Here is a 57,671-nt window from a genome sequence, read left to right on the forward strand (position 1 = left end):
ACGCCGAGCGGACACACTTTTTGCTACTTAACCCCGTAATGGGAAAATCCCAGGTCACGGTGATGTGGCCTGGGATATTTTTGTGGAGCTATTTGTGGAGCTAAGGGGAATCGAACCCCTGACCTTCGCATTGCGAACGCGACGCTCTACCAACTGAGCTATAGCCCCATTGCTTTCGAGCAACCTAGCTGGAGCTGCTGTAAAAGCTCTGTTTTCAGACGTTACTCCGGTGGGGTTTGGGCTCCAAACTCGCTGGTAAGGTTCTGGCGGATGGTTAATCCGGAAAGCGAGGATGCGGTATCGACGAGGCATCGAAAAGGTGTTGAAAGTGACTAGGTTTATGACAAAAAACTGCGGGTGAATTCAATTCATGTGTCATAAACCTAGTCACTTTCAGACCTGCTACCCGTTGAGGTATCCGCTGGAGGCATAAAAAACTCCACCCCGTCCCTCGGTGCAATACCGAGTTGTGCTGGAGTGGAGTGAGATGTCTTAGCCGGTGATGGCTAAGACTGCTGCAACTAAGGGCAACTTAGCTGTTCGGACGCTTGCCGTGGTTAGCCTTGTTCTTACGGCGGTCCTTGCGCTTACGGCCACGCTTGCTCATAGCTGGGCTCTCTTTCTATCGGGTTAAACAGGTATCAACCGGTATAGATTACACGGTACGAGGGTAAGTCCTTTAATTAGACCGTGGTGCTGGTGCGAGTGCGACGGGTGCGGCCGCGGTTGCGACGGCGCTTCAGTGCGCGACGCTCATCCTCGCTCATGCCGCCCCAGACACCTGCATCCTGGCCGGTCTCAAGTGCCCAGGCCAGGCACTGAGCAGTAACGGGGCAACGGTTGCAAACGACCTTGGCCTTAGCAATCTGGGCGAGAGCCGGGCCGGAGTTACCGACCGGGAAGAACAGCTCCGGATCCTCTTCACGACAAACGGCCTTGTGACGCCAATCCATGACAAACTCCTAAAACATTACGAGCCCGGGTGAGGGCAGGGTTAAATTTCCTTGCGGGAAGGCAGCTCCGGAAATGGATTTCGTCAGACACGACAAATCGCCGTATCTCAACGAAGGTTGGGGTTCATTCCCGGTTGCCCAGGGGTATTAGGCATCTTGGGAGGGGCCACCTGTTCCATCGCCTATATGACGTGAAAGGTAGTGGGGACTCACCAAAGAGTTTGCGCCTAAAAAGGCGAGACTTGCATGGTTACACAACCAGTGAACTGCGTGCCTGTCTCGCTGACGATTTACATGTTTTCACGACTGGGGCGGTTCGTAAAGAGCAAAATGAATAAAAGTGCCAAACCTCACAGAAAAGTGAAGTTTTGGTTAAAACGCCAGGTCAAAACTAGCCCTTTGTGGGGGTAAAATTAGTTTTGGTAATTGCAGTAGTGAGGGTGTATGGCGCATTTTTGTTGGCTTGTCAGTAAACAGTTGCAGTTTAAGTCGGGTTTGCCTCGGCTTTTTGGCTAGCACTGAACAGTCGGCGTGTGCGATCCATGACCTTTTTGGTCACCACAACGAGCAAGCGCTCGTCCACGGGGCGGGTAGCGACTTTCTTGGTGAACTGGTCCTCGGTGTAATCGTCGGCACGCGCCACAAAATTGATAGCGCCTTGCTTAACACGGATGTTGAGGGACTCACACTGATTGATGTACTCGCCGTCCAACTGGAGACGAAGTGGGGCAGTAGCGGTGAGCTCGATGTGCTGGACGTTGTCGGCGCGTCGTTCGCGGGCTTCGACGTGGAAGGGGGAACGCAGTCGGGTGAAGAAACCGGCTAAATTGGCTGCGGCGACAAGTCCCGTCACTCCCCTCAGGGAAGTGAAGCCATAAAAGCCCAGGCCCCTGCGCAGTGACACAGTGGGGTTGGTGACGATGGGGAGGTCGCCGAGGAATGTCCAGGGATTGGAGTTGGACACCACGGCCATTGCGAGATCACGGCCAAACTCCGTGCCGTCGATAGTTGCGGTGATTTGTGGCGGGCTTTTGCGCAACTGATTCCATGCGGTGAAAATTGCCGGCAAATAGCGCACGGCTTTGGCGCGGGTACCGTTTTGTCGGAGCTGTTCCATGGTGGAAATGACTTCCGCATCGATGCCGATACCGGCATTGACCACGAAGCATCGCTCCGCTGCATGTCCAACGCTGATAGTGCTGCGGGTTCGGGAGCGCAGCAGACTTGCGATGTACCACGCGGCATCTACGGGGTCGCGGGGAATACCCAACGCACCTGCCAAAACGTTGGCGCTGCCGGTGGGAATTGTCGCGATGACAGGCAGGTCAGTGGCAGGCAGTGCGGAGAATGGGTTGGAGTTCATGAGCCCATTGACAATCTCGTTAATGGTTCCGTCGCCGCCGAGAGAAATAATGACGTCGTAATCGCGAACCGTTATTCCCGCCACCATTTCCGCAGCATGGCCAGGGTAGGCGGTAAACATGGATGTCAAGCGAATCCCCTCGACCGAGCGAAGCGCCCGCACAACGCCGGGCATACGTCGAGCAGTGTTACTGGTCGAATTTGGATTGGAGATTAGCAACGCACGCACAGGCACCAAGAATAGTGCATGAGCAGACTTGTGATGGGCGCATTAGCCGGTATGCCTCCAGGGTGTATTCATCGGTTCGCACCGGGCTAACATGTAGGGCGTGAGTAACCAGAAAAACAGCAGCAATGCGCCCAAATCGCGTACTACCGACCAGCTTGCGGCAGCCGACGGGCCGATCGCCGCACCTCAGGTTGTTATGGTCGGTGCGTGGATTGGTGTCGCCGAATGTGCCCTCGGTCTGGGCTACGGGATTTTCCTTCTCATTCGTGATTTGATGGGGTACCGCGACGAGGCCGCGGTCATTTCCGGTTGGGGTACCGCGCTGTGGTTCCTTCTCATTTTCGGCGCTGTTCTCGCTGGTGCGATTATGTTGCTGCGTGGCGCCCGATGGGGGCGCGGGCCGATTATTATGCTCAACCTCTGCTTGCTGGGCGTGGCCTATTACATGTTCCGCTCGAGCGCTTTTCTGCTTGCTCTACCGACGGCGGCAGCTTCAATTGCTGCGCTGGCCTGTATGTTTAGTCCGAAGGCGATTGATTGGGCTGCCCGCTCTTTCTAAGCTTCGATGGCGAACGCGTCGACTGACTCACCGCGCTGAACTAGTAGCGTGTCACCGACAACCGCAAGGCGCACGGGCACTTCCGGCTTGTCCGCATTATTTGCATGAGTGGACTTCGCAGCTGCAGGCAACGGGAGTGTGCCGATAATCTCGAGAGTCTTGGCATTCAATACCGCGACTCCGTCAGCGACTGGCATGAAAACATGCTCACCCCATGGAGCTGGGGTTCCTGTGGCCTCAGGAAACTCGAAATCCGGCGCCAGGGTGCTCGGGCGGAAGCCCAGTAAACCACGCGGCGACCACCACGTCATGTGATGGGGAAGATCCGTTGTAAAAGGCGCACGCGGGGCATCGCCGTTGGAGTTAGCTTCCGCCGGTGCTGGGCGCAGGGTAGTCTCATCCAGCGCCAATTCAGTCAGCATCGTGCCGTCCATACGAAAAACTCGGATGCGATTGTCTGACAGTACCGCCGCCGTATCCTGGCCAATCGATACCAGTGACATATCTGCAGTTACCGGACCAAGGTCAATATCGCTCTTGACCTCCGGTTTCCGAGACTCCTCCGGATTTGCCGCCTGCATGACCAGGCGCCCGTGACCATCGCAGTTGTTTACGACGGCCAGCAGCTCCACGCGCGTGAGCGCACTGATAATCGAACACTCCGGATGCGGCTGCATCTTCGGTTCCGGAGACGCTGGAATCTTGCCGTACTCGACTACTCGGACCAGGTCAGAGCGCCACAGCTCCAGGAATCCAGAGTCGTAGACACCCGCGTATGAGTTCGAGCGCACGGCGGCAGGGCTGTCAGCCGCAATCGATTTACGGGTCGCGACATACTGCCCCGAGTCGGGCTTGAGTGCAACGGTCTCACCGCAGCCAGCTGCCCCACGAAAAGTCGCGAAAACTTGGCCATCACTGCCCGAGAGCGCACAAAGCGGAATATCTCGTCGATAGTGCCAGCGCTCCGTGCCGTCGTTAAGCGAGATAGCACGCACGCCCTTGTTCTCAGCAACGATGAGGGAGTTGTCCATCACCAGTGGCGCCGGGGAGATGGTGTGCGTGCTTGTGCTTGCCGACGATTCAGTGGACCACACCGGCCGGAGAGTATGTGGCATTGCCTCCGGATCGTTCGCGGCCGGGGCTTGCGCTGTGCTGCTCGTCGGTGTCGTGGATTCAGTGCGATCGACCTTACGAGCCGGAGAAGCGACCCATGTCCAACCGACGACTAGCACTACGGCGATGATGAGAACTACTGATGCGATTCGATTGCGGCGCAGTCGGGTCTCTGCAGTGGTGGGCTCAGCGTTGGCTTGTGGTGACTGCAGCACGGTTGGAATGTCCTGTCGACGAGTGGTCGTGGCGAGAGGTGAGGCGGGGAGTTGGCACGCGCAGCGGCCTAGCTGCGACGATGAGAATTGGAGTGGCCGGCCCGCTTTGAGCTTCGTCCTTGGCCGCGATTGCGATGATGAGCCTGTGAGCGGTTGTTTCGCGGGCCTCTTCCGCCACGCCCGCGAGGTGGTCTGGAACCCAACACCGGGCGGGCTGGCCCGACCTTCTCATCGATCCCCTCGGGGATGTCTAGAGCTTCAGCGAGCTCGGGGGAGGTGGAAAACCACGTCGGAATCTCGGCCATGTCCAGGTCGAGAGCATCTGAAATAGCCTTCCACTTTGTGGTTTCATCCCAGCCGACGAGCGTAACGGCGACACCGCTGTGTCCCGCGCGGCCGGTGCGGCCGATGCGGTGGACATAGGTCATTTCGTCATCGGGCACCTGGTGGTTGATGACGTGGGTGACATCGTCGATATCGATACCGCGAGCCGCGACATCGGTTGCGACCAGGACGTCGACGTCGCCATTGCGGAACGCCGTCAGCGAGCGCTCACGTGCAGGCTGGCCCATATCGCCGTGGACGGCGGTGACCAGGAAGCCGCGCTCGCCGAGCTGCTCAGCAACCGAGGCGGCGCCGCGCTTCGTGCGAGCAAAAATGATGGTGCGACCACGACCGTTGGCTTGCAGGATGCGGGCAATGACCGAGACCTTATCCATCTGGTGCGATTGGAAAACAATCTGTTTAGTGGTCTCGTGGACTGTGGCCTCTTCCTCGCCTGATTCAGCGCGGATGTGCACCGGGCGATTCATAAAGGTACGTGCGAGAGTCAGAATTGGGCCCGGCATTGTTGCCGAGAAGAGCATGGTCTGACGTTCATCTGGCACCGCAGCCAGAATCTTCTCGATGTCCGGAAGGAAGCCCAAGTCGAGCATCTCGTCGGCCTCGTCGAGAACCAAAATCTTTACGCCTGACAGCTCTAGATTATTGCGCTGGTAAAGATCGATGAGACGGCCGGGAGTACCGACGATGATGTCCACGCCGCGGTCTAGCTGTTCAATCTGTTCCTCATAGGGGCGGCCACCGTAAATAGTGCACACACGCAGATTGGTTGAGTGCGCAGCGCGGGCCAAATCCTCGCCGACCTGCACACATAGCTCACGGGTGGGGACGATGATGATTGCGCGGGCAGTGCCATCCGGTTCTGGAATGCGGGCGTCATCAAAGACGCGGTCAATAAGGGGGACACCAAAACCAAGAGTTTTTCCCATTCCAGTACGGGCTTGGCCGATGATGTCCGTGCCGTCGAGCGCCAAGGGCAGCGTCAGTTCCTGGATGGCAAATGTGCGGGTGATTCCTTCGTCGGCGAGTGCGTCGCAGATTTCCGCGGCGACCCCCAATTCGACGAATGTCGGGGACTGGGACTCTGCCACGGCGACTCCTTTGCTGTTTGTAACCTCACGTGACACGACGGCTTAATCGGTCTCTCTAATCCTAGCCGCTTTGGGAATGGTTATGATGTCACCTATGGACATCACTATTGGATTTGCAGACAATACGCGTGAGCTGAACATTGAAAACGTCGCTGGTGGCGAGGAGGTCAAGGCTGCGATCTCCCAGAAGCTGGCTGCTGGCGAAGGTGTGATTGAGCTCAGCGACGGCGCTGGTCAGGAGTACCTGATTAATGCTGACAAGGTCGCCTACGTCCGTACCGGTAATAACGCAGACCGTAAGGTTGGCTTCTTCGCCTAATGACGCAAGAACCCTTTCTCGTACGCATTGCAAGGAGTTGGGGGTGGCGAGCCTATGCCATCCCTGTACTTGTGGTGCTCACAGTCATCATTCTCTTCGACATCTTCACTGCTGAAGATGATTCTTCAGGTTCCGGCACTGGCACTGTCGCCTCGCAGAGTGGCAATGGTCGCCCTGGTCCGGTGCCCGGTGAGGGATACGGTGATGGTTACGAGGGAGGGCAGTTGCCACCCGGTCCGGCCTTTGCCACGGAACCCTCGGGAAATTTTAAAGATGTTACCGTGGCGCATCCCCGTGTTGGGGAGGGGCGCGACAATGCGGTCAGGTATTCCGTGGAAATTGAAGACAACATTGATGTTCCTTCGATTGGTGGCGAGCGCGCCTTTGCAGAGACGGTGAACTCGATTCTGGCCGATCCACGTGGCTGGACAGCTAATCCAGATTTTTCTTTCGAGGCAGTGCCTCGCGACCAGGATCCGACGATTGTCGTGCAGCTTTCCGCGACTGGAACCGCACATCAGCTGTGCGGCAACACCTTGGGAATGGAGACCTCCTGTTACCTGTCTGGGCAGCGGGAAGGTGAGCCTGGGCGCGTGGTCGTCAGTATCGCCCGGTGGGTTCGAGGTGCCCTGCCTTTTGAGGGGGACCTGGGATTGTATCGCCAATACCTTATTAATCACGAGGTTGGTCACGGACTTGGGTACGCGGTTCACGAGCCCTGTCCGAGGGACGGCGGTATCGCGCCAATCATGATGCAGCAGACCCTGAGCGTGTCGAACGATGAACTGCACAAAATCGACAGCAGCGAGGTCTATCAGGTCGATGGTAAGACGTGTTCTGTCAACGGCTGGCCGTACCCATTTGGGGCGGACGACGATACGGCCGCACCGACTCAGAAAGCAAGGTAGTAGCAGATTATGATCGCCACTCCTCCCGACCGTGTTTTAGAGGCCTTTGGTGCCGAGGGCGAGCCGCATCGTGCCGGGCGAGCTTGGGACAATGGCTGGGTCTACGACGATTCCATTGTCCTTTCGCCGGTACATAATTCGGCGCAGGCGCTGTGGTCTGCAAAGGTTCGCAGTGCGCTAGATGTCGATGGCGTCCGAGTGGCGAAATCCGTGCGTACCAGTGACGGCCGCTTAGTCATTGCTGGGTGGCAGGCTCGTCATTTCATCCCGGGGGGATTCGCGCCACGTGCCGATGAAACCATTGTGGCCGCTGGTCGCGTGGAAGAGTCGCTTGCCAGTATTGAACGGCCACAGTTCCTCCTTGATAAAGAGCCCGATTACTTCGTCATGTGTAATCGCGCAGCTTGGGACTCTGACCCAATCGGCATCCTCGAGCAGCTTCTCGACGCGGATAGCGTCCCCCGCGCCGATTGTGCCGAGGCTCTCACGATCTCCGGTGATCTTCTCCAGCTGCGGGCAGAGATGGTTGTGCCAACGGAGCTTCTGCAGGTCTGTCACGCAGACCTCGTCGGCACGCTGCTTTACGACGGCACGGCCGCCCCGGTTCTCACCGATATCGTGCCAGCGTGGCATGTCCGTGGTTGGACAGCTGCCTTGGCGGCAGTGGATTGTCTGTCCATGATGGGGGCTGATGAGGAGCTACTGCGGCGCTTCGATCACCTGCCGGATTTCGGTCAGTTGCTCGTTCGTGCGATGTGTTATCGACTTTTTGTCCACGCTGTTAGTCCAGAATCGCAGCCGAGTGCGTATCGCGGTCTGTTCCGCGCGGCTTCGCTAGTTCGCGCGTTTGTGTCTAAGTAACGCCGGGCAGTATTTACGGGAGTTTTTGGGACGGGGGTACTTTTCTCCTTATTTCGAATGGGTGTTCGAGTATCGGTCCGGAGGTTGTGCCACAATGGTGCACATGAACGTAGATGGAATGCCGAAGGTTCGGTTCGTCCAGGAGGAACCTCCTCGTCGTCGGCAGTGGTTGGGTACTGCGGTAGAGGCGCTTTTCCCTTCCCATAATCAGGCGCTCGTGGTAGAGAACAAGCTTGTAAACCAGCCTGTTGTGCGCGTTTTAGGCGGCCCAGGGACTGGAAAGAGTTCGCTGCTGGCAGATCTCGCGGTGGACTACATGCAGGCGGGCATTCCGGCGGACAGTATTTTGGTGGTGTCACAGTCAAAAGAGGCCGCTGCGGAATTGAGGCGGGATATTGACAGGCGTTTTTCCTCTGAACTGGGGGAAGGCGGTTCGGTCGGGGCAGGCCAAGGTGGCATGGTGCGTGCCGTGCATTCACTTGCCTATGCAGTAGTACGTGATGCCGCCGTGAGTCGGGGAGAGCCTGAACCATCGTTGACCACTGGTGCACGCCAAGATGCTGTCGTGCGGCAACTTTTGGCCGGACATGCGGAAGATGGTGGTGCGTATTGGCCAGAGCGGTTGCGCCCGGCTCTCCCATTAGTCGGTTTTTCCCGTGCAGTTCGTGACTTTCTGCTGCGTGCAGCTGAGCGGGGGATTGATGCCCCGAGGCTTCAGCAGCTCGGCGTGGACTATGGCATTGAGTCGTGGTGTGCGGCTGGCAAGTTTATGGCGGAGTATCAGCAGACTATGCGGTTGGCGTGGGAGCCCAGCCTGAACGCTGCAGAGATTGTCTCTGCGGCATTGATGGAGCTGGATGCAGACGCGCAAGCACTGGCTCGGTGGGGAAAGTCGGTGGTGCTGGTCGATGATGCTGAACACCTATCCCCGGAAGCTGCGCGTCTTGTGGATCGGTTTGTGTCGCAGGCGGCGGTAGCCGTCATTACTGGTGATGAAGATCAATCGGTATTCCACTTCCGCGGTGCTAATAATGACTATCTCCGGAGGACTGGTGAGGCCGAGTGCAAGGCAATCCACTTGCAGCAGTCTTACCGCTGTAACGCTGATATCGCGGATTTAGTCAACGCAGTTTCTCAGCGCTTGCCTAAGGCTCCTGCATACCGTGGCATTGTCGGTTCAGTTGGAGCACAGGAAGCTCGTGAATCCGAAGTTGGAAACAACAGCGATACCGTCGCAGCGGAAAACTCGTACGCAGCTAAAAGTGCAGTAAAAATAGCTATTCATCCTTCTGAACGTGCACAGCGAGCCACAGTCGCGGACTACTTCCGGCGCCTTCATATTGACGAGGGAGTGGCATGGAAGGATATGGCGGTCATCGTCCGGTCCGGTGCAGGGGAGTCCTCTCTGTTCCGTGCGTTGTCGCGTGCGGGTGTGCCTGTGCAGATTGACCCAACGGACATCGTGCTAAGTCATCAGCGATTGGTGCGAGCGCTGATGGTGGCGTTGCGGGCAACTATGAACCAGCTCGATGACGTGGAGTGGGACGAGTTCCTCTCCGGCCCATTGGTCAACATGGATCCGATTGTCAAAGAGCGTCTGCTGCGCGGAATCCGAAAGGCCGACCTGTTCGGCGGGGCCGCGATGACTCAGCTCATCGGAATCTTGAAGGCAGAGGGACTCACAGCTGAACATCTGGAGCTTATTGAGTCTCTGTCGCAGCGTGAACGTCAGGCGCTGCAGGTGCCGCTGGATCTGTTGAGCGCAGCTCGTGAAGCGTTGCGCGATGGTGTGGAAGCAACTTTGTGGGCAATTTGGCAGTCCACTGGTTTGGCAGACCATCTGGTGGCGGCATCGTTGCGCGGCGGTACAGCTGGCGCATCGGCTGACCGCGATTTGGATGCTGTGATGGCACTGTTCGACTTTGCTGGTGACCGTGTGGAGCTGAATCCAAAACTGACGGTTGACGGTTTTATCGCTTCTGTGGAAGAGCAGGAGCTGCCCATCGGCGCACGTGACCGTAGCGGGGTAGAGCGCGATGCCGTGCGCATTCTCTCAGCCCATGCGGCTCTGGGCAGGCAGTGGAAAGCAGTAGCAGTTGTCGGAGTCCAGGAAGGCCAGTGGCCCAGCCTCGGTGTGACTGGCTCGGTGATGAAGCAGAACGAGTTCATCGGTCTCGTTGATCACGGAATTGAGCCGCGGGAGTACATCAATTCCATGGCGGATGCGCTGGCGGAGGAACGTCGTTTGCTGCACGTCGCGGTATCACGGGCGAGCGACAGGGTACTGCTGACCGCAGTCGATTCTCCTGACGATGTTGGAGTTCCCAGTCCGTTTATTATCGAGCTCGTTGAAAAGCTCGGTAATTCGGTGACGGAGCTGGTGAAACAGTCGGAAGCATCGTCGTCTGCGAACGGAGTCGGGGCTACGGCTAATGAAGCAAACGCCGGCAATCCGGATGTTGCAGAGGCAGAAGATGTCGCATGGGCCGGTGAAGGCCTGCCACGGGTGCTCTCTGTGGAGTCACTGCTGGCAGAACTGCGTGCAGCCGTTGTGGACGATGCGGAGACTGAGACGCGGCGTCGACAAGCTGCACGTCAACTCGCGCGATTGGCGCAGGTTGAGGTTGCTGGCGCACATCCAGACACCTGGTGGGGGCTCCGTGCACCGTCGACTTCGAAGCCGGTAAATGACAAGAAGCCGATGAGGATCAATCCCTCCAAGGTGGAAGCAACCCTGAGTTGTCCGTTGAAGGCCATGTTGGATAAATCAGCACCGACATCGGCCATGTATCTGGGCTCTCTACTGCATCAGGCGGTAGAAGCAGTCGCCAAGGGAGTGACTGTGCCTGAGGCTCAGTCTGAGATCCGGCGTGTTTTTGGGGACCTGTCCGATGATCCGGAGTGGCGTAAGCGTACTGAGGAAGAGACCTGGTTGACCGGGCTGGAGGATTGGCAGCGGTGGATTGAGACTAAGAAAGATATCGGAACCGAGGTCCCAGTAAATGTCAACATCAACGATGACATCGTGATTGTCGGACGAATCGACCGGTTGATTGAAGACGCTGATGGTGCAGTTCAAATCGTCGATATTAAAACCGGTAAGACAGCGCCCTCCGGTAAAGAAGTAGAAGGACACGCACAGCTAGCTACATATCAACTAGCGCTGTCGAAGGGGAAGCTCGTTGAAAGCGGAGATGGGCTCGCTGTGGACAACGGCGAAGGCATTGAACAATCTGGGGCATACCTGGTATTTCCGCGAAAGTCACACAATAAGACCATTATCACTAGCCGCGAACAGTCAAAGCTCACGGAAGACAAGTTGGCTGACTGGGAGCGTCGCGTAGAGCAGGTAGCACGTGCGACGTCTGGCCCGCGTGCCTTGGCGCTCGCTGGTGATCATTGCAAGTTCTGCACGCTTTCGAAGGCGTGCCCGGCAGCAGAAGGGAATCGGTAGTCATGTCGGAGGAACGAACCATCATTGATCCCGTCACCCTGTCGGAGATGATGGGGCAGGACTTTCCGCCCACCCCGCAACAAGCGGCGGTAATCGGTGCACCGATGGAACCAATGCTTGTTGTCGCCGGTGCCGGTGCTGGTAAAACAGCGACAATGGCTGCCCGTGTTGTGTGGTTGGTCGCCAACGGCTTTATCCGCCCAGAAGAAGTTCTAGGTTTGACCTTCACCAGGAAGGCAGCGCGCGAGCTCGGCGTCCGTATCCGCCAACAGCTGAATGCGCTTGCTTCCTCCGCTGCATTTCGTGCACAAGCTTCACCAGAGGTATTAGCAAGCCTCGAGGTCATTGCCCCAACCACGCTTACTTACGATGCTTATGCCTCTGAAGTCGTGAGCAATTATGGTCTTTTGCTGCCGACGGAGCCGGGGGTCACCATTATGGATGGCGCGACGCAGTGGCAGTTGGCCTGGGAAACAGCTCGCAATGTGACCGAAATTGATGTCGATATTGCGCCATCAACGCTGGCCAGTCGCATTATTGAGCTGGGGTCGAACATCGACTCAAACTTATCTACCCCGCAGGCGATTCGCGAGGAAACCGAAGCGTTCATCAGCAATATTGAGCAGACCCCGCAGAAGGGTAAACGCGAGGGACTAATTGGCGATCTACAGGGCATCGTCGATAAGCAGCGGGAGAGATTAGAGATTTTGCCGCTGGTAGAGCAGGTTCGAGCTCGGTGCAATGAAGAAAATGTCGCCACCTTCGGTATGCAGATGGCTCGGGCGGCCCGGCTAGCCACCGACTTCGCGGAAGTCGGGGAGGAGGAGCGGCGTCGCTTTAAGATCATCATGCTCGACGAGTACCAGGACACGTCGCACACACAGCGGCTGTTCCTGCGTGCGCTGTTCTCCGGTGGTTGTGTCACCGCTGTCGGCGATCCGATGCAGGCAATTTATGGCTGGCGAGGAGCAACGGCCGAAAACCTTGTGCAGTTTGTCAATGATTTTCCGCGGTCGGATGGGCAGCCAGCGGAGAAAAAGCAACTGACCATTTCTTGGCGAAACCCGCAGTCAGTGCTGCAGCTTGCTAACGCAGTCTCCGACCGTGCTTTTGCGGGGCAGGCTCGTACGGTAGAGGCACTGGATGCAGGGCCAAAAGCAGGCCAGGGCGAGGTGCAGCTTGCTTTCACTGCAACCGGTGAGGAAGAAGTTGCATACATCGCAGATTGCATGGAGACGCAATTACGCGAATGTGAAGCAGCTGGCAACAAGCTCGATGCCGCCATCCTGGTTCGGACAAATGCTGAATCGGCTGTCTATTTAGATGCACTGTCTGAGCGGGGTGTGCCTGCAATCATTGTAGGACTCGCTGGATTACTGCACTTGCCCGAGGTCATGGATATCACCTCGGTGATGAAGATATTGGTCGACCCCAGTTCAGACCAGGATGCTCTGCGTCTGCTACTCAGCCCACAGTTCAATTTGGGTGCCGCAGACGTGGAGGCACTTCGCACTCGTGTAGATCAGCTGGCAATCGCAGGAAAGGACGAGTTGGCCCGCAAGAAGGGCAACGTCGAAGAAACTTCAGACTCCTCACCGCTTTCCCAGCTCGCTCGCCAGTATGACAAGCTCGTGGAAGATGCCGAAGCAGCATCGTCCGCGGTGGGGCTGGGGCACGCCATCGCCGACCCGGATATTCGTTTTTACGACGGCACCCCGCTGGCGCGCGGCAGTGTGGAAAAAAATGGGCGGTTGGTCTGCAGCGAGTCACTGAACTACACAGATGAAGCAATGGTGCGCATCGCACAGTTGGGTGCAAGCCTACGAAAACTACGCCGGTTCTCGCTGAATAAGCCTCTGCCGGAACTGGTCGAGGACATCGCTACTGAGTTTGGAATTCGCGTAGAAGCAGCGGCTGGACAGTACGGTTCCGCTACCGCGATAACCAGGCCGACAACCGCACATCTGGATAGGTTTGTCGATATCGCTGCGACGTATTCTCAAAATATCTCGGACGATGTGACAGGGTTTTTGAACTATCTGGAATTCGCTGTCGAACACGATGATGGCTTGGAACGGGCACCTATGAACATGCCGGAAAACTGTGTCCAAATCATGACTATGCACAAGTCAAAGGGCTTGGAGTGGGAAACGGTTGCTGTTCCGGGCATCACCACTAGCAAGTTCGACAGAGTTGATTTGTCATCGTGGCTGACCAATTCAGTTCAGCTTCCTCCTGGCGCAATTACTCAAGTGGATCCGCTAACGGCTAGTGCAGAAACAACAGAGGATGCAACGCAGCTTGCAGCAGGCGATTGGGCTCCTGTCGCTGATTCTGTCGACAGCAACGCCCCCGAACTGGACATATCAGGCACCGATAACCAGACCGACCTCAACAAGGTGATCAAAGCCTACAAGGAAGAGCTGCGAGAAGTGGAGAGGGAAGAAAAACAGCGCCTCTTCTACGTTGCCATGACTCGCTCCGCGAAAAAGCTCATTGTCACTGCAAGCAGGCGGCCTAATCCGAGCTTGAAGAAACCCACCGACGTGTCGGCGGACTTCGCAGCCATCGCCACTCAATTCAGTGACTATGTGGTGTCGTGGACAGATGGGGAGGACCCTGAGGTAGAGGACACTGAAGTCGATTTGGACTGCGACACTGCGGTTGATGGGGTGGTCTGGCCCGTCGATACCCTGGGCAACCGCCGAGATAGTGTGCAGCGAGCAGCCGAAAGCGTCATGCGCTACATGGGCGAAGACCAGGATGAGCGCCCCATTGCAGGTGACCTGTCTGAGGTATGGGAAACGGAAACGACCATTCTCGTGGATGAAATCCTTCGAGCTAAGGCCGCGGAGATTCATCTACCAATGCCGACAAGCATGTCCACTAGCGAATACCAAGCGATGATTGCGGATCCGGTCGCGTTTGCTCGTCGGAAAGCACGCCCGGTGCCGTTTAAGCCAAACCGATTCGCGCGCCGAGGTACGGCATTCCACGCTTGGTTGGAGAATCGCTTCGGTGCACACAGTCTGCTGGACGATGAGGATCTCTTCGGGGATCAACTGGATGACTTCCTCGGCACAGAACAAGTCGCGTCCGAACGCGAACTGGAGAAATTGAAGGCGAATTTCGAGGCATCTGAGTGGGCTGACCGCACGCCAACGCATGTAGAGGTGCCGTTTGAAATTGCCATCGGGCAGAGGCGGGTCGTCGGCCGAATCGACGCGGTGTTTAACGACAACGGGAAGTGGAGCGTCATTGACTGGAAGACAGGCCAGATGCCGCGCGGAAAGGAAAGGGAAGTAGCGGCGCTACAGCTGGCGATTTACCGCCTGGCGTGGTCGGATAGGCTGCGCGAGATGGGAATGGAAACTGCCCTCGAAGACATTGAAGCCGGGTTCTTCTACGTTTCGGCAGGACGGACGCTAATACCAGATGAAGCGCTACTGCCAAGCAGGATAGAGTTAGACAGGAAAATGCGCGAGCTGATTGGATAATCATCTACGTATGTAACTGCCGCGTGGCCGTGGCCAGTTATCCAGGTGAAAGCAGCAGTTTGTATGCGCTATTTTTCACCGGGAGGAGTTTTCATGAAAGGCAGGCGAGGAGCGGTTGCGTAATCCAATTCGGAAATCTTCGGGATACGAAACCGGGCTCAATGATCTTCCCGGGCATGCACTGCTGGGAGTCATTGGTCTGCCTGAGTCCGCGCCGAAGAATCCTTGGCGGCTAATCATACGTCGTTTGAACTACGCCGTGTTTTTGCTGCTGATTGCATCCGTCGTGGTCTACTACGACCACGACGGATACACGGAGCCTCTCACCTTCATCGATGCGGTGTATTACTCGGCTGTCAGCCTGTCGACGACGGGTTACGGTGACATCACGCCGGTGACACAGAGGGCTCGATTACTCAATATTTTGATCATTACGCCACTGCGCGTGGCCTTCCTTGCTCTCTTGGTCGGTACTACTCTGACCGTTTTGACCCAAGAATCTCGGAAAACCCTGCAAATTCAGCGCTGGAGGAGACAGTTGCGCAACCACACCGTCGTTATCGGATACGGCACCAAGGGTCGTTCTGCCATTGCAGCTCTTCTCGCGGACGGCGTAGATCCGGCAGAAATCGTTGTTATTGATACGGACAAGGAAGCACTCGATCACGCTTCGAATCAAGGCTTGGCGACGGTGCATGGGTCGGCTACCAAATCCGATGTGCTGAAGTTAGCTGGTATTCAGCGTGCCCGCTCTATAGTCGTTGCACCGAACAAAGATGACACAGCGGTGCTGGTCACGTTGTCGGTCCGTGAGTTGGCGCCGGGTGCCTCAATTGTGGCCTCGGTGCGTGAATCAGAAAACCGCCACTTGTTGACGCAGTCAGGTGCAGACCAAGTGGTTATTTCTTCTGAAACCGCCGGCCGAATGCTGGGGCTGGCCACGGTGACTCCTTCGGTGGTTGAGATGATGGAAGACCTCCTGAGCCCGGATGAAGGATTCTCTGTTGCAGAGAGGCTGGTCACCGAAGAGGAAATCGGTGCCAGCCCACGGCACCTCGCGGATATTGCACTCGGCGTGGTGCGCTCGGGTGAGCTGTACCGAATTGATTCACCGGAGTGTGAGTCGGTGGAGCCAGGCGACCGGCTGCTGTACGTCCGCCGTGTCTACAGCAATGACGAATAGCACTCGACCAGTTTAAAAATGGGGTCTAACAACTTTTGACTTACTCAGAGGCGGATGTGAACAAGCCGGATTATCTAGCTGGGCTGGATCCAGACCAGCGCGAGGCAGCAACGGCTCCGATGGGGCCGGTGTGCATTCTTGCTGGAGCCGGTACAGGTAAGACCCGAACAATTACTCATCGCATCAAGTACCTCATTGACCAGGGGTTTGTGCAGCCGCAGAAGGTATTAGCGGTGACATTTACCTCGCGTGCAGCAGGGGAGATGCGCGACCGCCTGGCAAAGATGGGAACGCCTGGAGTCCAGGCGCGTACTTTCCACTCGGCAGCTCTTCGCCAGCTGCGCTACTTCTGGCCCCAAGTCGCCGGTGATATGCCCTGGCAGCTGTTGGATGACAAGAAATTCCGTGTCGTCGCCCAAGCAGTACGCCGGGTGGGCCTGGACACCTCCAAGGAAACGATCCGCGATGTCATGGGCGAGATTGAGTGGGCGAAGGCCACTCTGGCCGGTGCGGATCAGTACCAGGCCGCGCTGCGGGAGCATGGGCGCACGGCACCTCTGTCTGCGGAAAAAATTGTCGATTGCTATCGCGCTTACGAGGACATAAAAACCACTCCTGACGGGCTATTGCTTGACTTCGACGACCTGCTCATCCACACCGCCGGTGCGATGGAGAATTCCCGTGCAGTGGCGGAGGAATTCCGCAACCAGTATCGGTGCTTCGTCGTCGATGAGTACCAGGATGTCACCCCGTTACAGCAGCGAGTTCTCAACGCCTGGCTGGGAGACCGTGACAACCTCACAGTTGTCGGGGACGCCAACCAGACGATCTACTCCTTCACAGGGGCGACTCCGCAGTACCTAATGAACTTCTCTCGGGACTACCCGGAAGCCACAGTTGTCCGCCTGCAGCGGGACTACCGATCGACCCCACAGGTCGTCGAGCTGGCCAACAATGTCATCGGCCGTGCGCAGGGGCGTATCGCCGGCTCGCGGCTGAAGCTGATTGGGCAGCGTGAAGACGGCCCGGAGCCGACTTTTAACCAGTACGACGATGAGCCGATGGAAGCTCGCGCGACCGCGCGCAGCATCAAGCGGCTTATCGACGCAGGAACGCCGGCATCGGAGATTGCCGTTTTGTACCGCATCAACGCACAGTCCGCAGTTTTTGAGCAGGCTTTGTCCGAGGTAGGAGTCGCCTACCAGGTTCGTGGCGGGGACGGTTTCTACCAGCGTCCCGAGATCCGCGATGCCATCGCTGCACTTGTGCGAGTTTCCCGTTCCTCACGGACTGTTCCGACATTGCAGGGCACGAATCTGTTGGATTTGGTCAAGCAGGTTTTCGCGGGTCTTGGCATGACTGACCAAGAGCCGGAAGGCGCTGGTGCCAGGGAACGTTGGCAGTCACTACGCGCCCTATTTGACCTGTGTAAAGACATCGTTCATGCCAACACCGAGGTCAATATCCAGGCGCTCCTCGGCCAATTGCACACCCGGCAGCAGGCCAAACATCCACCGACGCTGGATGGCGTGACGCTGGCTAGCCTGCATGCAGCCAAGGGGCTGGAGTGGGATGCGGTGTTCCTCGTTGGGCTTACCGACGGTTCGCTGCCTATCCAACATGCGCTGAATAAATTCGACCGTTCTCCTGCGCAGGGGGCGGAAGCCATCGAAGAAGAGCGCCGTCTGTTCTATGTCGGCATTACTCGAGCCCGCGAACATCTGGAGCTATCTTGGTCATTGTCGCGGACAGAAGGCGGCCGCAGGTCACGTCGCCGCACACGATTCCTCGATGAACTCGACATTGATGTCTCTGACTACTCGGCTGAGGCACAGCGAAGCTCAAGGAGCTCTAGTTCCCGCAGTAAGCGTCAGCAGTCCAAACAGTGCAAGGGCTGTACTAAGCCATTGCACACCGATGCCGAGCGGATTTCAGGGCGTTGTGAAGAGTGCCCAGTCAGTGCGGATCCTGCACTACTGGAAGCATTGCGTGCATGGCGCTTGGAAATGTCGAGGGAAATGACGGTCCCCGCATTCGTAATCTTCTCCGATGCGACCCTTCTGGCCATCGGTGAGCAGCAGCCGACTACGCCGGAGGAACTTCTGCAGATTCCCGGAATTGGAGAAGCGAAGCTCAATCATTTCGGCGAAGGCATCTTGGGAATCGTCAATTCTTTCGTGAATTCCTAGTCAGATTCTGCTCAAGGCACTTCGAATTACATGAACTGCATCTGCGAGTTTCCATGACCACACACTGGGCACTGCGGGTGGGGAGCAACAGTAGTGCGAGTGATATCGAGGCTTTCCAGATCTATGCGCACCTCCGTTGCACATAGATCTGAGAGATCCGGCCGCCGCAGCTGCCCAACCAACAGTGGCACCGCTGTGTTCAGCCATTCCGGTGCGGCCACGGGCGTAAAAGTGCGAAGCTGTAGCGCAATCAGTGCCCGAACGGGGTCGCGGTCTCGTCGATAAGCTTCGAAACACATCGAGCAGGGTCCTTGACCTGGTTGAACAAGTGGCCCAAGAATCAGTGCCCCATCGCGGAAATGCGTGTGCAGATGCTCAATTCCACGATGAAACAGAGCGCGAACCAAGGGCATGCTCGGTACTTCCATGCCCGTGACCACCGCGAGCCCGATCTCTTCCGGTGTGGATTGAGATATTTTCAGCGTCGCATTGCGGGTGGGCGACATTGCCGTCGTCCAACTACCACAACCCGTGCGACGAAGCTCCTTTAAAAGTCCGGTGCGCAAGCTGTCCCGACCAATCAGCGTAATCCTCCGCCGTGTCGGTGGTTTTTGGACCAGTGCGGCTCGGTGAAGGTCGGAGATAAGTGCGGTAATGAACTGCGGTGACAGTTTGTCGTGACTGTCAGTAAAGGCCTCGCTTAAGGTGCTACCTCTATGAGCTGCAAGAAGCGCCGAGAAGACAGGCCCCGGCGGGGTGCCGTCGGAAAGCGGCAGAATCATGCTGCGCTCCGGTTCCACGCCGAACTGAATCCGCGCGCCTGGGCGCATGACAATCGGTACCTCCGGCCGCAGCGCGTAGTCCGTGGCAGGCGCGGCAAGTGTTTGTGCCGCGGGTGCGTCCGAACCTATTACGCCAGCCGTACCATCCCGCCCCCGAGACGTATCCCTGTATTCCCCCATAAAAATATCTTTTACCCCGGGGCCAGCTTTTACGCAATCGCAGCGCAGAGCATATACGCTTAAAAAGCATGAGCACCAAGCGACCTGAGTACGGCCCGGATGTTGAGGTTCGGCGCTCGAAGCGCCGCCGCCGTACTGTGTCCGCCCGCGCGGAGGGAAACCGGATCATTGTCATGGTTCCGGACGATCTCAGCGCCGCTGCGGAAAAACAGCAGGTCAATGAAATTGTTGCGCGAGTGCGGAAGAAAGTTGGCAGCAACCTGGATAATTCCGAGCTGGAGCGCCGCGCACGGCTGCTCTCTCGTACGGTGCTGGAAGATCGCCCGCGGTTCGAGTCAATCAAATGGGTCAAGAACATGTCGCGCAGGTGGGCATCCGTCACCGGCGGTGTCGATAGTCCTGGGCGCATTCGCATTTCGCACAGGCTTGCCGACGTCCCGGGGTACGTCCTCGACGATGTCATTGTGCACGAACTGGTGCACACTTTCGTCGACGGTGGTCATACCGAAGAGTTCTGGTATTGGGCGGCAAAAGCCCCGTACCACGAACGGGCACGGGGCTATTTAGAGGCGTATCAACGCTGGGGAACCCAGAGCTAACTCGCTACTTATCGTCGTCGGCGTCACTGTCGTTGCCCTCAGCCGCGCGCTTTTCGGCCTCTTTGCGCAGCTGCTCTTCAAGCTCTGCGATCGGGTCGAAGTCATCGTTTTCCGAGCCGCCAAGGACCGAATCAATAAAGGCCGCGGGTTCATCCAAATCCTCTGCCACGGGCAGGAAGTCCGGGTGATCCCAGACCTTGTCGCGTCGCTCGATGCCCACAGCGGTGGTCAGACGGTGCCACAAGTTGGTTGCCTCACGCACCTTGGGGGATCCGAGGTCAATGCCGGTGGCTTTCTCCAGCGCCTGTTCAGCACCTTCGGTGGCGCGGCGACGACGCCAGGCTTCATCCAGCTGTGCGGCACCCGATAGACGCTCACCGAGGGCATCGGTGACAACCATGTCCACCCATCCCTCGACCAGTGCTAGCAGCGTCTGGAAACGAGTACGAGCATTCTCGTTACGAGAACGAATCTTCGGGCTCAGATCCATATTCTGCAGCTCGCTCATAGCCTCCTGCATACGCTGCGGATCCTGCATGTTCTCAATATCCAGACCGCGGGCGGCCTCTTCAATCGCCGAGTAATCGATGACGATGCCGGCAGCGTATTCCTCGACAGAGGAAATCATGCGTTCAGCCAGCCATGGCACGCGGTCGAAGAGACGTTGGTGGGCAGCTTCGCGGGCAGTGGCGTAGATAAACAGATCGCGCGCTGGAACCTCGAGTTCCTCCGCGAGAGCGACGAGATGCGTTGGCAGCAGTACCGCCGCACCAGTGGTGTGTAGCGGCAGCCCGAGGTCAGAACCAGTCAGGCTCGTCTGTGCCAACTCCGCCAGCGCATTTCCTAGCTGAGTACCGAAACTCATCGAGTTCATCTGGCGCATGATGCCCAGCATCGGCCCCATCATCTCGCGAGCTTCCTCTGGAACACCCTCGAGGGAGGCATCACTCATGCGGCTGGCGACGGGATCGACAAGGCGAGTCCATGTCGACTTGGTGTTCTCCAACCACTGCAGGCTATTCCACGCTTCTACGCGGTTGACACCAGCCGGCAGGGAGGTGACGTCATCTAGCCACAGTTCGGCCAGGCGCAGGGAATCAGTCAGCGCCTCGCGGGCCGAGTCCTTCACCGGAGCCGGGTTACCAAGACGGGTCCGCGCAACGCGCTCGGCCGCGTCGTAGTTGACAGGGCCAGAGTTAGACTCCTGGAATCGCTGCCCCATGCCGGAGAACATCTCGCCGAACTGGTTGAGAATATCGCCCAAGTTCGGCTGGTCCCCCTTGCCGGAGGCGCCGCTGCCGGGCTGCCCGGGGCCGCCGAAACCGAAGCCACCGGCGCCGCCCATGCCACCGAAGGGAAACCCGAAGAAACCGAAAGGACCGCCCTGGCCGCCCTGACCGCCCTGACCGGAGTCATTGTTGCCAGCGTCGTCGCGATCGTCATCATTGTCGTTCGGACCAAAGCCAAATCCGTTAGAACTCATGCTCCCACCGTACCGGGCAATGACCCGCGTGAGTACTTAAAAGCACCACTTTATTGGCAACTTCGCGCCCAGCGAACAGACACGGACAAGATTCATCAGGTGTCCAGTAGGCAGATAGCGAGAATGTAGGGTGTTATTTGTGAATCGTCGTACCCAAACTCTTGTTGCGGGCGCTGTGCCCATCGCCGCGTTGGCAACTGTGCTCTCGCTGCCAACGCTGACAGTGCCCTATGCCGCGCAGGGGCCTGGCCCGGTCTTCGATGTTCTCAGCGATGTCGAGGGCAAGAGCATTATCTCGGTCAGTGGCAGTGCTGCGGACTCCGAACTCTCTAAGGGCACGCTGGATATGACAACCGTCGCAGTCAGACATAACCTGACATTGCCGCAGGTCATTGGCCTGTGGTTCGATCGTGACAACGATATCGTCCCCATTGAGGCGGTCTTCCCTCCGGGCCAGAGTCAGGACGAGGTGGAAGAGGAGAACAAGGCTGCATTCACCGAGTCAGAGGCCAACGCCACCTCCGCTGCGCTGGCACATCTCGGGTTGCCGATGGAAGTCACCGTCGCCTACACAGTGCCGGATAGTCCCGTCGATGGGCGACTGCATGAAGACGATGTGATTCTCGCCGTGGATGGGGTGGCCGTAAGCAAGCCTGAGCAAGTCAAGGCGATTATTGCCGGACGCAACCCGGGCGATACTGTCACGTTGAGGGTCAAGTCTGCGACCGTCGACAAGCAGAAGACTGCTAAGGGCGAGGACTCTGCCCCCGAGAAAGCCGTCGATATTTCTGTGACACTGGCGGAAAATCCGCATCAGAAGAATGCCGCGCTGCTCGGCGTTGGGATGGGGGCGCAATCCGCGGACGACACCAAGGTTGAGTACCAGCTCAGCGGCATTGGAGGTCCGTCTGCGGGTCTCATGATGACGCTCGGAGTGATTGACAAGCTGAGTCCAGGCGATTTGACCGAGGGGCAGCACCTCGCTGGCACCGGCACTATTGACGCTGCCGGCAACGTGGGCGAAATCGGTGGCATTACACACAAAATCTCGGCCGCCCGAGATGAGGGCGCCGAGATGTTCTTCGTGCCGGAAGGCAATTGCGCAGAGGCTGTGACTGCCGACCGAGGCGATATGAAGTTGGTAAAGGTCTCTGTGCTTGACGACGCGCTTGCGGCAATCGAAAAGCCGGAGACCGCGCAGACCTGCTCGTAGTTTTTGTCGTAGTCCCTACGAGCAGCTGCTAGTTTCAGCTAGTTCTTGCTGAAGGCCTCGAAGTTTTGCTGAGACTGCCATTTATCAATCTCTGCCGCCGTTGCGCGCAACTGCGGGTCAAATTTGAGGTAGGCCTTTGTCTCGCGCGCAATGAGCCCGGACAGGACAATCAGACCGATGAGGTTCGGTAGCGCCATCAGGCCGTTGAGAGCCGAGGCGACGGACCAGACGGTTTCCAGATGAGTAACAGCGCCGACGAAGACTACGCAGGTGAAGACCGCACGGTAGAGACCGGTGCCGCGGCGACCGACCAGGGACTCGAATGCGCGCTCACCGTAGTAGGACCAGCCCAGCATGGTGGAGAATGCGAAGAAGACAACCGACAGCGTGACGATTGTGCCACCCCAGTGGCCAGGCAGACCGCGGGAGAATGCCTCAGCAGTCAGAGCGCCAGTGTCGACGTTGCCATCCTGCCAAACACCGGTGCTGATGATAACCAGGCCGGTGAAGGACACGACGATGATGGTGTCAATGAAGGTCTGAGTCATGGAGACCAGACCCTGACGAACCGGGTGAGTGGTCGATGCGGCGGCAGCGGCGATAGCACCGGAACCCAGGCCCGACTCGTTGGAGAACAGGCCGCGGGCAACACCCATCTGCAGGGCGAGAATGAGCGTGGAGCCTGCGAACCCACCAACGGCCGCGGTGCCGGTGAAAGCATCGGTGAAGATGAGCTTGAAGGTCTCGGGCAGCGCCGAGACATTGGCGACGAGCACCCACACGGCCGCACCGATGTAGAGCACAATCATCATCGGCACAAAGCCGGCGGTGATGCGGCCAATCGACTTAATGCCACCCATCAGCGCCGCACCTACCAGGATGAACATGATCATGCCGGAGAGCGTCGGATCGATGTCGAAGCTGTTTTCCAGGTTCGAGGCCACGGCATTGCCCTGGGTCAGGTTGCCGATACCAAACGCTGCCAGCGCAGCAAAGACGGCGAAGAGAATACCGAGCGTCTTACCAAAACCATTCGGGATGGCCTTGCGCAGGTAGTACTGCGGGCCACCGGACTGTTCGCCAGCTGCATCGACCTGACGGTACTTCACACCCAGGAATGCCTCGGAGTACTTCGATGCCATACCAAGCAGGCCGGTCACCCACATCCAGAACAGCGCACCGGGTCCACCCAGGCCGATCGCGGTAGCGACACCGACAATGTTGCCGACACCGACTGTTGCCGCGAGAGCCGTCGCAAGCGCCTGGTAGTTGGTGATATCTCCCTCGGCGTCTTCGTCGTTACGGTCGATGAGTCCGAGGCGCAGTGCCGGGCCGAGTTTGACCAGGTGAATTGCACCCAGGCGAATGGTCAAAATGATTCCGGTGCCGATCAGCGCGGGGATCAGGAGATACGGACTCCAAATAAAACTATCCGCCGCTGAGGCAAAATCGCTGAAGCTTTCCATGCTGTGGAACTTTACTGGTAGAAAGCCTAAATTCGATCATTAAATTCTCAGAAAATGATTATTGTGCTACTAATTCGCCACAAGTGGGGGTAAACACATTCCGACGAAAGCAAAAACTATTCCGCCAATCAGTGTGAGAGCAAGGTACCCACATGCCCTCCAAAAGTGTTGGTTCTTAAGGCGTACGATCTCTCCGGCGAGTGTGGACCACGTCGACAGGCCGCCGGCGAAGCCAATCATTACCGTCGCATAGGCCAGGGCAGGCGTCATGCCATTGCTTATCGACGTTCCCCGCGACCACACCACAGCAGCGACACCGGCGACGAAGCAGGCAATCATATTCGCGGTCCACGTTCCGGGCAGTTTGGAATCAGCCCACTTCACCGCAAGTTCGGCCAGCGCATAGCGCAGCGCTCCACCTACTGCCGCGCCAACTGCGATAGCGAGGATGGCAGAGAGTGCCGAGGAAAAAGAGCCGAGGAGATCGCCGGTCATTCCGCGACCTCCCATGTGCACTTGGTGCCCAACCAGTAGGCGAGAGGGCAGCACAGCAGGTGAATAAGTCCAACGCTCACAATCAGCACGACTGACGTGTCCGCCTGCGCCAACAAGAGAATGATAAATGCGGAGAAAGTGGTGAAACCGCCACAAAAGCCAGTACCGCAGAAAGCGGAAAGCCGAGGATTAGCAAACGCGATACTGCTGACCAGGCCGAAGAGAAAGCAGCCCAACAAGTTGATGACAGTGGTCGAAACTGCGCTAGTTCCCGAGCTCACAATCGCATCGATTGCCGCGCCGAGCAGAAAGCGACTTACCGCGCCAATAGCGGCACCGCCGGCGACAACCAGGGCCATGAGAACCTGCGCCCGTCCTGCTGATGGCAGTTTCGCAGCGACAGATTCCTCATTCATGGTGAAAACGCTAGCACAGTGGCGAAAGGGGAGGTAGGCGCCGACAATTCGGAATCTTTCACCAGGAGGTGTTCCCGTCGGCACGCGACAATCTACCTACTGCACCCTATTGCAGGGGCGAGTTTGCCTTACCGAGTGGTTCTTGCCATGCGCGCCGACCCTAAAACGGGGACACTGGGGAAGAGGAAGCGCATTTAAATCCGGTTTTCCCATTCCGGCCGGCTCGTCGGCGGTGAAATCGGTGGTTGCGCAGTTCGCCGATTCAGCAGGAGGATACCCACAATGGCTCATGAGCGCGCCGGGCAATTGGCCCAGCCATCCGACCTTATCGATGTCGCGGAACTGGTCACTGCTTACTACACAAAGCACCCGGATCCGAATAACCCCGACCAGAAGGTCGTCTTCGGTACTTCCGGTCACCGCGGTTCCTCCCTCGACGGCGCTTTCAACGAAGGCCACATTCATGCCACCACTCAGGCCATCGTGGATTACCGCAAGGGCCAGGGCATTGAAGGCCCGCTCTACGTCGGTCGCGATACCCACGGCCTGTCCGAGCCGGCAATGATTTCCGCCCTCGAGGTGCTCACGGCCAACGGCATCACCGTGATGGTTGACGCTCAGGATCGCTACACGCCGACTCCGGCCGTCAGCCACGCGATTCTGACGTACAACCGCGACGTGGAGGGAGGTCCGACGGGGAGTAGCTCCGCGCGTGCCGACGGCATCGTGATTACCCCTTCCCACAATCCGCCACGGGATGGTGGTTTTAAGTACAACCCGCCGACTGGTGGTCCGGCGGACGCGGATGCGACGGACTGGATTGCAGCTCGTGCCAATGAATACTTGGCTAAGGGCCTGGATGGGGTTGAGCGCCAGCTGGTGGATAAGGCCGGAGACCTCGTCGTAAAGCACGACTACCTCAACGCATACGTGTCGGACCTGCCGAATGTTGTCAACCTCGACGCCATCCGTGATGCCGGCGTGCGTATCGGCGCCGACCCAATGGGTGGTGCGTCGGTGGATTACTGGGGCGCAATTGGCGATGCGCATAACCTAAACCTGACTGTGGTCAATCCGCTGGTTGATGCGACCTGGCGTTTTATGACGCTGGATACAGACGGCAAGATTCGTATGGACTGCTCCTCGCCGAATGCGATGGCGTCCTTGATTGGTAACCGCGATAAGTTCGACATCTCCACCGGCAATGACGCGGACTCCGATCGCCACGGAATTGTGACACCGGACGCGGGTCTGATGAACCCGAACCACTACCTGGCCGTTGCCATTGACTACCTCTTCGCGCACCGTCCGGGCTGGTCGCAGGAGACTGCGGTCGGTAAGACGCTGGTGTCTTCGTCGATGATTGACCGCGTCGTTGCCAATTTGGGCCGCAAGCTCGTGGAAGTTCCAGTCGGCTTCAAGTGGTTCGTCCCGGGTCTGCTCGGCGGCACCATCGGCTTCGGTGGTGAAGAATCCGCTGGTGCATCGTTCCTGCGTCACGACGGCACTGTGTGGTCTACCGATAAGGACGGCATCATCCTGGACCTCCTGGCCAGCGAGATCAAGGCTGTGACCGAGAAGACTCCATCGCAGCTCTACGCAGAACTCGCCGATAAGTACGGTGCCCCGGCTTACGCCCGCACTGATGCGGACGCAACCCGTGAGCAGAAGGCAATCCTGAAGAAGCTCTCGCCGGAGCAGGTCAAGGCCGACACCCTGGCAGGGGAGACTATCACGGCCAAACTGACTGAAGCACCGGGCAACGGCGCTGCGATTGGTGGCCTCAAGGTGGTTACGGAGAACGCTTGGTTCGCGGCGCGTCCGTCGGGCACTGAAGATAAGTACAAGATCTACGCGGAGTCCTTCAAAGGCGCGGATCACCTGGCACAGGTTCAGGCTGAGGCACAGGACGTGGTTTCGGCAGTTCTGAACGGGTAATCGGTAACCATTGGGCTAGCTGTAAACAGTTAGCCTGTACTAACATTTCTGTGTATGAAGAATTTCGTAGGCGTGGTGGCACGATTCGGCCTGGCTGCAGTTTGGTTGTACTCGGGTCTTATCAAACTACTGAACCCGCTGGAATCGCGTCAGGCAGTTCAAGCTTATGAGCTGCTGCCGAGCGATTTGGTGCCGATGGTAGCGGTTGCGCTGCCCGCTTTCGAAGTTATCCTCGGACTCCTGCTGGTATTGGGGCTTTTCTTGCGCCCGGTAGCGGTGTTGTCTGGCGCGCTCTTGCTGGTGTTTATCGGCGGCATTATCTCGGCGTGGGCGCGCGGCCTGCAGATTGACTGCGGTTGCTTTGGTGGCGGTGGCTACGACGAGAACGCTGACGCGGTTTCATATCTAAAGTCAATCGCCCGAGACATCGGTTTTCTGGCCTTGGCTGTATTTGTGTACGTGTGGCCGTGGAAGAAGTTTGCCATTTACGCCTAGTCCGCTGGCTAGAGGGGAAGCCTAGGGGATAGGCCAGGGGAATGGGGCAAGGTGATGGGGCCTAGCAACCATTTCTGTTTTCTCAGGCGCAATTGTGTCATTGGCAAGAAAACACCGCTATCGTAAGCGGTGTGAGTCAGAAGATTAAGAATCCAAATGAAAAGGGCAGTGGCTTCGTCGTCGGCCTGATTGCTCTTCTTGCTGTCGTTGCAGTTGTTATTGGTGGCGTTATCTACATCGGCCGGTCGCAGCCGATTGAGGGACTGCCAGATGAGGACGTCGACTTCTCCGTCGCACTCGACGGCGATGTCATCCGACTGAGCAAGGACGGCGCCGAAGGGGCTAAAACAGCCACGATTTTTGAGGACTTCTCGTGCCACTACTGTGCTCAGATGAGCGAAGAGGGTCACGATGATGAGCTCAAGGCGCTAAACGACGGCAAGCTTGTCGCTGAATACCGCACGCTGAACTTCCTGGATGGTCAGGAGAAGGAGCAGCGTGACGGTCACTCCACTCGCGTCTTCGCGGTTGCCCGCAAGATTGCTGAGACCGGTGATGCTCGCGCATATTGGAACTTCCGCACAATGATGATGGCTGACCAGCAGAACTCTGTCACGTGGAGCGATGATGAGTTGGCTGACCGTCTGGAGCAGCTCGGTGTTGCTGACGAAATTGTCAGCGAAGTCCGTTCCGGCATCGACACCACCGAGGCTAAGGCAAGCGCAAATGCCAACTTCGATGACCTTGAGAAGCGCTTGGGCAAGGTTTCCTCACCGCACGTCTTTGTCGATGGCAAGGATATTCTGGAGAACATTTCCGGTGATGGCGGACTGGGGCAGTGGGTCAAGGTGGCCCTGCGCTAGGTTCCGTGCACGCTCACACGATTCATCTTCAGTTCATGTTCGGCAGATCTGCTCTAGGGCACTCGACGAATACGTAAAAGAGTGTTCTACATGCGGATTTGGTGATACATGACAGTGCCATGTAGCCTTTGAGGAGTCCACAGCGGAGGGTGAAAGCCACTTCGATGTTGATTCTGGGGCTATGGCGCAGCTGGTAGCGCACCACACTGGCAGTGTGGGGGTCACGGGTTCGAGTCCCGTTAGCTCCACCAGTATGAAATCCCTCGGTCGAAATGACCGGGGGTTTTCTTGTATCTACCCCTGGGTAGTGTGCTCGCCGTTTACCTCAATGATTGGTAATCCGTATGGCTGTAGCAACTTTGTCTGAACGGTGGAATACTGGGGGTATGGCAAACAACGACTCCGTTATTCAGAAACTGTCCACCGAAGAATCCCTTGAGCTGCTGGCTACGCAGACTTTTGGGCGACTGGTTGTTCGTCGTAAAGACGATATGGACCTTTTCCCGCTGAACTACGTCGTTCATGAGGGAAGCATTTACTTCCGCACTGCCGAGGGGTCGAAGCTCTTTACTGTTTCTCTGAACCACGATGTTCTTTTTGAGGCCGACTTTGTTGACAAGGATGCTCAGAAGGCCTGGTCGGTCATCGTAAAGGGTGACGCAGAGGTTCTCACCTCCCGCGCGGATATTAACGCTGCAGATGAGCTGCCGCTGAAGCCCTGGCTGCCGACGTTAAAGTACAACTACGTGCGCATTACCCCGAACGATGTTTCGGGTCGCCATTTCCACCTCGGGGAGGAGCCGAATCGCTACGAAGTGTAGCGGTGGCATACGGCACTTTTGCTTTACGACGGTGGGGGCTCCGTCGTGAAGCAAAGCTTGTAGCGTGCAAAGGCAGCTTTTAGTGACTGAGCACCGCCGTTAGCTGTTTTTTAAAAATTGTTGGGTTAAATTACCCAAAAGCGCCCTAAGTGAGATTCAACCCGTTACAGTCGCAAATGTGACGTGCACCATAGAATCGACCGATGGGGTGCCAGCGCAGCCCGATGTGCGCAGGCAGTCTCCACGTATGCAGAAGATCGTAGATGAAGCGCGCGCGATGCTGCGCGAATCGGGCTGGAGTGCTATCAGCATGCGCCGCCTAGCGGCGCGGCTCGATGTGAAGGCGCCATCGCTGTACAAGCACATCAGCGGTAAAGAAGAGCTCCTTCAGCTGTTGCTGACCGAGAGCCTCGAGAATCTGGGCAAGCGTATTCATGCTGCCATTGATGAGGAATGCACTTCGGCGTCTCTGCTGCAGGCGTACCGCCAGGCAGTTCTCGACGATCCGCATGGTTACCGGCTGATGAGTCGCACTAATTTCGTGAATGTCGTCTCGCCTTCGTCGTTGGATGCCTGGATTCGCGATGCATTCATTAAGGTTGCCGGCGATGAGCCTAAGGGATTGGCCATGTGGGCGTTCGCCCACGGTTTGGTGACCGCCGAGCTGGTCCAGGATGGTTCACCTGCGCTGGAACCCAGCGCCGAAGCCGGTGCGGCAGACAGCTTGGCCGCAGTTGGGGCTATTTGGGACGCTGGCGCGGAGGCCTTCTCTTAAGGGGTTTGCTGCTCTGTCCGGGACGCTAGATCGGTGGCCCGGGGCAGTAGCCTAGCGCCACCAGGAATCGGCCGGTCCGGGCGGGACGGCTCGCTTGTGCCGGGAAATGGAGTAGAGGTGCTCGATTCGCGCGGCATCCTCATCTGAGACAGCCTTGCCTTCGAGGTAGTCGTCGATGGCGGTATAGGTCACCCCGAGCGCAACTTCGTCGGGAAGCGCAGGGCGGTCTTCTTCCAGGTCGGCCGTCGGCACCTTCTCCCACGTACTGGCTGGTGCGCCGAGGTGACGGAGTAAGGCCGCGCCCTGGCGCTTGCTCAGCCCCTGCAGCGGGACGAGGTCGCAGGCGCCGTCGCCGTGCTTGGTGTAGAAGCCGGTGACCGCCTCTGCGGCGTGATCTGTGCCGATGACCAAAGCGCCGTCAACACCCGCCACTGCGTACTGGGCAATCATTCGCATGCGGGCCTTAATATTTCCCTTGTTGAAATCGCTGATAGCGCTGCCGGCCAGGGCATCGGTGACCTGGGTGGTTATCGCGGCGGTGGCCGGTGCGATATCGATAGTTAGCCTTTGGTCAGGCTGAATGAATTGCAGTGCCACCTGTGCGTCGTCCTCATCGGCCTGGACGCCGTGGGGGAGGCGAATGGCAATGAAAGTGGCATCCTCACCGCCGTCGCGAAGCTTTTCGACGGCCAACTGCGCTAGACGCCCGGCCAGCGTGGAGTCTTGGCCGCCAGAAATTCCGAGCACGAATCCCTTGGCGTGCGCGGTGCGGAAATAATCGCAGAGAAAATCGACTCGGCGGCTGATTTCCTCGGCGGCATTGATGGTGGGCTGGACGTGGAGGTCGTTAATAATCTCCGACTGGAGGGGATGCGGGAAATCCTGTGTGCCTACTGGGGTCATGAGCCTCACTCTACCGCTAGTTCCGGACGGGAAAAGGGATGATTTTCCTGCCAGAAGAGTGCCAAAACTCTCATCTTTATCGAGTAAGTGCTGTTCGGATAGGGGGTCTTTGCCTGGACGGTGGCAAGATTTCCAGCGTGAGTACAACCGAACAGAATAAGACTGGACCGAACCGGGAAACCACCACATCTCGGTCGATAGCCGTGGCTATCATCGCCGCTCTGGGCGGCCTCCTCTTTGGTTACGACACCGGTGTCATCTCGGGCGCGCTGCTGTATATCCAGCGCTCTTTTGAGCTGACTCCAGGACAGGAGTCCACTGTCACCGCCATGCTCTTGGTCGGTGCGGCTATCGGTGCGTTCCTGGGCGGTCGCGTAGCGGACTCCCTGGGGCGCCGTGGCACCATCCTGCTCGGAGCGGTCGGCTTCATCATCGGCAGTATCTGGTGTGCTTTCGCTACTAGTGCGTTTTCGCTGGGTGCTGCGCGTACTTTGCTCGGCGTCTGTATCGGTGGTGTTTCCATCGTCGTACCGATGTACATCTCCGAAATGGCACCACCGCATGTGCGTGGACGCCTGGTCAGCCTGAACTCGCTGATGATCGTGATTGGTCAGCTGGTGGCGTTCCTCACCAACTCCGCCCTAGCCTCCTCCGGTAACTGGCGACTCATGCTTGGACTCGGCGCTGTCCCCGGCATCGTGCTGCTCATCGGCATGCTGGTTCTGCCGGACACTCCGGCCTACCTCGTCCGTCGAGGACAGGAGGGCAAGGCGCTGGCCGTGCTGCGTCAGATGCAGGGAGATGAGGCGACCCTGGCTGAGGTTGCCGTTGATGAGGCGTCGTCAAGCGCCGATCAGCGTGCAGCCGAGCGCCTTGCCGTGAAAACCCCGTGGGTGCGACGCACCGTCATTATTGCGATGCTCATTGGTGTGACGCAACAGGTCACGGGCGCGAACGCGATTATGTATTTCGCGCCGACGATGATGAACAAGGTTGGCTTGTCGACGGAAAGCTCTGTCTATACCTCCATCATCATCGGTATCGCCTCGGTGATTTCGTGTGCAATTGGTATGAGCATCATTGACCGCGTTGGTCGTCGGCGAATGCTGATTATCGGTTTGGTGGGCTGTGCAAGCTCGCTGCTCGTGCTGGCGCCCGTCTATGGTTTGTCGAGTAACTCTTCGACGGGTGCCATGATGTCGCTTCTGCTGATGACCGTATTTATCGTGTTTCAGCAGGCGGCTGTGTCGGTGGCGACCTGGCTCCTGATTTCCGAGATCATCCCGACAGAGGCTCGTGGCCTGGGTATGGGGCTGGCAGGGCTCGCGCTATGGGTTGCGAATTGGTTTGTGGCGCAGGCTTTTCTTCCGATGGTGGATGCTGTCGGTGGTGCGTGGTCGTTCTTCTTCTTTGCCATTACGGGCGCAATTGCGCTGGTATTCACCATCAAGGCGGTGCCGGAGACCTCAGGTAAGACGCTTGCCGAGGTCCGCGAGTACATGATTGCCGCTGCCAAGTAGAGAAGTGGAAGCAGTTGCAACGTGGGGAGTCGCGATCTTGGGGTTGCCCGTCAAAGAACATGTTTCCCCCGGATTTTTGGAGTTATTCCGCTTATTAGGTAGTATGGCAACTCGTGTCGTAACGCATCCTCTTTGATATTTCTTCGGATTATCAGGAAGGGTGCGTTGCCAGGCAGTCACTGGGGTGATTGTCCGGGGAGAGTGCAGTGTGCACATTCCCGTTTCGGAGCCGAGTAGAAAGGAGCGCCCGAATGAAGGTCCGCAAGTCCCTTCGGTCGCTGAAGAACAAGCCGGGCGCTCAGGTCGTGCGCCGTCGTGGCAAGGTCTACGTGATCAACAAGAAGGAGCCGCGCTTCAAGGCCCGTCAGGGCTAAGCCTTATTTAGGCTAGCGCGAAGCAAATAGCTTCCTCATTTATTGCCAAAACCGCAATCTGAAGTCGCAGTTTTACTGTGGCCAAAGGTTGCGGTTTTTGGTTTTTGGAGGAGGTAGGTTCAGGCGGTGACAGCGTTTATGGCTGGGGGCGGTGGGGCGATGGAAGTTACTGACTGCGTTTATGTCAAAATTGGCCCGAAAATTGGCTTGAAAGTGTCATAAACTCGCACAGTTTCATATGTGCAGCCCGTGTTCATATGTGCAGCCCGCGATTTTTGAGATCGCTGCGGAATCCGAAGTTGGGTAGGGGAGGGACAAAGGCAGGGCGGGGACACTGCGGCGCCTGGAATCGGTGCGGTCGGCTGCGGGGCGTCATGCAGTAATTGGTTTAACCAAAATCCACCGATAGTTGTTTTTCTACGATTTTCTAGAATTTTTAGCGTGAAATTACAAGGTTGTGGTGCGTCTGTGTACAACATCTTGTGCGCCAGAGATCTCCGAACAGGGAATACCATGGTTGTGAGTACTACATCTAGTATGACTAGAGTTTTCTAGGCACCAAGTGTAGTGTTTTCGATGTCGAGCCAAGGAGAGCTAAAAGGACCTGTCTGCCACCCGTACTCGGTTTCTCATGAACCCTGGGAGCTTTCGGTCATTCAACCAATCCGCTGATTCCTCGGCCGCTTCCGTTGTTTGTACGAAGTCGATCCGATTCATTGGTCTTACCCAAAGCCAGAAAGTTTGTGAGAGTCATGGTTACCGTTTACAGCAAGCCTGCATGTGTCCAGTGCCGCGCTACCACTCGTGCCCTCGATAAGGCTGGAATTGCCTACGATATCGTCGACATCACCATGGACGATGAGGCTCGGGACTACGTCATGGCTCTCGGTCACCTCCAGGCGCCGGTCGTTGACACTGGCACTGAGACCTGGTCGGGTTTCCGTCCGGATCGCATCAAGGCTCTCCAGGCAGCGTAAGAATCACACACCTCTCCGCAGATTTCGTTGACCACCCGGGAAGCGAAGATTGCGGGGGTTTTGCGATGTAAAGGGTGAAGCTCTCATGCTGGTGGTGTATTTCTCCTCGGCGACGGGGAATACACACAAGTTTGTTGAAAAGCTAGGTATCAAAAATGCCCGCATTCCCATCCGTCGTAATGAGCCGGAGCTTATCGTCGATGAGCCCTATGTCCTCATTTGTCCGACTTATGGTGGTGGCGTTTCCATCAGCGGTGGTAACTCAAGGCCAGTTCCTCCGCAGGTCATCAAATTTCTTAATAATGAGCACAACCGCTCTTTCATCCGAGGTGTGATTGCTGCCGGCAATCTCAACTTCGGTGAGGACTTCTGTAAAGCAGGGGATGTCATCTCCTACAAGTGCAAGGTTCCATATTTATATCGCTTCGAGCTGATGGGAACCGACCATGATGTGCAGCGAGTCAGAGAAGGGCTAGAGGAGTTCTTCCACGGTAGAGCCAGCGCTTAAGTTGGCTAGCCTCAGTGTCGAGGGAAGGGGCACTGAGACAACCGAATGGGTGCGCTCGCGGAAGCCGTCGTAAAGCGGTGCGCGAGGAAAATAGCTAGATTGGATTGCTCTGGGCAGTGATTGAACAGACCCTGCGCAGGCAAATGAATATTAAAGGAGTCAACGTGTCGGAAATGGGCAAGCAGGTCGCGGAGCCGGTGGGCGAGGACAAGCTGGATTACCACGCGCTCAATGCGCTGCTGAATCTGTACGGTGAAGACGGCAAGATTCAGTTCGATAAGGACCGCATGGCTGCGCGACAGTTCTTCTTGCAGCATGTCAATCAGAACACTGTGTTCTTCCATAACTTGCGGGAGAAGCTCGATTACCTGGTAGAGAACCATTACTACGAGGCTGAGGTTCTGGAGAAGTACGAATTTGAGGACGTCAAGGCGCTGTTCAAGCAGGCCTACGCCCACAAGTTCCGTTTTCAGACTTTCCTGGGTGCTTACAAGTACTACACCTCGTACACGCTGAAGACTTTCGACGGCAAGCGTTACTTGGAGCGCTACGAAGACCGTGTGTGCATGGTTGCTCTTACGCTTGCCGACGGCGACTTGGGGCTCGCGCAGCACCTGGTTGATGAGATCATCGCCGGACGCTTCCAGCCTGCTACTCCTACATTCCTCAACTCCGGTAAGGCCCAGCGCGGCGAGCCGGTGAGCTGCTTCCTGCTGCGTATCGAGGACAACATGGAGTCCATTGGCCGCGCCATCAACTCCTCGCTGCAGCTGTCCAAGCGCGGCGGTGGTGTGGCGCTGCTGCTGAGCAACCTGCGTGAACAGGGCGCTCCGATTAAGCACATCGAGAATCAGTCTTCCGGTGTCATCCCGGTTATGAAGCTGCTGGAGGACTCCTTCTCCTACGCTAACCAGCTGGGTGCTCGCCAGGGAGCAGGCGCTGTCTACCTGCACGCGCACCACCCGGACATCATGCGCTTCCTGGATACCAAGCGTGAGAACGCGGACGAGAAGATTCGCATCAAGTCGCTGTCGCTCGGCGTTGTCATTCCGGACATCACGTTCGAGCTGGCCAAGCGTAACGACGACATGTACCTCTTCAGCCCGTACGATGTCGAGCGTGTCTACGGTAAGCCGTTCGCGGACATTAGCATCACCGAGAATTACGCGGATATGGTCGAGGACCCGCGTATTCGTAAGCAGAAGATCAACGCGCGTCAGTTCTTCCAGACCATCGCTGAGATTCAGTTTGAGTCCGGCTACCCGTACATCATGTTCGAGGACACGGTTAACCGCGCGAACCCGATTGAGGGCCGCATTAACATGTCGAACCTCTGCTCGGAGATTCTGCAGGTCAACACCCCGTCGACCTACAATGCGGACCTGTCCTACGAGCACGTGGGTGAGGACATTTCCTGTAACCTCGGTTCGCTGAATATTGCGATGACCATGGACTCGCCGGACTTTGGTCGCACTGTCGAGACTGCCATCCGTGGCCTGACTGCGGTCAGTGAGCAGACTTCTATTGACTCGGTGCCATCGATTCGCAAGGGCAACGACGGATCTCACGCCATCGGCCTGGGGCAGATGAACCTGCACGGCTACCTTGGCCGCGAGAAGATTATGTACGGCTCGGAAGAGGGCCTGGACTTCACCAACGCCTACTTCGCAGCAGTGCTCTACGCAGTCCTGCGCGCATCCAACAAGATTGCTCGCGAGCGCGGTCAGAAGTTCGTCAACTTTGAGAACTCTGACTACGCCAGCGGCAAGTACTTCGATAACTTCGATCCGGCAGAGTTCCAGCCGAAGACTCAGCACGTCAAGGAGATCTTCGAGAACTCCACCGCGCACATTCCGGACGCTGAGGACTGGGCGCAACTGAAGGCCGACGTCATGGAGTACGGCCTGTTCAACCGTAACCTGCAGGCAGTGCCGCCGACCGGTTCGATTTCCTACATCAACAACTCGACCTCGTCGATTCACCCGATTGCATCTCAGATTGAGATTCGCAAGGAGGGCAAGATCGGTCGCGTATACTATCCGGCTCCGCACTTGGACAATGACAACCGTGAGTACTTCCAGGACGCCTACGAAATCGGCTACGAGAAGATCATTGACACTTACGCGGTCGCTACCAAGTATGTTGACCAGGGACTGTCGCTGACCTTGTTCTTCAAGGACACGGTGAGCACTCGTGACCTCAACCGTGCGCAGATTTACGCATGGCGCAAGGGTATTAAGACTCTGTACTACATCCGCCTGCGTCAGGTTGCGCTGGAGGGTACTGAGGTCGAGGGTTGCGTATCCTGCATGCTTTAAGCAAGCGTGCTTGAGGGCTAGGCATCTAGTGCTTCAGTTGTAGCGCATTGAAGGCGCGAGAATTTCCCCGAGTTTTGCCGGGAGATTCTCGCGCCTTTTTCGTCACTCCACCCAATTGGGAACAAATGTAAATATCACTATTGACGGTTGTAATCCAGGTAATTAACCTGGGCAGTGGTACACCAATGTTCGCATAATTTTCACCCACGGCTAGTGGGGGAAGGGGCTGGAAGCCATGTCCGATACCACTGGTAAGAGCACTCCACACATCAACCCAAAGGGTGCGCCGATTGCAGAAACCATTTTGTTGCCAGGTGACCCGCTGCGTGCCAAGTTCATTGCGGAGACCTATTTGGACGATGTCGTTCAGTTCAACAAAGTTCGCAACATGTTGGGCTTTACCGGCACCTACCAGGGGCAGGAAGTGTCCGTCATGGGATCCGGTATGGGCATTCCGTCTATCTCGCTGTACTCCTGGGAACTTATCCATGTTTTCGGCTGCAAGAAGCTGATTCGCGTCGGTTCCTGCGGCGCGTTGCAGCCGGAGCTGGACCTGTATGACGTGGTTATCGGCCAGACGGCATCGACGGACTCCAATTTTCTATCGCAGTACAACTTGCCGGGAACGTTCGCCCCGTCCGCATCTTTCCGTCTGATTGAAGATGTTCGCGATCGTGCCCGCGAGCAGGGCATCACTACACACGTCGGCAACATCTTGTCCAGCGATATTTTCTACAACTTCCAGGATGATGTGAACGACCGTTGGGCACGCATGGGTGTGCTGGCGGTGGAGATGGAATCTGCTGGCCTTTATGCCACCGCCGCCGAGGCCGGTGTGGAGGCCATGGGAATCTTCACTGTGTCGGACAACATCGTCACCGGTGGAAAGACCACTCCGGAAGAACGTGAGAAGGCCTTCACGACGATGATGGAGCTGGCATTGCCGCTGGCTCGACTCTAGTGTCCTGGTCCGCAATCAATTGGCTTGAAGTGTGAAATAGGTACAGTGCGATGAGCAATCCCGCCAGCAATACCAGCTTGAACGTGAATCCCCGTGAAAGCGCAGCGTCCAAGGCTGCCGCGCCAAACCCTAAGGCCGCAGTCCCGGTCTTGCTGTTTTCCTTTGTATTCTGTTTGGTCTTGGACAATGGCTTTAAGTTCATGACCAAGCCGATTGCGGAATCTCTGGACCTCAGTGTCTCCACGGCCAGTCTGCAGGCGACACTCGCCGGTATCTTGATTGGCATTGGAGCGGTGGTGTACGCCGCATTGGCGGACAGCATCAGTATCCGCAAATTGATGATTGTCGGTATCGGCTTCGTCGCCGTGGGCTCTCTACTGGGTTATTTCTTCCAGGGAGTATGGCCAATCGTGCTTACTGCCCGCATTATTCAAACTGCCGGCCTGGCGGCGGCTGAGACACTCTACGTCATCTATGTCACCAAGTACCTAAGCCCAGAAGATCAGAAAACCTACCTCGGCTTTTCCACCGCGGCCTTCCAAGCCGCGCTGCTGATTGGAACGTTGACCTCGGGAATCGTGGCTACCTACATTTCCTGGCCGGCTATGTTCCTGATTTCGCTCATTCTGATAGTTGCCATTCCGTTCCTGATCAAGACAGTTCCGGAGGAGCAGCAGCAGAAGAGTCACCTGGATATCTTTGGCCTGTTCCTCATCGCGGTCATCGCCACTGCGGTGATGCTGTTCATGCAGCAGTTCCAATGGTGGTGGCTGGTTGCCGCTGCGCTGGGCGTCGCGCTCTTTGTCTGGCACATCCGGACACATGACAACGCCGTGGTCAGCCCGTCGTTCTTTACCAATGCTCGCTACGTTTGCGCGCTGATTGTTGTGCTCGTGGTTTACATGGTCCAGTTGGGGTATTCGGCCATTCTGTTGCCGTATATGGTCGACGAGCTCTATGGCATCAACCTCGACGGTGCTGCCTATATCCTCGCGCCGGGCTACCTCTGCGCTGTCATCGTCGGTGTAATGTCTGGCAAGGTTGCCAAGTTCCTGCCCTCGAAGCAGGCCATTGTCGCGGCTATCAGCATCATCATCGTGGCGTTGCTCATCCCCGCAGTGCTGCCGGGGGCCGGTGTTGCCACGGTTATCGTCTCCATGATTCTGTTCCCATCAGGGTTCGCGCTCATGTATGCGCCGTTGGTCGCGACCGCACTGCAGAACATTCCTGCCGCCAAGTCCGGTGTTGCAATCGGTTTCTACAATCTGACGATCAACATTGCCGTACCGGTTGGCATCGCGTTAACGGCCATGCTTGTTGATTCTCGACCGGCCTTCTTCAGCACCCTCTCCATCGCGCAGTCTGAAGCAGAAGGGGTCTCCGCTACCATCGCTTGGTTGCTCGCGCTCATGGCTGTCGTAGGTTTGCTGGTGTACGTCATCTCCGACCGCATCATCAACGACACGGCGGAAAACCGAGAGAAGGTTCACGCCTAGGTTCGCGCAACATCTTGCGCTTGGTGCTTGACGACGGACATTGCGTCGTCAAGCACCTTGTTCTTTGTGTGACGTGGGGTTAGGGGAGGGGCACCGGGAACAAGACTCGGCAAGTGGGGCGATTTCTTCTAGGCCGCGTGCTTAATAATGCGGGTGTGGGTAAGCTGCTAAGGGTAGTGGCTCCTTTCATCGGGAGCCTGACGTTTTGTAGTGGGACAAGGCTGGAATAGCCACCGCTGCAGTCGCTGTTTGAACTCGTAAAGAGTGAAGGACGTTCCTTATATATAAGGTGTGTTCGAAAAACGGCAATATCAATGAAAAAGGGAGAGGTTTCCACGTGAGTTTCGATGATTGCCCACCCTCGACTCCGGCCCACCGTGAGAAGAATCCAGAGTCGCGTGCATGCCCAGTTGCGGCTATTGACTGGAACACGATTCCTGATGATAAGGATCTCGAGGTTTGGGATCGTCTGACCGGTAACTTCTGGTTGCCGGAAAAGGTGCCGCTGTCGAATGACATCAAGAGCTGGAATACGCTCAACGCACTGGAGCAGCGCACCACGATGCGCGTGTTCACTGGTCTGACCATGCTGGACACCATCCAGGGCACGGTAGGTGCAGTATCACTCATTCCAGATGCGCTGACTCCGCACGAGGAAGCTGTGTACACCAATATCGCCTTCATGGAATCGGTGCACGCAAAGAGCTACTCGTCGATTTTCCAGACGCTGGCGTCGACTCCTGAGATTCAGGATGCGTTCCGTTGGGGCGAGGAGAATGAGTACCTGCAGAAGAAGGCCAAGATTATCCTCGACTACTACGAGGGCGATAATCCGCAGAAGAAGAAGGTTGCTTCCACTTTGCTGGAGTCCTTCCTGTTCTACTCGGGCTTCTACCTGCCGATGTACTGGTCCAGCCACGCCAAGCTGACCAACACCGCGGACATTATTCGCCTAATCATTCGTGATGAGGCAGTTCACGGTTACTACATCGGTTACAAGTACCAGCGCAACCTGGAGCGTCTGACCCAGGCCGAACGTGACGAGCTGAAGGATTACACCTTCGACCTCATGTTTGATCTCTACGACAACGAGATTCAGTACACCGAAGAGATGTACGACGAACTCGGTTGGACCGAGGATGTCAAGCGTTTCTTGCGTTACAACGGCAACAAGGCTCTGAACAACTTGGGCTATGAGGGTATGTTCCCGGCCGACGAGACTCGCGTTTCGCCGTCGATCCTGTCGGCCCTGTCGCCGAATGCTGACGAAAACCACGACTTCTTCTCGGGTTCCGGCTCTTCCTACGTCATGGGTAAGGCTGAAGTAACCGAGGATGAGGACTGGGACTTCTAAAAGCACAGGTGTAGGGAACATTCCGCATCGAGCCTCACTCTGGTGACAGCACACACACGGGGGTAGTAGTCCTAGCCTCGACGGTTCCTGCTAAATAGGCGTTAGCCCAGGTTAAGACAATTCTCAGGAAACTAATAGTGTGCTTAGCTGAGTGGGGAAGTGAGCCGGAAAATCCCTTAGCCTTAACTTTTTCCAAGGTTCAGACTAGAATCTGGCACATAGCGGTAGGTGGGTTCGCCGTCGCGTACTCGCCTGCACTATTCTCACAAGGACAAAACTTAAAATCCCTGTAGTGAGTTACAGGAAATCTTCGCGTAGTAAGGAGGAAGAATGACTGCAGTAGCGCCTCGTCCAGATCATGGCGTTGTAGCGCCGGAACGGCCGCAGCCGTTCGGACATGAGCGTAAGGGCAGCTGGGCGTGGGAAATGCTGACCACGACCGACCACAAGAAGCTGGGCATCATGTACATCATTATGTCCTTCTCGTTCTTCTTTGTCGGCGGTCTGATGGCTCTGCTTATCCGTGCTGAGCTCTTCGCCCCAGGACTTCAGTTCCTTTCTAACGAGCAGTTCAACCAGATGTTCACCATGCACGGCACGGTGATGCTGCTTCTGTTCGGTACCCCGATTGTTTGGGGTTTTGCTAACTACATTCTGCCACTTCAGATTGGTGCTCCGGACGTGGCTTTCCCGCGTCTGAACGCTTTCGGCTTCTGGCTGACCACCATTGGTGGCATTCTGATGCTGTCGGGCTTCCTGACCCCGGGTGGTGCTGCTGACTTCGGTTGGACCATGTACTCCCCGCTGTCTGACCCGATTCACTCTCCGGGTGTCGGTTCTGACCTGTGGATTGTCGGTGTCGGTGTTGGTGGTGTCGGTACCATCGCTTCCGCCATTAACATGACCACCACTGTCCTGTGCCTCCGTGCACCAGGCATGACCATGTTCCGTATGCCAATCTTCACCTGGAACATCCTGGTTACCTCGATCCTGGCTCTGCTGATCTTCCCGATTCTGACTGCAGCTGCTCTTGGTGTTTTGTACGACCGTAAGCTGGGCGGTCACATTTACGACCCGGCAAACGGTGGCGCAATGCTGTGGCAGCACCTGTTCTGGTTCTTCGGTCACCCAGAGGTCTACGTCCTGCTGTTGCCGTTCGTGGGCATCATCACCGAGGTCGTTCCGGTCTTTTCCCGTAAGCCGCTGTTCGGCTACGCAGGTATGGTCTTCGCAACCCTGTCTATTGCAGGTCTGTCCATGGCTGTGTGGGCACACCACATGTTCGTGACCGGTGGCGTTCTGCTTCCGTTCTTCTCGTTCATGACCTTCCTGATTTCGGTCCCGACCGGTGTTAAGTTCATCAACTGGATGGGCACCATGTGGCGTGGCCACATGACCTTCGAGGCTCCGATGACTTTCGCTCTCGGCTTCATCGTGACCTTCCTGTTCGGTGGTTTGACCGGTATTATGCTGGCTTCCCCACCGCTGGACTTCCACGTCTCTGATACTTACTTCGTCGTGGCGCACTTCCACTACACCCTGTTCGGTACCCTGGTCTTCGCTTCCTACTCGGGCGTTTACTTCTGGTTCCCGAAGATGACTGGTCGTATGCTCGACGAGAAGCTGGCAAAGGTTCACTTCTGGCTGACCTTCATCGGCTTCAACCTGACCTTCCTGGTCCAGCACTGGCTGGGTAACGAGGGTATGCCGCGTCGTTACGCCGACTACCTCGAGACTGACGGTTTCACCACCCTGAACATGATCTCCACCGTTGGTGCGTTCATCCTGGGTCTGTCTGTTATCCCGTTTGTCTGGAACGTCTTCAAGTCCTGGCGCTACGGTGAGGTCGTCACTGTTGATGACCCGTGGGGTTACGGTAACTCCCTCGAGTGGGCTACTTCTTGCCCGCCGCCGCGCCACAACTTCACCTCGATGCCGCGCATCCGCTCGGAGCGCCCGGCGTTCGAGCTGCACTACCCGCACATGGTTGAGCGTCAGCGCGCAGAGGCCCACGTTGGTCGTCAGCTCTAAGAGCTAGTGGCTACATGGCTGATGCAACTCTGAGTTAATAACTACGCGAAGCTAAGGCCCCATCACGGTTCTCCGTGATGGGGCCTTAGTCTTGTCTTTGAGAGTCTTTCCTAGGGAAGAGGCAGTAAGAGAGCGCAGGGAGAGCAGGGGGGGGGGCAGGGAGCGCCAGAAGGGCAAGAGAGCAGGGCGATGGCTAGCGCCTGTCACTGGCCACCCACTGAAGTGCGGAATCCCACTATGCGATGAGCACTCTGCCGGGGCTTCATGCGATACTGGATTGGTGAATGAACAGGTAATTATCTCTCCCAGTCAGTCTGTAGATACCGATGCTCTATCGGTTTCGTTGGCACCGGGACTAGCTCCGGTGCTTATTACCGCTGTTGGCCGAGACCGCCCGGGTGTCTCCGCAGCTTTCTTCCGCGTGCTCGCGGCCCACGGAGTTCAAATTTTGGATGTGGAACAGTCGGTGTTCCGCTCTAATCTGAGCCTCGGTGCGCTTGTTGGTGTCACAGAAGAAAAGGTCGGTGTTCTCCGTGAGGGACTCATTGAAACACTGAAGCCTCACGGCATGACTGTCAGTTTCCAGCTGGATGCCCCGATTGAGCGCAGCGATGGCTCCACCCACGCACTTGTCGTGTTGGGCAATCCGGTCAACGCTGAGGATATTTCCCGTATCGGCCGCACTCTTGCTGATTACGGTGCAAACATCGATTCCATTCGCGGTATTGCTGACTACCCAGTCACTGGCCTGGAATTGCTGGTCTCTATTCCGGACCCGAAGCCGGGTGCGGGCATTCCGCTGCGTAAGGCACTGGCCGAGCTTGCACAGGACCAGGACATTGACATCGCAATTGAACGCGCTGGTTTGCAACGCCGCTCCAAGCGCTTGATTTGTTTCGATGTGGACTCGACCTTGATTACCGGTGAGGTCATTGAGATGCTGGCCGCCCATGCTGGTCGCGAGGCGGAGGTTGCAGCGGTTACAGAGCGCGCTATGCGCGGTGAGCTGGACTTCGCCGAGTCACTGCATGAGCGAGTTAAGGCTCTGGCTGGCCTGCCGGTCAGTGTCCTAGAGGAAGTCACTAACTCCATCGAGCTGACTCCAGGCGCCCGCACCACGATCCGCACGCTGAAGCGCCTCGGTTACAAGTGTGGTGCTGTCTCCGGTGGCTTTATCCAGATCTTGGAGCCGCTGGCAAAGGATCTCGGTCTGGACTTTTACAAGGCGAATACCCTCGAGGTCGAGGACGGAAAGCTGACTGGACGCGTGGTCGGCGATGTCGTCGATAGGCAGGAGAAGGCCCGCAGCCTCAAGACGTTCGCCGCAGAGTCGGGGCTTCAGATGCATCAGACCGTTGCGGTCGGCGATGGGGCCAATGACATCGATATGTTGTCGGTCGCAGGCCTTGGTATTGCTTTCAATGCCAAGCCGGCGCTGAAGGAAATCGCTGACACGTCCGTCAACGTTCCATTCATGGACTCGATTCTGTTCATGCTGGGCATTTCCCGCGATGAAATCGACGATGCCGACCGCGAAGATGGCACCTTCCGCCGCGTGCCGTTGGAGCAGTAGTGCAACGCGAGGATCACAAGGATCCAGCTGTCACGGACGCATCATCGGTACCGGAGTGGTTCCGTATCGCCCATAATCTCCTGCCGCAACCTGATAGGGAAGACCACGGCGAGGATGTGCCGTGGGCAATGGCTATTGTGCTTGAGGTTCCGAAGAAGGAACGCCCCTCGCGCACTGCGCTGCTCCGCGCTGCCGCGATGGCTGTGGTTGCTTGTTGCCTGGACGAACGCGCAGGCGATGACACTTCTGCCTATCAACAAGGTCTGGCGTCTTGGTACGGTGCGCGCATCCGCAAGCTCACACGTCGCGCTCGCAATATCGGCTGGCAACGCGCTCAGCTTGCACCGGGTGTCACCGTGGACGTCGACGGCGCGCAAGCTCGCGCACTAGTGCCAACGCCTGTCGACGAAACCTACCCGGAGATTGCCAAACTACAAATTTCCGGCACCGATTTGCCTTACGACGACCCGGAGAACACATCTCCCGGCGCCCCGGGCGACCATGAGAGCGCTGACACCTTTGCTCCGCCAGTGATTTGGGTGGACAAAAACCTGAATATGTCCGTAGGAAAGGTGGCCGCGCAAGTTGGACACGGCTCGATGCTCTATGCGGCCAGCCTGTCGGTCGAGGACGCTTGGGCGTGGGCGCAAAGTGGTTATGCGTTAGATGTGAAAGAAGTACCGCGGGAGCAGTGGCCAGCGCCAGAGCCCCGCGCGGTTGAGGTTCAGGATGCCGGGTTTACCGAGATTGCACCCGGTTCAGTCACCGTGGCGGTGACCCCTGGGGCAGTAACTCACGACTGAGCGCGTGCTGCCTCCATGGCCTTGAGATCCTTGCGCAGAATCTTGCCCGTCGCCGACTTCGGGATTTCATCCATGAACTCGACTGCTCGCACCTTCTTGTACGGTGCGACGCGGTCGGCGACGTAGTCCATAATCTCGTCTTCAGTCACCTGCTTGCCCGCCTTGAGGACAACGTAGGCCTTAGGAATCTCCTCGCCGTCGGAGCGAACGACACCACTGCAGGCGGCATCGGCAATATCCGGGTGGCTGAGCAGCACGGACTCGAGCTCGGCCGGCGGAACCTGGTAGCCCTTGTACTTAATCAGTTCCTTGAAGCGGTCGACGATGTACACATTCCCGTGTTCGTCGAGTTCCGCAACGTCGCCGGTACGCAGCCAACCGTCGACAAGCGTCTCTGCCGTCGCCTTCGGGTTGTTGAGGTAGCCCTTCATCACCTGTGGACCATGAATCCATAGCTCACCTGCCTCCGAGCGCCCCTCGGCGGGAACCGGGATTTCCTCAAAGCTGTCGGAGTCGAGGTTGACAATCTTGTACTGAGTGTTGGGGACTGCGCGACCGATCGAGTCCAGCGGACTATCGTGGCCGATGCGGATGTGGGCTGCTGGCGAGGACTCGGTCATGCCGAAGCCCTGTGCGACCACGCAGTCAAGGCGCTTTTCCACCTGTTCCGCGAGGTCAAGTTGGAGAGAAGCGGCACCCGAGAAGATTGTCTCCAGGCTGGACAGGTCAAAGGAATCGACAGCTGGGTGCTTGGCCAGGCCCACAGCTACAGGCGGTGCGATGAACGCGAACTTCACCTTGTGCTCGGCGATGATGGACAGGAAATCGACGAGGTCGAACTTGCCCATGGTGTACTGCGTCGTGCGGCGCCACAGGCACAGATTCAGCAGCGCAGTCAGGCCGTAGATGTGGAAAAACGGCAGGATAGTGACAGCCGGGGTGTCCTCGGTCAGCGCGTTGACTGTAGCTCCACCCGCCTGAGCGACGTTGGCCACCAAGTTGCGGTGAGTGAGCTGGACGCCCTTCGGTACACCGGTGGTTCCCGAGGAAAACGGAATCACGGCAACGTCATCGGGTGATACGTCGACGTCCGGGGCTGCGTGCCCCTCGGCAAGCAGCTCGCCCATGCCGTGGAGACCCGTCAGGCCGATAATCATCTCTTCCGGCAGACCAGCAGCCTCAGCGCCGTGGGCGCCAGCCCAACCGATTGAGGAGGTCGTCAGCATCATCTTCGCGTCAGACATCCGGAGTTGGTTTTCAATGTCCTCCGCAGTTGCCAGCGATGCGACCGTCGTGCAGACAGCCCCCGCGCGTAGGACACCGTGAAGAGCGACCGCGAAGGTTGTCGAGTTGGGGCAGTGGAGAGCCACAACGTCGCCCTTCTTAATCCCACGTGCTGCCAGCGCACCCGCAAACTTCTCAATGCTGGCCTTCAGATCACCGAAGGTGACCTCGGAGCCTGAGTCAACGATTGCAAGCTTGTCCTGGTGACGTGGCTCAATTTCTCCGAAGAGGAACTCAAAGAGTGAGGTCTCCGGGATGTCGATGTCGGGGAGGTTGCTGGAAAGGGGCATGCAGGAAATCGCCTTTCTAATCTCGTGCACGGCTGCCAAGTGTCCTGCTTCATTAGCTCGGGCACTGTAGCAGTGCTGTGTTTCACATCACAATAATGTATTGGATAGAAAAGCGTGGGATTTTTTCCAGAAACTATGCCTAATCCAGCGTCACCTCGTGAGCCCAGACAGCCCCCTCTGAATCAGCTTTGGGTCAGCCGCTGCAACGCTCCAGCCGCAATATCCAGGTTGGTCGTCCGCCAGAAGTCAGGCATCGACGCGGCGATCCAGGAACCATAGCGTGCAGTAGCCAACCGTGAATCCAGTACCGCAACAACCCCGCGGTCATCGACTTGGCGTAGCAGACGACCAGAACCCTGCGCCATCAGCAGCGCTGCATGTGTCGCTGAGACCTCCATAAAACCGTTTCGGCCAGCGGCATTAGCCGCATCGGAGCGCGCGGACAAAAGCGGGTCGTCGGGGCGGGGGAACGGGATGCGATCGATGATGACACACGATAGCGATGGGCCAGGAACATCGACGCCTTGCCACAGCGTCAGCGTGCCAAACAAGCATGTCTGCGGATTAGCTGCGAAGCGATCAACCAGAGCACCGATAGAGTCATCGCCTTGGCACAGCACGTCGTAAGGCAGGCGCTTGCGCATTTCCTCCGCCGCTGCCTCGGCGCCTCGGCGAGAAGAAAACAGCCCGAGCGTTCGCCCACCAGCGGCGCGGATGAGGCGCTCCATGATCGCGAACTGCTCTGGTGTGGCGCCGTCGCGTCCAGGTCGTGGCAGGTCGCGTGCGACGTAGAGGATGCCAGATTTCTGCGGGTCAAAGGGCGTGCCGACGTCCAAGCCATCCCACCCACCGGAGGGAAGCCCCCAAGCGGCGGCCATGGCATCGAACTTGCCGCCAAGAGCAAGTGTTGCTGAGGTCAAAACGACGGTGGATTCGCCGAAGAGGCGTTCGCGAAGCAGTGCTGCGATGGACAGGGGAGCGACATAAACTGTCTTGTTCTCGCCAAGCCATACGACATCGTCGCTGCTGAACTCGAGAATCCGGACGACAGTGTCGTGCATATTCTCCACGGCTGCGCGGACGGTCTGACGTTCAGTGTTGTCAGAGTCGGAACCCGAACCACCGGAGCCCGACCCGCCAGAGTCGCCTGAGCCAGAGGTGCCCAGTGTGGTTTGCAGTTGCCACAGGCTATCGCGGAGCGAAGCTAGTGCCGCTCCCAGCTCACCGGGAATTTCTTCGAGTGCGCCGCTGTAGGCGTCGGCAAGCAATGCGACGGTCTCGCCGAGTAGATCCGTGGCATCGGTGACATCATCGACCTGCTCTGCGGCGCCGAATTTGCGGGCGCGCCGGGCCATCATGGTGATACCGGCAGGGGAGAGCTCGTCGGTGGCAACGGAGGTGATTCGACCGTCGAGCTCGTGAGCCTCGTCAATGACGACGCAGTCGTGCTGCGGCAAGATCATGGCGTCGGAGAGCGCATCGATGGCCAACAGTGCGTGATTGGTGACAACGATGTCGACGTTGGAGGCCTCGCGGCGGGCTTGTTCGGCGAAACACTCCTCGCCGAAAGGGCAGGAAATGGCGCCGACGCATTCGCGGGCCGTGACGGAGACCTGCCGCCAGGCTTCGTTGGAGACGCCCTTGTCCAGGCTGTCGCGGTCGCCGGTGTCGGTGTCATTGGCCCACTCGCGTAGCCGCATGACCTCGGCAGCGGTTCGGCTGAGCTGCGCTTCGCTGAGTAGAGCAGTTGGGCCGCCCATAGCGGTCGGCTCGGATTCATCACCGTCCATGACGGGATCTTTGATGACATTTCCGACCTTGGACTTGCACAGGTAGTTCGAGCGGCCCTTGAGGATTGCGAAGGTTGGCGTGCGGGACAAGTGTGGCTCTAGCGAACTGACTAGCCGCGGCAAGTCGCGTTCGACCAGCTGGCGTTGCAGCGCAATGGTCGCCGTGGAAACGATTACAGACTCGTCGGACTCCATTGCTTGCACAATGGCAGGCACCAGGTAGGCCAGCGACTTACCCGTACCGGTGCCTGCCTGTACCGCTAGGTGCCGCTCGCGCGCAAAGGCGGAGGCCACCGACCGGGACATTTTGACCTGATTCGGTCGAGTCGTTCCGCCGAGTCCCTTCACTGCCGCATCGAGAAGAGCTTCGATGCTATCCGCGTTATGGACGCTGGCTCTCGGTGAAGCTAGCTCGTCAACATCGTCAAAGTCCTCAAAGTCGTCCGATAGCTCAGCAAAATCTGCGTGCCCGATACTGTCCGACACAGTTCCCCCGCCGCCTAAACGCCGTGAAAACGGACGGACAGTACCGGCTCGTCACGGGAAAGTGCAAGTCCCTCCCACGGGAGGCTGACCAGCGCTTTAACCAAGTGATCGCGGGACTCCTCCAAGGTCGGTAGACCATCGACGACCTCGCCATCGCGCATCATCGGAATGGTCAGATCGCGGTAGTGCAGGTTGCCCACATCCGGGATTTCTGAGCCGAGCGGGAAAGCGATTTCCTCCACGGCGGTACCGGAACGACGGCAGGTACGAATAGCCGCCTTCACGCCACCGTGGCTTCGCTTGTCCAACGAGCGCTTGGCGACGGGCACCCCATCAACTTCGACCATCTTGTAGACCAGGCCCGCAGTCGGTGCGCCGGAGCCAGTGACTACAGAGGTGCCCACGCCGTAGACATCGACCGGCTCTGCCCTCAGCGCCGCAATGGCGAACTCGTCGAGGTCAGAGGACACTACGATGTTGGTGTTGTGCGCCCCCAGCGAGTCGAGCTGCTGACGCACCTGGCGAGCGAGAACTCCGAGGTCGCCGGAGTCAATACGTACACCGCCGAGTTCCGGACCCGCGACCTCAATAGCCGTATTGACGCCCTCGGTGATGTCGTAGGTATCCACCAACAAAGTGGTGTCGGTTCCCAGTGTGTCAATCTGAGCCTTGAAGGCCGCAGCCTCGTTCGTCGTGCCATCTGGGTTGGTGTGCAACAGAGTCCACGCGTGCGCAGCGGTACCGGAAGCTGGGATGTTGTACCGTGCCGCTGCCTCCAAGTTGGAGGTGGCGCTAAAACCTGCCAGGTAGGCGGCACGGGCAGCAGTCACAGCTGCTTCTTCATGAGTGCGACGCGAACCCATTTCAATAATCGGGCGCCCACCGGCAGCCGTGACCATTCGGGTTGCTGCCGAGGCGATGGCGGAGTCCGCATTGAGAATGGAGAGAATAACAGTCTCCAAAATGACGCACTCGGCGAAGGTGCCTCGCACCGTCAAAATGGGCGAGGCGGGGAAGTAGAGCTCTCCCTCGCGGTAGCCGTCGACTTGGCCACTGAAGGAATAGTTACGCAGGTAATCCAGCGTCCTGTCATCGAGGAAGTCCAGCGAAGCCAGCTGTTCCTCGGTGAAGCGGAAGTTGCGGATAGCATCCAACACACGCGCTGTACCAGCGACAACGCCATAGCGACGCTCATTCGGCAGGCGACGGCCAAACACCTCGAAGGCGACCTGGCGCTCGCCGGATCCGTCGGCAAGCGATGCCTGCAGCATCGTCAGCTCGTACTTATCGGTGAGAAGGGCGGTGGAGGAATGCTTATCAATCACGGTCAATAGTCTAGTCGGCTGAAGCGGGCCGGGGCAGTCGGTTCCGGCGAGCGCGCGCCACTCCGTACTATCCTGGTGCCTATGAGCATGCCAGCAGCAACACCGATGCCCACTATGGATGCCGATGTCGTGACGGAATCGAACCGACCCTGGCAGTGCATTGTGTGGGATGACCAGGTTAATTCGATGAGTTATGTCACCTACGTGTTTCAGATGCTCTTCGGCATGGACCGAAAGAAGGCGCACGCGCTAATGATGACGGTTCACACGGAGGGCAAGGCAATCGTGTCTTCCGGTGAGCGTGACAAGGTGGAGGCCGATGTGAAGAAGCTCCACAAGGCAGGCTTGTGGGCAACAATGGAGCAGGCTGACTAAGCCGATATTCGACAGCGGGAGAGAATTTACATGCGTCCTTGGAAGCGCAAGCGATCCCTTCTCGGCGGTGGCGTCAAGTACGTCACGGCTTTTGAAGGCACGGAGCGGGATTTGCTGCTGAATCTGGCTGCTACTGTGGCGGACTCGCTGATGGAGCGAGCCCGGTCGGCGCCGAAGGATGAGCTCGCGGAAATGACGGGAATGCCTGTCGGACACTCCGAAGCCCCATCCGATCCGAAGCTTGCGCGACTGTTGCCGGACTTCACCAAGCCGGGTGAGGAGAGCGTGGAGGGGGAAAACGCCCTCATGCGCCAGCTGCATGAATCGGAGATTGTAGAGAGCAAGCTCCATTCCCTGCGTGCGATTATCGACGCCCTGGAGCCCGCCGAGTCGGGGCAGGTATCCATTTCCGAAAGTGATGCCCATGCCTGGGTGGCGGGTATCAATGACCTACGTATTTACCTGCATGTTTCCATGGAGAACCTCAATGGCTCCATCGAACAGATTGAGCAGACCGACGCGATGTACCAGTGGCTGTCCTACAACCAAGAGTCACTGTTGGACCAGCTCATGGGTGAGTAGCGAATCCGAGCAAAACCCCGAAAAGATGCAGTAATCAACTGAGGTTAGCTGCCATGAACTGTGGTGAAAGGTGCCGTGGTCGACAATGAATTCTGAGATCTTCGCAATCAGCCCCACCGACATTCGACACCAAGCCAGCAGTGCTGCGCTGGGCGCGAGCATCGACATCGGCGCAGGCTGTCTCGACTCCATCGACGGCATCTCTATCGGCCATGCTTCTGAGGGGGATACCGGAGTCACCGTCATCGCCGCTCCAGGCGGTGCTGTCGGCGCTGTCGATGTCCGCGGCGGCGGTCCGGGCACCCGCGAGACCGACCTGCTCGCACCGGAGAATACCGTCGAACGCGCCCACGCTGTCGTTTTGGCTGGCGGCTCCGCGTACGGCCTCGCAGCTGCCGACGGAGTTATGCGCGAACTGCGCGACCGCGGCATTGGCTTTGAGGTCACCCCAACTCGTCCGGATATCCTCGTGCCCATCGTTCCCGGTGCTGTCATCTTCGACTTGCTGTTGGGGGAGCCGACGCTGCCCACCGCTGAACTAGGGCGCGAGGCGTTGTCGCACGCGCTTGACGACGTCCCGGAGGACACTCCCTCCGGGACAGTAGGTGCCGGTGTCGGTGCTATGGCCGGGGCAATCAAGGGTGGTTTTGGACAAGCCCGTGTGACCTCCGCCGATGGTAAGTACTTTGTGGCTGCCGCAATGGTGGTGAACTCCTTTGGTGCGGTCATTGACCCGGAGGGACACCTTTACGGAATGCCCGCGGCTGCCGGTGCCAGCAAGGAGGCATTGGCCCGGCTGGACCAGGTTTTCGTCGGTAGAACCAAAATTCTCGCCGATGCGGCTGGCGACGGGGAGTCGTCGGCAAACACGCGAAACACAACGATTGGCACGTTGATAACCAATGCGCCGGTGACAACTGCGCAGTTGAAGCGGTTGGCGATGTGCGGTCATGACGGGTTGGCGCGAGCGATTCGGCCGGCTCATGCGCCGATGGACGGTGACACGCTGTTTGCCCTCAGCTCGGCCGAGGCGGCGGATAGCGGAAACGCTGAACCCGTGGGCTCGGATGTGGTGGCCCTGTTGGCTGCGATGGCGGCCGATGCGGTGCAGATGGCTATTGTCGATGCCGTGATGAGTGCAACGGGACGCGCGGAAGTAGCCGCGCTGTCAGAGATGCTGGACAAGTAGTGAAGGAAGTTCGCCAATGAATCCGCAATGGAGCTCGGGACAACAGCAGAATTACCAGAACTATGCGCAGTACCCGATGGGCGGTCCCGTGCAGACGCGGCGGAATAATCAGATTGTTCCACAGGATCGCGACGGCGGGCTCGGGGCGGCCATCAGTACGGCTATTGGGTACCTGGCACTTATCTGGACGGTCTTTCTTGTCAACGAATTCATCTTTGGTGGGGCGCTGAACAACTTCGGTGTGCGCCCACGCGAAACCTCGACGCTGTGGGGAATTTTGACCGCACCGCTGCTGCACGCAGATTACGGGCACATTGTGGCGAACTCTCTGCCCGGGGCGTTGTTCGCCGGTTTGATTGCAATGTCGTCGAAGCGGCTATTTTGGCAGGTCACACTCTTGATTACGGTCGTTGGTGGCGGTCTGACCTGGCTGGTCGGCGGTGTAAATACCGTCCACATCGGTGCGTCCGGCCTGATTTACGGCTGGCTGGCGTTTTTGGTCGTACGCGGTTTCGTGAATCGTCGGGTGATGCAGATTATTTTGGGCGTGATTCTGGCATCGATGTATTCGGGTCTTATCTGGGGAGTGCTGCCAACACAGATGGCTGTTAGTTGGCAGATGCACCTCTTCGGTGGGCTTGCGGGCATCTGGGCTGCGGTGATGTTTAAGCGCGGTCGTGCACGTGGCTAAGAGTGCACGTCGCTAAGAGCCCGAGGTACGTGGCATCAGCTCCTGACGAAATCGGCCTAGAATAGGAGCTTCGGTGTTTGACCAACGATATGAGGAGTCCAGATAGCGGTGGGAGCAGGAGCAGAAACTCAGGCAGTCAATCAGCTGAGAGCGCAGGATAGCGGCTTCCCCGACCGAACAGCGCCGATTGGCATCTTTGACTCCGGCGTCGGTGGGCTGACAGTGGCACGTGCCATCATGGATCAGCTGCCGCACGAGTCGATTATGTACATCGGCGATACTGCCAACGGCCCTTACGGCCCGTTGCGCATCGCCGAGGTTCGTCAGCACGCGGAAGCGATTGCCGATGAACTGGTTGCACGCGGCTGCAAGATGATTGTCATTGCCTGCAACACGGCTTCGGCCGCATTTTTGCGTGATGCCCGCGAGCGCTACCCAGTCCCAGTAGTCGAGGTCATTCTGCCCGCTGTGCGCCGTGCGGTCTCGACTACCAGGAATGGAAAAGTCGGCGTAATCGGTACCGCCGCCACGATTCGCTCCCGTGCCTACCAAGATCTCTTTGATGCAGTGCCTGGCGTGGATGTCTCTGCGGTCGACTGCCCGCGATTCGTGGACTTTGTCGAGCGAGGAATCACCTCTGGTCGCCAGATTCTGGGACTTGCGGAGGGCTACCTCGCGCCATTGCAGGCCGATGGTGTAGACACCCTCGTTCTGGGCTGCACCCATTATCCGCTGCTGTCTGGTGTGATTCAGCTGGCTATGGGGGAGGACGTCGCCCTAGTGTCGTCGGCGGAGGAGACGTCGAAGGATGTTCTGCGCATCCTCACAAAGACCGACATGCTCGCTGACCCGGAGAGTAATCCGAACCCTGTGCGCACATTCGAATCCACTGGAGATCCGCAAGTTTTTGCATCCCTGGCAAAGCGCTTCCTTGGGCCGGGTATTAGCCAGGTCACTATGCATTCCCAAATGTGACCTTTCTTATTAAATCCAGACACTCCATTGGTTTTTTGCTCGTTTTTGATCAATTACATGGCAAGCTTGAAGTATGCGATTGAAGGTTCTGGGATGTACAGGCAGCATGGGTGGCCCATCGGCGCCAGCATCTGGCTACCTCATTGAGCTGGATAACGGTCGAACCTTTGTCATTGATTTGGGTCCCGGTGTCCTCGCCGAATTGCAGAAGATCTCTGATCCTGCAGCTTGTGATTTGTTACTAACTCATGTGCACCCAGACCACACTGCAGACATTCCAGGGCTGCTCGTCTGGCGTCGCTTCCACCCGACAGCCCCGGCGAGTTCCCGGAATCTCCTGGTTGGCCCCGGAGACATTCACGACCGGATAGGCACCATGTGCAAAGCACTGGGAAGTGAAGAAGATGCCAACCTGGAAGACACTTTTGACCAGGTTGTGAGTAACCCAGGTGAGCCACTGTTAGTCGGTGGGGGCGAAGCGGACGGAGGCGCCGTCGTCACGCCGTATAACATGGTCCACCCGGTGCCAGCTGTTGGATATCGCATTGAAGCAGATGGTCTGACCATTGCGTACACCGGAGATACTGCGTGGACCGATGAACTGGTGGAGCTGGCGCGGGATGCGGATATCTTCATTTGTGAAGCCACATGGTGCAGCAACGAAGAGGGCACCCCACCGGATATGCACCTGACGGGCTACGAGGCCGGAAAGGCAGCGACGCTGGCGGGGGTTAAGAAGTTGGTGCTGACTCACATTCCGCCATACGCCGACGGTGAAGAAGCACTACGTGCTGCGAAGAGTACCTTTGCCGGTGACGTTGAATTGGCCTACCTGGGCATGGAGCTAGGCGGCTAGTCTCAGCGACTATCGGGTTTCCGTACAGCTGTCGCACCGCTTTCGCGCCGGGCGGTAGGGTAGTTGGCATGACTACAGCTAATTCCGATTTTCGCCGTGCCGATGGACGCGCGGTTGATGAAATGCGCAAGGTGACCATCACTCGTGGCTTCACCGACAATCCGGCCGGTTCTGTGCTGGTTACTTTCGGTAATACGCGTGTAATGTGCACCGCTTCCGTCGAACAGTCGGTGCCACGATTCAAGCGTGACTCCGGCGAGGGCTGGTTGACCGCTGAGTACTCCATGCTGCCGGCCTCTACCCACGAGCGCATGCCCCGCGAGTCAATGCGCGGCAAGGTCAAGGGTCGCACTCACGAGATTTCCCGTCTGATCGGTCGCTCCTTGCGAGCTGCTATCGACTTGAAGGAACTCGGTGAGAACACCATCAACATCGACTGTGATGTTCTGCAGGCGGATGGTGGTACTCGAACCGCTTCCATCACCGGTGCGTACGTCGCGCTGGCTGATGCCCTGACCTACCTGCATGCAGTGGGCGCTGTTCCGGGCACCCCGCTGAAGGCACCAGTCGCAGCTGTTTCGGTTGGCATTATTGACGGCCGTGTCTGTCTAGATCTGCCTTACGAGGAGGACTCCCGCGCTGAGGTCGACCTCAACGTGGTGATGACCGCAGAGGGCAAGTTCGTCGAAATCCAGGGCACTGGCGAGGAAGGCACCTTCGACCGCGATCAGCTGAATGACATGCTCGACTCGGCGGAAAAGGGCCTGCGTGAGCTCGTTGCCCTGCAGCAGGAAGTTCTGCGTGCGCCGTACCCGGGTGAGCTGCCGTGAAGCTCCTCGTCGCTACCCGAAATTCTAAAAAACTAGTCGAGCTCGACCGCATCCTGCGTGCGGCGGGTATTGATTCGGTGGAACTTCTTTCGCTTAGCGACGTCCCGGAGTACCCAGAGCGCCCCGAAACCGGTCGCACTTTTGCGGACAACGCCTACATCAAGGCTTTCGATGGTGCGAAACACACCGGCTACGCGTGTTTGGCAGACGATTCGGGGCTCAGCGTCGATGAGCTAAACGGCATGCCGGGTGTGCTCTCGGCGCGCTGGTCGGGCACTCACGGCGACGATGTCGCTAACTACGAGCTGCTGCTCGCCCAGATGGGGGACTGCCCAGATGAGCGTCGTACGGCGTCCTTCCGTACCGCCTGCGCGTTGGTCGTCCCCGGTGCCAAGGAGGTGCCGTCCGCGCTTGCCGACGGCGGTTTCCCAGCGGTCCTCGATGAAGCCGGTAATCTGCTGCTGGTTGTAGAGGGCCGCTGGCCTGGCGCCATTCTGCGCGAGCCTGTTGGGGACAATGGGTTCGGCTACGATCCGGTGTTCGCGCCCGCAGTTGGGGAGGGCAACGAAGCTGAGGGGGCCTTGTCTGCGGCACAAATGAGCGCCGAAGACAAGGACGCTTTTAGCCACAGGGGGCGTGCACTGCGTGCCTTGACTCCGGCGCTGAAAATTCTGGCTGAGGTTGAGGCTAAGGGGTAGCCCTGGGGCGAGCCCTCGGGCTGCCGAGAGCCCGCTACTTCAGCTGGAAAGCGGTCTCGACTTCCTCACGGCGCTTCTTCTCGACAAAGAAGGAGAGGAACGGGACCACGCCACCGAGCGCGGTGATGATCCACTTTGCTGGTTCCCAGCGGGCTTTGGTGCCCAGGTTTACGGTGGCAATGAGGAATGCCATGTAGCCGAAGCCGTGAATCTGGGCGGTGTAGAAGAACCACCGCGGCGCGTCGGCGGAGTTGTCGAGGATGAGGTACTTGTAAATCATCTCGGCACACAGCAAGAGCAGCATCACACCCGTGAAATAGGCGGTGACGGAGAAGTACGTCAGTGCCTTCCTTACGCGCTCTTGACGATCTGGATTGATGTTGGTCACTAAAAGTCCTTTTCTCGAATAAGCAGTTATCGCCTAGGCGTTGGTGCCAGAATCCGTCGATTGTGTCTCATCCACACGCTGCACCTTTCGCGAGCCATCCGGGTTGGTCGGCAGGAATTCGTCTGGAATTTCCGTCATGACATCGTCTTTAGCCTCAAATGCGGCCTCGCTATTGCCGCTCAGGCGTTCGCGTTCGTACTCCATGTACTTGCGGTAGGCCCAAATAAAGAACAGGCCGAAAGCTGGCCACTGCAGTGCGTAGCCCAGGTTTTGGAATGAGCTGGTTGTGTTCCACCTGCTGAGCTGCCAGTAGGCGAGTACAAGAGTGGCGCCGACTGCAAGAGCCAAGAAGATTAGTTGCACCACGCGGGTACGAGTGGGAATCTTCGCTGGCTTGTCAGTGGTATTGGGATGCTGTGAAGTGGACACATAACCACCATAGCTAGTCCGTGACCTGCCAAGCTAGCGCGCTCGCTGGATAAGGCAGGGGATGGGACATTAGGAATTCAGCTAGGACATTAGGAAATCTGCGGCAAACCCGTTAAAGTGTGTACAGTCCAAATGAGCTGTGAAAGTTCGTTGCGCCTGTAGGTGGCTTATCAGTAGTCCATGCTTACGGGGACTGTACGTAACTGTCACGGATTCGCGACGGGCGCCTGTGGCGGAATTGGCAGACGCGCTGGATTTAGGTTCCAGTGCCTTAGGGCGTGGGAGTTCAAGTCTCCCCAGGCGCACACATAAATACCCCGTGACTATGCAGGTCACGGGGTATTTTACTTTTCCGGGTGGCTCTCCACTACAACCTCACTGCAACCCGAGTCTAAAATTTCGCCCATTTTCGCCCCAACTTCGCCGAGTCCCGAGTCGAAAAGGTGCGAGTAAGTGTCGAGCGTAATCGACGGCTTAGCGTGACCCAGCTGTCGTTGTACTTGCAACACGTTCGCACCCGCCGAGATAAGTAGCGACGCGGCAGTGTGGCGGAGGTCATGGCGACCCAGCCCCTTGGGAAAAGTGTCGTCGTCGGCTACGCACCGGGCCACTGCCTCACTCCACCACGAGTGAGAGGTAGCGGGCATGGGCAGAGGTGTGTACGTGTCGCCGCGTAGAGCGTGCCACACTAGCTCGGTGGGGTGGCGGTCTGTAACCAGCGGGCGCAGCGCCTCCACAACTTGCGGGGGCATAGACACCGTGCGGGTCTCACCTGTCTTGGTGGTCGAGCCGACGGTAACCTTGCCGGTCTCGCTGCGGGTGACAGTGCGGCGAATGACGGCCGTGCCCGTTATCAAGTCCACG

The 57,671-nt window shown here is 57.8% G+C and carries 51 protein-coding genes and 3 tRNA genes (1 of these 54 only partly in view); 36 read left to right on the forward strand and 18 right to left on the reverse strand.

Going from position 1 to position 57,671, the window contains the following annotated elements; all coding sequences use genetic code 11:
- Positions 1 to 95: 95 nt before the first annotated feature.
- The 4 genes from HMPREF3053_RS09610 to HMPREF3053_RS09620 form a co-directional block, all read right to left on the reverse strand.
- Positions 96 to 168 (reverse strand) — tRNA-Ala (locus HMPREF3053_RS09610).
- A 364-nt stretch (positions 169 to 532) separates the two neighbouring features.
- Positions 533 to 607 carry a 50S ribosomal protein bL37 gene (locus HMPREF3053_RS11305; protein ID WP_014300525.1) on the reverse strand — a complete coding sequence of 25 codons (75 nt, stop codon included), beginning with the start codon at positions 605 to 607 and terminating at the stop codon, positions 533 to 535.
- 76 nt (positions 608 to 683) lie between these two features.
- Positions 684 to 953 carry a WhiB family transcriptional regulator gene (locus HMPREF3053_RS09615; RefSeq protein WP_016422223.1) on the reverse strand — a complete coding sequence of 90 codons (270 nt, stop codon included), beginning with the start codon at positions 951 to 953 and terminating at the stop codon, positions 684 to 686.
- A gap of 484 nt (positions 954 to 1,437) precedes the next feature.
- The gene (locus HMPREF3053_RS09620; protein ID WP_224784091.1) at positions 1,438 to 2,544 is read right to left on the reverse strand and encodes a diacylglycerol/lipid kinase family protein; all 1,107 of its coding nucleotides are present in this window, start codon (positions 2,542 to 2,544) and stop codon (positions 1,438 to 1,440) included.
- A gap of 100 nt (positions 2,545 to 2,644) precedes the next feature.
- Here HMPREF3053_RS09620 and HMPREF3053_RS09625 point away from each other — a divergent pair, with 100 nt between their 5' ends.
- Entirely contained in the window at positions 2,645 to 3,103 is a 459-nt protein-coding gene (locus tag HMPREF3053_RS09625) for a hypothetical protein (protein ID WP_224783785.1), read from the forward strand.
- On the opposite strand, the gene HMPREF3053_RS09630 is transcribed toward HMPREF3053_RS09625, so the two are convergent.
- Both HMPREF3053_RS09630 and HMPREF3053_RS09635 read right to left on the reverse strand, forming a co-directional pair.
- Positions 3,100 to 4,431, reverse strand: coding sequence for an Rv3212 family protein (locus HMPREF3053_RS09630; RefSeq protein WP_070767625.1), 1,332 nt, complete (start codon positions 4,429 to 4,431; stop codon positions 3,100 to 3,102). The two genes, HMPREF3053_RS09625 and HMPREF3053_RS09630, sit on opposite strands and share 4 nt — an antisense overlap.
- 68 nt (positions 4,432 to 4,499) lie before the next feature.
- Positions 4,500 to 5,864 carry a DEAD/DEAH box helicase gene (locus tag HMPREF3053_RS09635; RefSeq protein ID WP_049191109.1) on the reverse strand — a complete coding sequence of 455 codons (1,365 nt, stop codon included), beginning with the start codon at positions 5,862 to 5,864 and terminating at the stop codon, positions 4,500 to 4,502.
- Positions 5,865 to 5,958: 94 nt separating this feature from the next.
- Here HMPREF3053_RS09635 and HMPREF3053_RS09640 point away from each other — a divergent pair, with 94 nt between their 5' ends.
- The 7 genes from HMPREF3053_RS09640 to HMPREF3053_RS09670 all read left to right on the forward strand — a co-directional run bounded on the left by HMPREF3053_RS09640 (position 5,959) and on the right by HMPREF3053_RS09670 (position 18,275).
- Positions 5,959 to 6,183: a DUF3107 domain-containing protein gene (locus tag HMPREF3053_RS09640; protein WP_042388469.1), complete on the forward strand. Its 225-nt coding sequence runs from the start codon at positions 5,959 to 5,961 to the stop codon at positions 6,181 to 6,183.
- Positions 6,183 to 7,091: a DUF3152 domain-containing protein gene (locus HMPREF3053_RS09645; RefSeq protein WP_049172838.1), complete on the forward strand. Its 909-nt coding sequence runs from the start codon at positions 6,183 to 6,185 to the stop codon at positions 7,089 to 7,091. The genes HMPREF3053_RS09640 and HMPREF3053_RS09645 overlap by 1 nt, the downstream gene beginning before the upstream one ends.
- 9 nt (positions 7,092 to 7,100) lie before the next feature.
- Entirely contained in the window at positions 7,101 to 7,952 is an 852-nt protein-coding gene (locus tag HMPREF3053_RS09650; protein ID WP_048733339.1) for a TIGR02569 family protein, read from the forward strand.
- Positions 7,953 to 8,055: 103 nt separating this feature from the next.
- Positions 8,056 to 11,406, forward strand: coding sequence for an ATP-dependent helicase (locus HMPREF3053_RS09655; RefSeq protein WP_232250854.1), 3,351 nt, complete (start codon positions 8,056 to 8,058; stop codon positions 11,404 to 11,406).
- 2 nt (positions 11,407 to 11,408) lie between these two features.
- Positions 11,409 to 14,903, forward strand: coding sequence for an ATP-dependent helicase (locus tag HMPREF3053_RS09660; protein ID WP_070767626.1), 3,495 nt, complete (start codon positions 11,409 to 11,411; stop codon positions 14,901 to 14,903).
- Positions 14,904 to 15,018: 115 nt separating this feature from the next.
- Positions 15,019 to 16,086: a potassium channel family protein gene (locus tag HMPREF3053_RS09665; RefSeq protein ID WP_049182182.1), complete on the forward strand. Its 1,068-nt coding sequence runs from the start codon at positions 15,019 to 15,021 to the stop codon at positions 16,084 to 16,086.
- Between the two features lie 119 nt (positions 16,087 to 16,205).
- On the forward strand, positions 16,206 to 18,275 hold the full coding sequence (locus tag HMPREF3053_RS09670) for an ATP-dependent DNA helicase UvrD2 (RefSeq protein WP_042389201.1): 2,070 nt from the start codon (positions 16,206 to 16,208) through the stop codon (positions 18,273 to 18,275).
- A gap of 26 nt (positions 18,276 to 18,301) precedes the next feature.
- Here HMPREF3053_RS09670 and HMPREF3053_RS09675 read toward each other — a convergent pair whose 3' ends face one another.
- On the reverse strand, positions 18,302 to 19,237 hold the full coding sequence (locus tag HMPREF3053_RS09675; protein ID WP_049191098.1) for a TOMM precursor leader peptide-binding protein: 936 nt from the start codon (positions 19,235 to 19,237) through the stop codon (positions 18,302 to 18,304).
- Between the two features lie 68 nt (positions 19,238 to 19,305).
- Here HMPREF3053_RS09675 and HMPREF3053_RS09680 point away from each other — a divergent pair, with 68 nt between their 5' ends.
- Positions 19,306 to 19,836: a YgjP-like metallopeptidase domain-containing protein gene (locus HMPREF3053_RS09680; RefSeq protein WP_016422236.1), complete on the forward strand. Its 531-nt coding sequence runs from the start codon at positions 19,306 to 19,308 to the stop codon at positions 19,834 to 19,836.
- A 4-nt stretch (positions 19,837 to 19,840) separates the two neighbouring features.
- On the opposite strand, the gene HMPREF3053_RS09685 is transcribed toward HMPREF3053_RS09680, so the two are convergent.
- Positions 19,841 to 21,319 carry a zinc-dependent metalloprotease gene (locus HMPREF3053_RS09685; protein ID WP_069359468.1) on the reverse strand — a complete coding sequence of 493 codons (1,479 nt, stop codon included), beginning with the start codon at positions 21,317 to 21,319 and terminating at the stop codon, positions 19,841 to 19,843.
- 139 nt (positions 21,320 to 21,458) lie between these two features.
- On the opposite strand from HMPREF3053_RS09685, the gene HMPREF3053_RS09690 reads away from it, so the two are divergent.
- On the forward strand, positions 21,459 to 22,532 hold the full coding sequence (locus HMPREF3053_RS09690) for a YlbL family protein (RefSeq protein WP_069359469.1): 1,074 nt from the start codon (positions 21,459 to 21,461) through the stop codon (positions 22,530 to 22,532).
- A gap of 38 nt (positions 22,533 to 22,570) precedes the next feature.
- Here HMPREF3053_RS09690 and HMPREF3053_RS09695 read toward each other — a convergent pair whose 3' ends face one another.
- From HMPREF3053_RS09695 to HMPREF3053_RS09705, 3 genes are all read right to left on the reverse strand, one after another.
- The gene (locus HMPREF3053_RS09695) at positions 22,571 to 23,998 is read right to left on the reverse strand and encodes an alanine/glycine:cation symporter family protein (RefSeq protein ID WP_048733326.1); all 1,428 of its coding nucleotides are present in this window, start codon (positions 23,996 to 23,998) and stop codon (positions 22,571 to 22,573) included.
- A gap of 69 nt (positions 23,999 to 24,067) precedes the next feature.
- Positions 24,068 to 24,493, reverse strand: a complete 426-nt coding sequence (locus tag HMPREF3053_RS09700) for a fluoride efflux transporter FluC (RefSeq protein ID WP_049172850.1) — start codon at positions 24,491 to 24,493, stop codon at positions 24,068 to 24,070.
- Positions 24,490 to 24,909, reverse strand: coding sequence for a fluoride efflux transporter FluC (locus HMPREF3053_RS09705; protein WP_241486332.1), 420 nt, complete (start codon positions 24,907 to 24,909; stop codon positions 24,490 to 24,492). Before HMPREF3053_RS09705 ends, HMPREF3053_RS09700 begins: the two co-directional genes overlap by 4 nt.
- Before the next feature lie 282 nt (positions 24,910 to 25,191).
- On the opposite strand from HMPREF3053_RS09705, the gene pgm reads away from it, so the two are divergent.
- From pgm to HMPREF3053_RS09735, 6 genes are all read left to right on the forward strand, one after another.
- Positions 25,192 to 26,847: a phosphoglucomutase (alpha-D-glucose-1,6-bisphosphate-dependent) gene (pgm, locus tag HMPREF3053_RS09710; RefSeq protein WP_070767627.1), complete on the forward strand. Its 1,656-nt coding sequence runs from the start codon at positions 25,192 to 25,194 to the stop codon at positions 26,845 to 26,847.
- A 54-nt stretch (positions 26,848 to 26,901) separates the two neighbouring features.
- Positions 26,902 to 27,342: a MauE/DoxX family redox-associated membrane protein gene (locus HMPREF3053_RS09715; RefSeq protein WP_048733317.1), complete on the forward strand. Its 441-nt coding sequence runs from the start codon at positions 26,902 to 26,904 to the stop codon at positions 27,340 to 27,342.
- A gap of 131 nt (positions 27,343 to 27,473) precedes the next feature.
- On the forward strand, positions 27,474 to 28,205 hold the full coding sequence (locus HMPREF3053_RS09720) for a DsbA family protein (protein WP_016422244.1): 732 nt from the start codon (positions 27,474 to 27,476) through the stop codon (positions 28,203 to 28,205).
- A 175-nt stretch (positions 28,206 to 28,380) separates the two neighbouring features.
- Positions 28,381 to 28,456, forward strand: a tRNA-Ala gene (locus tag HMPREF3053_RS09725).
- A 135-nt stretch (positions 28,457 to 28,591) separates the two neighbouring features.
- Positions 28,592 to 29,026, forward strand: a complete 435-nt coding sequence (locus HMPREF3053_RS09730; protein WP_048732964.1) for a pyridoxamine 5'-phosphate oxidase family protein — start codon at positions 28,592 to 28,594, stop codon at positions 29,024 to 29,026.
- Positions 29,027 to 29,204: 178 nt separating this feature from the next.
- Positions 29,205 to 29,801 carry a TetR/AcrR family transcriptional regulator gene (locus HMPREF3053_RS09735; protein ID WP_224784081.1) on the forward strand — a complete coding sequence of 199 codons (597 nt, stop codon included), beginning with the start codon at positions 29,205 to 29,207 and terminating at the stop codon, positions 29,799 to 29,801.
- Positions 29,802 to 29,852: 51 nt separating this feature from the next.
- Here the strand turns inward: HMPREF3053_RS09735 and nadE are convergent, their stop codons facing one another.
- The gene (gene nadE / locus HMPREF3053_RS09740; RefSeq protein WP_016422247.1) at positions 29,853 to 30,704 is read right to left on the reverse strand and encodes an ammonia-dependent NAD(+) synthetase; all 852 of its coding nucleotides are present in this window, start codon (positions 30,702 to 30,704) and stop codon (positions 29,853 to 29,855) included.
- A gap of 38 nt (positions 30,705 to 30,742) precedes the next feature.
- On the opposite strand from nadE, the gene HMPREF3053_RS09745 reads away from it, so the two are divergent.
- The 11 genes from HMPREF3053_RS09745 to HMPREF3053_RS09795 all read left to right on the forward strand — a co-directional run bounded on the left by HMPREF3053_RS09745 (position 30,743) and on the right by HMPREF3053_RS09795 (position 44,619).
- On the forward strand, positions 30,743 to 32,224 hold the full coding sequence (locus HMPREF3053_RS09745; protein WP_141758952.1) for a sugar porter family MFS transporter: 1,482 nt from the start codon (positions 30,743 to 30,745) through the stop codon (positions 32,222 to 32,224).
- 251 nt (positions 32,225 to 32,475) lie between these two features.
- Positions 32,476 to 32,598: a type B 50S ribosomal protein L36 gene (ykgO, locus tag HMPREF3053_RS09750; RefSeq protein ID WP_005511141.1), complete on the forward strand. Its 123-nt coding sequence runs from the start codon at positions 32,476 to 32,478 to the stop codon at positions 32,596 to 32,598.
- Positions 32,599 to 33,350: 752 nt separating this feature from the next.
- Positions 33,351 to 33,575, forward strand: a complete 225-nt coding sequence (gene nrdH, locus HMPREF3053_RS09755; RefSeq protein ID WP_005511161.1) for a glutaredoxin-like protein NrdH — start codon at positions 33,351 to 33,353, stop codon at positions 33,573 to 33,575.
- A gap of 85 nt (positions 33,576 to 33,660) precedes the next feature.
- On the forward strand, positions 33,661 to 34,083 hold the full coding sequence (gene nrdI, locus HMPREF3053_RS09760) for a class Ib ribonucleoside-diphosphate reductase assembly flavoprotein NrdI (protein ID WP_070767629.1): 423 nt from the start codon (positions 33,661 to 33,663) through the stop codon (positions 34,081 to 34,083).
- A gap of 173 nt (positions 34,084 to 34,256) precedes the next feature.
- Positions 34,257 to 36,401, forward strand: coding sequence for a class 1b ribonucleoside-diphosphate reductase subunit alpha (nrdE, locus tag HMPREF3053_RS09765; RefSeq protein ID WP_172620253.1), 2,145 nt, complete (start codon positions 34,257 to 34,259; stop codon positions 36,399 to 36,401).
- A gap of 235 nt (positions 36,402 to 36,636) precedes the next feature.
- Entirely contained in the window at positions 36,637 to 37,362 is a 726-nt protein-coding gene (gene deoD, locus HMPREF3053_RS09770) for a purine-nucleoside phosphorylase (RefSeq protein ID WP_016422251.1), read from the forward strand.
- Between the two features lie 50 nt (positions 37,363 to 37,412).
- On the forward strand, positions 37,413 to 38,858 hold the full coding sequence (locus HMPREF3053_RS09775) for an MFS transporter (RefSeq protein WP_016422252.1): 1,446 nt from the start codon (positions 37,413 to 37,415) through the stop codon (positions 38,856 to 38,858).
- Between the two features lie 337 nt (positions 38,859 to 39,195).
- A complete protein-coding gene (gene nrdF / locus HMPREF3053_RS09780) occupies positions 39,196 to 40,212 on the forward strand; it encodes a class 1b ribonucleoside-diphosphate reductase subunit beta (RefSeq protein WP_016422253.1) in 1,017 nt (338 codons plus the stop codon).
- Between the two features lie 330 nt (positions 40,213 to 40,542).
- On the forward strand, positions 40,543 to 42,243 hold the full coding sequence (ctaD, locus tag HMPREF3053_RS09785; RefSeq protein ID WP_005511131.1) for an aa3-type cytochrome oxidase subunit I: 1,701 nt from the start codon (positions 40,543 to 40,545) through the stop codon (positions 42,241 to 42,243).
- Between the two features lie 280 nt (positions 42,244 to 42,523).
- Positions 42,524 to 43,816 (forward strand): phosphoserine phosphatase SerB, encoded by a 1,293-nt coding sequence (gene serB, locus HMPREF3053_RS09790; protein ID WP_049193346.1) that lies wholly within the window; start codon positions 42,524 to 42,526, stop codon positions 43,814 to 43,816.
- Positions 43,816 to 44,619: a peptidyl-tRNA hydrolase gene (locus HMPREF3053_RS09795; protein ID WP_049193344.1), complete on the forward strand. Its 804-nt coding sequence runs from the start codon at positions 43,816 to 43,818 to the stop codon at positions 44,617 to 44,619. The genes serB and HMPREF3053_RS09795 overlap by 1 nt, the downstream gene beginning before the upstream one ends.
- Here the strand turns inward: HMPREF3053_RS09795 and HMPREF3053_RS09800 are convergent.
- The 3 genes from HMPREF3053_RS09800 to HMPREF3053_RS09810 all read right to left on the reverse strand — a co-directional run bounded on the left by HMPREF3053_RS09800 (position 44,610) and on the right by HMPREF3053_RS09810 (position 49,794).
- On the reverse strand, positions 44,610 to 46,193 hold the full coding sequence (locus tag HMPREF3053_RS09800; protein WP_042388489.1) for an AMP-binding protein: 1,584 nt from the start codon (positions 46,191 to 46,193) through the stop codon (positions 44,610 to 44,612). The genes HMPREF3053_RS09795 and HMPREF3053_RS09800 overlap by 10 nt on opposite strands.
- A gap of 182 nt (positions 46,194 to 46,375) precedes the next feature.
- On the reverse strand, positions 46,376 to 48,355 hold the full coding sequence (locus HMPREF3053_RS09805; protein WP_187406719.1) for an ATP-dependent DNA helicase: 1,980 nt from the start codon (positions 48,353 to 48,355) through the stop codon (positions 46,376 to 46,378).
- 128 nt (positions 48,356 to 48,483) lie between these two features.
- On the reverse strand, positions 48,484 to 49,794 hold the full coding sequence (locus HMPREF3053_RS09810; RefSeq protein WP_016422259.1) for a nicotinate phosphoribosyltransferase: 1,311 nt from the start codon (positions 49,792 to 49,794) through the stop codon (positions 48,484 to 48,486).
- A gap of 81 nt (positions 49,795 to 49,875) precedes the next feature.
- On the opposite strand from HMPREF3053_RS09810, the gene clpS reads away from it, so the two are divergent.
- The 8 genes from clpS (at position 49,876) to HMPREF3053_RS09850 (ending at position 55,990) form a co-directional block, all read left to right on the forward strand.
- On the forward strand, positions 49,876 to 50,169 hold the full coding sequence (clpS, locus tag HMPREF3053_RS09815; RefSeq protein WP_005511165.1) for an ATP-dependent Clp protease adapter ClpS: 294 nt from the start codon (positions 49,876 to 49,878) through the stop codon (positions 50,167 to 50,169).
- A 30-nt stretch (positions 50,170 to 50,199) separates the two neighbouring features.
- Positions 50,200 to 50,751, forward strand: coding sequence for a DUF2017 domain-containing protein (locus HMPREF3053_RS09820; protein ID WP_005511188.1), 552 nt, complete (start codon positions 50,200 to 50,202; stop codon positions 50,749 to 50,751).
- A gap of 85 nt (positions 50,752 to 50,836) precedes the next feature.
- On the forward strand, positions 50,837 to 51,940 hold the full coding sequence (locus tag HMPREF3053_RS09825; RefSeq protein WP_049172868.1) for a P1 family peptidase: 1,104 nt from the start codon (positions 50,837 to 50,839) through the stop codon (positions 51,938 to 51,940).
- Between the two features lie 16 nt (positions 51,941 to 51,956).
- Positions 51,957 to 52,631 (forward strand): rhomboid family intramembrane serine protease, encoded by a 675-nt coding sequence (locus HMPREF3053_RS09830; protein ID WP_016422263.1) that lies wholly within the window; start codon positions 51,957 to 51,959, stop codon positions 52,629 to 52,631.
- 108 nt (positions 52,632 to 52,739) lie between these two features.
- The gene (murI, locus tag HMPREF3053_RS09835) at positions 52,740 to 53,606 is read left to right on the forward strand and encodes a glutamate racemase (protein ID WP_370545756.1); all 867 of its coding nucleotides are present in this window, start codon (positions 52,740 to 52,742) and stop codon (positions 53,604 to 53,606) included.
- Between the two features lie 73 nt (positions 53,607 to 53,679).
- Positions 53,680 to 54,462, forward strand: a complete 783-nt coding sequence (locus tag HMPREF3053_RS09840; protein ID WP_070549691.1) for an MBL fold metallo-hydrolase — start codon at positions 53,680 to 53,682, stop codon at positions 54,460 to 54,462.
- Positions 54,463 to 54,530: 68 nt separating this feature from the next.
- Positions 54,531 to 55,292, forward strand: coding sequence for a ribonuclease PH (gene rph, locus HMPREF3053_RS09845; protein ID WP_016422266.1), 762 nt, complete (start codon positions 54,531 to 54,533; stop codon positions 55,290 to 55,292).
- On the forward strand, positions 55,289 to 55,990 hold the full coding sequence (locus tag HMPREF3053_RS09850; protein WP_049172870.1) for a non-canonical purine NTP pyrophosphatase: 702 nt from the start codon (positions 55,289 to 55,291) through the stop codon (positions 55,988 to 55,990). The genes rph and HMPREF3053_RS09850 overlap by 4 nt, the downstream gene beginning before the upstream one ends.
- Before the next feature lie 34 nt (positions 55,991 to 56,024).
- Here HMPREF3053_RS09850 and HMPREF3053_RS09855 read toward each other — a convergent pair whose 3' ends face one another.
- Together HMPREF3053_RS09855 and HMPREF3053_RS09860 are read right to left on the reverse strand one after the other, a co-directional pair.
- Positions 56,025 to 56,378 (reverse strand): DUF3817 domain-containing protein, encoded by a 354-nt coding sequence (locus HMPREF3053_RS09855; protein WP_005511118.1) that lies wholly within the window; start codon positions 56,376 to 56,378, stop codon positions 56,025 to 56,027.
- Between the two features lie 33 nt (positions 56,379 to 56,411).
- On the reverse strand, positions 56,412 to 56,807 hold the full coding sequence (locus HMPREF3053_RS09860) for a hypothetical protein (RefSeq protein ID WP_049172873.1): 396 nt from the start codon (positions 56,805 to 56,807) through the stop codon (positions 56,412 to 56,414).
- Positions 56,808 to 57,030: 223 nt separating this feature from the next.
- On the opposite strand from HMPREF3053_RS09860, the gene HMPREF3053_RS09865 reads away from it, so the two are divergent.
- Positions 57,031 to 57,112 (forward strand) — tRNA-Leu (locus HMPREF3053_RS09865).
- 39 nt (positions 57,113 to 57,151) lie between these two features.
- Here the strand turns inward: HMPREF3053_RS09865 and HMPREF3053_RS09870 are convergent.
- On the reverse strand, positions 57,152 to 57,671 hold the 3' portion of the coding sequence (locus tag HMPREF3053_RS09870) for a tyrosine-type recombinase/integrase (protein WP_070767631.1). The gene runs 689 nt beyond the window's last position; the window shows 520 of its 1,209 coding nt (coding positions 690–1,209); its start codon lies off the right edge, out of view — the gene reads right to left on this strand; the stop codon is at positions 57,152 to 57,154.

Origin of the sequence: Corynebacterium sp. HMSC064E07 (assembly GCF_001815745.1) — a bacterium.
In the GTDB taxonomy this organism is placed as follows: Bacteria; Actinomycetota; Actinomycetes; order Mycobacteriales; family Mycobacteriaceae; genus Corynebacterium; species Corynebacterium jeikeium_D.

Coding starts and splice junctions, on each gene's coding strand:
- HMPREF3053_RS09615 (WP_016422223.1), bottom strand. CDS start 953: ATGGATTGGCGTCACAAGGCCGTTTGTCGTGAAGAGGATCCGGAGCTG.
- HMPREF3053_RS09640 (WP_042388469.1), top strand. CDS start 5,959: ATGGACATCACTATTGGATTTGCAGACAATACGCGTGAGCTGAACATT.
- HMPREF3053_RS09645 (WP_049172838.1), top strand. CDS start 6,183: ATGACGCAAGAACCCTTTCTCGTACGCATTGCAAGGAGTTGGGGGTGG.
- HMPREF3053_RS09650 (WP_048733339.1), top strand. CDS start 7,101: ATGATCGCCACTCCTCCCGACCGTGTTTTAGAGGCCTTTGGTGCCGAG.
- HMPREF3053_RS09655 (WP_232250854.1), top strand. CDS start 8,056: ATGAACGTAGATGGAATGCCGAAGGTTCGGTTCGTCCAGGAGGAACCT.
- HMPREF3053_RS09660 (WP_070767626.1), top strand. CDS start 11,409: ATGTCGGAGGAACGAACCATCATTGATCCCGTCACCCTGTCGGAGATG.
- HMPREF3053_RS09670 (WP_042389201.1), top strand. CDS start 16,206: ATGGGGCCGGTGTGCATTCTTGCTGGAGCCGGTACAGGTAAGACCCGA.
- HMPREF3053_RS09675 (WP_049191098.1), bottom strand. CDS start 19,237: ATGGGGGAATACAGGGATACGTCTCGGGGGCGGGATGGTACGGCTGGC.
- HMPREF3053_RS09680 (WP_016422236.1), top strand. CDS start 19,306: ATGAGCACCAAGCGACCTGAGTACGGCCCGGATGTTGAGGTTCGGCGC.
- HMPREF3053_RS09685 (WP_069359468.1), bottom strand. CDS start 21,319: ATGAGTTCTAACGGATTTGGCTTTGGTCCGAACGACAATGATGACGAT.
- HMPREF3053_RS09695 (WP_048733326.1), bottom strand. CDS start 23,998: ATGGAAAGCTTCAGCGATTTTGCCTCAGCGGCGGATAGTTTTATTTGG.
- HMPREF3053_RS09700 (WP_049172850.1), bottom strand. CDS start 24,493: ATGACCGGCGATCTCCTCGGCTCTTTTTCCTCGGCACTCTCTGCCATC.
- HMPREF3053_RS09705 (WP_241486332.1), bottom strand. CDS start 24,909: ATGAATGAGGAATCTGTCGCTGCGAAACTGCCATCAGCAGGACGGGCG.
- pgm (WP_070767627.1), top strand. CDS start 25,192: ATGGCTCATGAGCGCGCCGGGCAATTGGCCCAGCCATCCGACCTTATC.
- HMPREF3053_RS09715 (WP_048733317.1), top strand. CDS start 26,902: ATGAAGAATTTCGTAGGCGTGGTGGCACGATTCGGCCTGGCTGCAGTT.
- HMPREF3053_RS09730 (WP_048732964.1), top strand. CDS start 28,592: ATGGCAAACAACGACTCCGTTATTCAGAAACTGTCCACCGAAGAATCC.
- nadE (WP_016422247.1), bottom strand. CDS start 30,704: ATGACCCCAGTAGGCACACAGGATTTCCCGCATCCCCTCCAGTCGGAG.
- HMPREF3053_RS09745 (WP_141758952.1), top strand. CDS start 30,743: ATGATTTTCCTGCCAGAAGAGTGCCAAAACTCTCATCTTTATCGAGTA.
- ykgO (WP_005511141.1), top strand. CDS start 32,476: ATGAAGGTCCGCAAGTCCCTTCGGTCGCTGAAGAACAAGCCGGGCGCT.
- nrdH (WP_005511161.1), top strand. CDS start 33,351: ATGGTTACCGTTTACAGCAAGCCTGCATGTGTCCAGTGCCGCGCTACC.
- nrdI (WP_070767629.1), top strand. CDS start 33,661: ATGCTGGTGGTGTATTTCTCCTCGGCGACGGGGAATACACACAAGTTT.
- nrdE (WP_172620253.1), top strand. CDS start 34,257: ATGGGCAAGCAGGTCGCGGAGCCGGTGGGCGAGGACAAGCTGGATTAC.
- deoD (WP_016422251.1), top strand. CDS start 36,637: ATGTCCGATACCACTGGTAAGAGCACTCCACACATCAACCCAAAGGGT.
- HMPREF3053_RS09775 (WP_016422252.1), top strand. CDS start 37,413: ATGAGCAATCCCGCCAGCAATACCAGCTTGAACGTGAATCCCCGTGAA.
- ctaD (WP_005511131.1), top strand. CDS start 40,543: ATGACTGCAGTAGCGCCTCGTCCAGATCATGGCGTTGTAGCGCCGGAA.
- HMPREF3053_RS09800 (WP_042388489.1), bottom strand. CDS start 46,193: ATGCCCCTTTCCAGCAACCTCCCCGACATCGACATCCCGGAGACCTCA.
- clpS (WP_005511165.1), top strand. CDS start 49,876: ATGAGCATGCCAGCAGCAACACCGATGCCCACTATGGATGCCGATGTC.
- HMPREF3053_RS09820 (WP_005511188.1), top strand. CDS start 50,200: ATGCGTCCTTGGAAGCGCAAGCGATCCCTTCTCGGCGGTGGCGTCAAG.
- HMPREF3053_RS09825 (WP_049172868.1), top strand. CDS start 50,837: ATGAATTCTGAGATCTTCGCAATCAGCCCCACCGACATTCGACACCAA.
- HMPREF3053_RS09830 (WP_016422263.1), top strand. CDS start 51,957: ATGAATCCGCAATGGAGCTCGGGACAACAGCAGAATTACCAGAACTAT.
- HMPREF3053_RS09840 (WP_070549691.1), top strand. CDS start 53,680: ATGCGATTGAAGGTTCTGGGATGTACAGGCAGCATGGGTGGCCCATCG.
- rph (WP_016422266.1), top strand. CDS start 54,531: ATGACTACAGCTAATTCCGATTTTCGCCGTGCCGATGGACGCGCGGTT.